The organism is Dactylosporangium sp. NPDC051541 (assembly GCF_044454505.1).
Taxonomy (GTDB): domain Bacteria; phylum Actinomycetota; class Actinomycetes; order Mycobacteriales; family Micromonosporaceae; genus Dactylosporangium.
Genome location: NZ_JBITDU010000009.1, coordinates 408803 through 464545 on the forward strand (window position 1 = coordinate 408803; position 55743 = coordinate 464545).

53 protein-coding genes and 4 tRNA genes are annotated in these 55743 nt (G+C 72.3%); 32 read left to right on the top strand and 25 right to left on the bottom strand.

Features of this window, described 5'->3' with window-relative positions; translation table 11 throughout:
* Positions 1–46: 46 nt before the first annotated feature.
* Positions 47–454, top strand: a complete 408-nt coding sequence (locus tag ACIA8L_RS36170) for a GntR family transcriptional regulator (RefSeq protein WP_395911639.1) — start codon at positions 47–49, stop codon at positions 452–454.
* A gap of 24 nt (positions 455–478) precedes the next feature.
* Here ACIA8L_RS36170 and ACIA8L_RS36175 read toward each other — a convergent pair whose 3' ends face one another.
* The 4 genes from ACIA8L_RS36175 to ACIA8L_RS36190 all read right to left on the bottom strand — a co-directional run bounded on the left by ACIA8L_RS36175 (position 479) and on the right by ACIA8L_RS36190 (position 3248).
* The gene (locus tag ACIA8L_RS36175) at positions 479–1171 is read right to left on the bottom strand and encodes a PP2C family protein-serine/threonine phosphatase (protein WP_395911640.1); all 693 of its coding nucleotides are present in this window, start codon (positions 1169–1171) and stop codon (positions 479–481) included.
* A gap of 106 nt (positions 1172–1277) precedes the next feature.
* Positions 1278–1976: a hypothetical protein gene (locus tag ACIA8L_RS36180; RefSeq protein ID WP_395911642.1), complete on the bottom strand. Its 699-nt coding sequence runs from the start codon at positions 1974–1976 to the stop codon at positions 1278–1280.
* On the bottom strand, positions 1973–2419 hold the full coding sequence (locus ACIA8L_RS36185; RefSeq protein WP_395911643.1) for a hypothetical protein: 447 nt from the start codon (positions 2417–2419) through the stop codon (positions 1973–1975). The genes ACIA8L_RS36180 and ACIA8L_RS36185 overlap by 4 nt, the downstream gene beginning before the upstream one ends.
* Positions 2409–3248, bottom strand: a complete 840-nt coding sequence (locus ACIA8L_RS36190) for a MurR/RpiR family transcriptional regulator (RefSeq protein WP_395911645.1) — start codon at positions 3246–3248, stop codon at positions 2409–2411. The genes ACIA8L_RS36185 and ACIA8L_RS36190 overlap by 11 nt, the downstream gene beginning before the upstream one ends.
* Positions 3249–3312: 64 nt before the next feature.
* On the opposite strand from ACIA8L_RS36190, the gene thrC reads away from it, so the two are divergent.
* On the top strand, positions 3313–4302 hold the full coding sequence (gene thrC, locus ACIA8L_RS36195) for a threonine synthase (protein ID WP_395911647.1): 990 nt from the start codon (positions 3313–3315) through the stop codon (positions 4300–4302).
* Here thrC and ACIA8L_RS36200 read toward each other — a convergent pair.
* Positions 4254–5162: a LysR family transcriptional regulator gene (locus ACIA8L_RS36200; RefSeq protein WP_395911649.1), complete on the bottom strand. Its 909-nt coding sequence runs from the start codon at positions 5160–5162 to the stop codon at positions 4254–4256. The two genes, thrC and ACIA8L_RS36200, sit on opposite strands and share 49 nt — an antisense overlap.
* Positions 5163–5253: 91 nt before the next feature.
* Between ACIA8L_RS36200 and ACIA8L_RS36205 the strand changes: the two genes are divergently transcribed.
* The 4 genes from ACIA8L_RS36205 (at position 5254) to fxsT (ending at position 13096) form a co-directional block, all read left to right on the top strand.
* Positions 5254–6054 (top strand): SDR family NAD(P)-dependent oxidoreductase, encoded by an 801-nt coding sequence (locus ACIA8L_RS36205; protein ID WP_395911651.1) that lies wholly within the window; start codon positions 5254–5256, stop codon positions 6052–6054.
* A gap of 264 nt (positions 6055–6318) precedes the next feature.
* Positions 6319–7806: a hypothetical protein gene (locus ACIA8L_RS36210; RefSeq protein ID WP_395911653.1), complete on the top strand. Its 1488-nt coding sequence runs from the start codon at positions 6319–6321 to the stop codon at positions 7804–7806.
* On the top strand, positions 7803–8843 hold the full coding sequence (locus ACIA8L_RS36215; RefSeq protein ID WP_395911655.1) for an AAA family ATPase: 1041 nt from the start codon (positions 7803–7805) through the stop codon (positions 8841–8843). Before ACIA8L_RS36210 ends, ACIA8L_RS36215 begins: the two co-directional genes overlap by 4 nt.
* Positions 8843–13096, top strand: a complete 4254-nt coding sequence (gene fxsT / locus ACIA8L_RS36220; protein ID WP_395911657.1) for an FxSxx-COOH system tetratricopeptide repeat protein — start codon at positions 8843–8845, stop codon at positions 13094–13096. The genes ACIA8L_RS36215 and fxsT overlap by 1 nt, the downstream gene beginning before the upstream one ends.
* Positions 13097–13105: 9 nt before the next feature.
* Here the strand turns inward: fxsT and ACIA8L_RS36225 are convergent, their stop codons facing one another.
* The 4 genes from ACIA8L_RS36225 to ACIA8L_RS36240 all read right to left on the bottom strand — a co-directional run bounded on the left by ACIA8L_RS36225 (position 13106) and on the right by ACIA8L_RS36240 (position 18353).
* Positions 13106–14950: an HEXXH motif domain-containing protein gene (locus ACIA8L_RS36225; RefSeq protein WP_395911658.1), complete on the bottom strand. Its 1845-nt coding sequence runs from the start codon at positions 14948–14950 to the stop codon at positions 13106–13108.
* Entirely contained in the window at positions 14940–15149 is a 210-nt protein-coding gene (locus ACIA8L_RS36230; RefSeq protein WP_395911659.1) for a hypothetical protein, read from the bottom strand. The genes ACIA8L_RS36225 and ACIA8L_RS36230 overlap by 11 nt, the downstream gene beginning before the upstream one ends.
* A gap of 143 nt (positions 15150–15292) precedes the next feature.
* Positions 15293–16393 (bottom strand): hypothetical protein, encoded by a 1101-nt coding sequence (locus ACIA8L_RS36235; protein ID WP_395911662.1) that lies wholly within the window; start codon positions 16391–16393, stop codon positions 15293–15295.
* A 148-nt stretch (positions 16394–16541) separates the two neighbouring features.
* On the bottom strand, positions 16542–18353 hold the full coding sequence (locus ACIA8L_RS36240; RefSeq protein WP_395911664.1) for a hypothetical protein: 1812 nt from the start codon (positions 18351–18353) through the stop codon (positions 16542–16544).
* Positions 18354–18454: 101 nt separating this feature from the next.
* On the opposite strand from ACIA8L_RS36240, the gene ACIA8L_RS36245 reads away from it, so the two are divergent.
* Positions 18455–19006 carry a GNAT family N-acetyltransferase gene (locus ACIA8L_RS36245; RefSeq protein WP_395911666.1) on the top strand — a complete coding sequence of 184 codons (552 nt, stop codon included), beginning with the start codon at positions 18455–18457 and terminating at the stop codon, positions 19004–19006.
* 181 nt (positions 19007–19187) lie between these two features.
* On the opposite strand, the gene ACIA8L_RS36250 is transcribed toward ACIA8L_RS36245, so the two are convergent.
* Positions 19188–21221 carry an NAD(+) synthase gene (locus ACIA8L_RS36250; RefSeq protein ID WP_395911668.1) on the bottom strand — a complete coding sequence of 678 codons (2034 nt, stop codon included), beginning with the start codon at positions 21219–21221 and terminating at the stop codon, positions 19188–19190.
* Positions 21222–21285: 64 nt separating this feature from the next.
* On the bottom strand, positions 21286–22146 hold the full coding sequence (locus ACIA8L_RS36255; protein ID WP_395911669.1) for a hypothetical protein: 861 nt from the start codon (positions 22144–22146) through the stop codon (positions 21286–21288).
* Positions 22147–22388: 242 nt separating this feature from the next.
* Here ACIA8L_RS36255 and ACIA8L_RS36260 point away from each other — a divergent pair, with 242 nt between their 5' ends.
* Positions 22389–24812, top strand: a complete 2424-nt coding sequence (locus ACIA8L_RS36260) for an NPCBM/NEW2 domain-containing protein (protein ID WP_395911671.1) — start codon at positions 22389–22391, stop codon at positions 24810–24812.
* Positions 24809–26002, top strand: coding sequence for an SGNH/GDSL hydrolase family protein (locus ACIA8L_RS36265; protein ID WP_395911672.1), 1194 nt, complete (start codon positions 24809–24811; stop codon positions 26000–26002). The genes ACIA8L_RS36260 and ACIA8L_RS36265 overlap by 4 nt, the downstream gene beginning before the upstream one ends.
* Here the strand turns inward: ACIA8L_RS36265 and ACIA8L_RS36270 are convergent.
* A complete protein-coding gene (locus ACIA8L_RS36270) occupies positions 25937–26608 on the bottom strand; it encodes a permease prefix domain 1-containing protein (protein ID WP_395911674.1) in 672 nt (223 codons plus the stop codon). The genes ACIA8L_RS36265 and ACIA8L_RS36270 overlap by 66 nt on opposite strands.
* A complete protein-coding gene (locus tag ACIA8L_RS36275) occupies positions 26605–26937 on the bottom strand; it encodes a PadR family transcriptional regulator (RefSeq protein ID WP_395911675.1) in 333 nt (110 codons plus the stop codon). The genes ACIA8L_RS36270 and ACIA8L_RS36275 overlap by 4 nt, the downstream gene beginning before the upstream one ends.
* A gap of 80 nt (positions 26938–27017) precedes the next feature.
* Here ACIA8L_RS36275 and ACIA8L_RS36280 point away from each other — a divergent pair, with 80 nt between their 5' ends.
* From ACIA8L_RS36280 to ACIA8L_RS36290, 3 genes are all read left to right on the top strand, one after another.
* Positions 27018–27470 carry a hypothetical protein gene (locus ACIA8L_RS36280; RefSeq protein WP_395911677.1) on the top strand — a complete coding sequence of 151 codons (453 nt, stop codon included), beginning with the start codon at positions 27018–27020 and terminating at the stop codon, positions 27468–27470.
* Positions 27471–27825: 355 nt separating this feature from the next.
* Positions 27826–28566, top strand: a complete 741-nt coding sequence (locus tag ACIA8L_RS36285; protein ID WP_395911679.1) for a YaaA family protein — start codon at positions 27826–27828, stop codon at positions 28564–28566.
* Between the two features lie 46 nt (positions 28567–28612).
* Positions 28613–30334, top strand: a complete 1722-nt coding sequence (locus tag ACIA8L_RS36290) for a hypothetical protein (protein ID WP_395911681.1) — start codon at positions 28613–28615, stop codon at positions 30332–30334.
* A gap of 6 nt (positions 30335–30340) precedes the next feature.
* Here the strand turns inward: ACIA8L_RS36290 and ACIA8L_RS36295 are convergent.
* Positions 30341–30413 (bottom strand) — tRNA-Gly (locus tag ACIA8L_RS36295).
* A gap of 306 nt (positions 30414–30719) precedes the next feature.
* On the opposite strand from ACIA8L_RS36295, the gene ACIA8L_RS36300 reads away from it, so the two are divergent.
* From ACIA8L_RS36300 to ACIA8L_RS36310, 3 genes are all read left to right on the top strand, one after another.
* Positions 30720–30792 (top strand) — tRNA-Gly (locus ACIA8L_RS36300).
* 15 nt (positions 30793–30807) lie between these two features.
* Positions 30808–30878: transfer RNA gene (locus tag ACIA8L_RS36305), tRNA-Cys, on the top strand.
* Between the two features lie 32 nt (positions 30879–30910).
* A tRNA-Val gene (locus tag ACIA8L_RS36310) sits at positions 30911–30982 on the top strand.
* Positions 30983–31093: 111 nt separating this feature from the next.
* Here the strand turns inward: ACIA8L_RS36310 and ACIA8L_RS36315 are convergent.
* From ACIA8L_RS36315 to ACIA8L_RS36335, 5 genes are all read right to left on the bottom strand, one after another.
* Positions 31094–31294 (bottom strand): hypothetical protein, encoded by a 201-nt coding sequence (locus ACIA8L_RS36315; RefSeq protein ID WP_395911683.1) that lies wholly within the window; start codon positions 31292–31294, stop codon positions 31094–31096.
* Positions 31287–31646: a hypothetical protein gene (locus ACIA8L_RS36320; RefSeq protein WP_395911684.1), complete on the bottom strand. Its 360-nt coding sequence runs from the start codon at positions 31644–31646 to the stop codon at positions 31287–31289. The genes ACIA8L_RS36315 and ACIA8L_RS36320 overlap by 8 nt, the downstream gene beginning before the upstream one ends.
* Before the next feature lie 121 nt (positions 31647–31767).
* Positions 31768–33000 carry an MFS transporter gene (locus ACIA8L_RS36325; RefSeq protein WP_395911686.1) on the bottom strand — a complete coding sequence of 411 codons (1233 nt, stop codon included), beginning with the start codon at positions 32998–33000 and terminating at the stop codon, positions 31768–31770.
* A 148-nt stretch (positions 33001–33148) separates the two neighbouring features.
* Positions 33149–34261 (bottom strand): family 16 glycosylhydrolase, encoded by a 1113-nt coding sequence (locus ACIA8L_RS36330; protein ID WP_395911687.1) that lies wholly within the window; start codon positions 34259–34261, stop codon positions 33149–33151.
* Positions 34262–34490: 229 nt separating this feature from the next.
* Complete coding sequence (locus tag ACIA8L_RS36335; protein ID WP_395911689.1) at positions 34491–35375, bottom strand: sigma-70 family RNA polymerase sigma factor; 885 nt, start codon at positions 35373–35375, stop codon at positions 34491–34493.
* Between the two features lie 192 nt (positions 35376–35567).
* Here ACIA8L_RS36335 and ACIA8L_RS36340 point away from each other — a divergent pair, with 192 nt between their 5' ends.
* Together ACIA8L_RS36340 and ACIA8L_RS36345 are read left to right on the top strand one after the other, a co-directional pair.
* Positions 35568–37283, top strand: a complete 1716-nt coding sequence (locus tag ACIA8L_RS36340) for a RecQ family ATP-dependent DNA helicase (RefSeq protein WP_395911691.1) — start codon at positions 35568–35570, stop codon at positions 37281–37283.
* 8 nt (positions 37284–37291) lie between these two features.
* Positions 37292–37708 (top strand): nitroreductase/quinone reductase family protein, encoded by a 417-nt coding sequence (locus ACIA8L_RS36345; protein ID WP_395911692.1) that lies wholly within the window; start codon positions 37292–37294, stop codon positions 37706–37708.
* Here the strand turns inward: ACIA8L_RS36345 and ACIA8L_RS36350 are convergent.
* Entirely contained in the window at positions 37695–38114 is a 420-nt protein-coding gene (locus ACIA8L_RS36350; protein WP_395911693.1) for a DUF6980 family protein, read from the bottom strand. The genes ACIA8L_RS36345 and ACIA8L_RS36350 overlap by 14 nt on opposite strands.
* Before the next feature lie 181 nt (positions 38115–38295).
* Between ACIA8L_RS36350 and ACIA8L_RS36355 the strand changes: the two genes are divergently transcribed.
* On the top strand, positions 38296–38736 hold the full coding sequence (locus ACIA8L_RS36355; protein WP_395911695.1) for a hypothetical protein: 441 nt from the start codon (positions 38296–38298) through the stop codon (positions 38734–38736).
* Between the two features lie 24 nt (positions 38737–38760).
* On the opposite strand, the gene ACIA8L_RS36360 is transcribed toward ACIA8L_RS36355, so the two are convergent.
* The gene (locus ACIA8L_RS36360) at positions 38761–39621 is read right to left on the bottom strand and encodes an ArsR family transcriptional regulator (protein ID WP_395911697.1); all 861 of its coding nucleotides are present in this window, start codon (positions 39619–39621) and stop codon (positions 38761–38763) included.
* 65 nt (positions 39622–39686) lie between these two features.
* Here ACIA8L_RS36360 and ACIA8L_RS36365 point away from each other — a divergent pair, with 65 nt between their 5' ends.
* A complete protein-coding gene (locus tag ACIA8L_RS36365; protein ID WP_395911699.1) occupies positions 39687–40484 on the top strand; it encodes an isocitrate lyase/phosphoenolpyruvate mutase family protein in 798 nt (265 codons plus the stop codon).
* On the opposite strand, the gene ACIA8L_RS36370 is transcribed toward ACIA8L_RS36365, so the two are convergent.
* A complete protein-coding gene (locus tag ACIA8L_RS36370) occupies positions 40448–41278 on the bottom strand; it encodes an oxidoreductase (RefSeq protein WP_395911700.1) in 831 nt (276 codons plus the stop codon). The genes ACIA8L_RS36365 and ACIA8L_RS36370 overlap by 37 nt on opposite strands.
* 72 nt (positions 41279–41350) lie before the next feature.
* Here ACIA8L_RS36370 and ACIA8L_RS36375 point away from each other — a divergent pair, with 72 nt between their 5' ends.
* Positions 41351–42262: a LysR family transcriptional regulator gene (locus ACIA8L_RS36375; protein WP_395911701.1), complete on the top strand. Its 912-nt coding sequence runs from the start codon at positions 41351–41353 to the stop codon at positions 42260–42262.
* Between the two features lie 61 nt (positions 42263–42323).
* Positions 42324–42752, top strand: coding sequence for a hypothetical protein (locus tag ACIA8L_RS36380; RefSeq protein WP_395911703.1), 429 nt, complete (start codon positions 42324–42326; stop codon positions 42750–42752).
* 10 nt (positions 42753–42762) lie between these two features.
* Here ACIA8L_RS36380 and ACIA8L_RS36385 read toward each other — a convergent pair whose 3' ends face one another.
* Entirely contained in the window at positions 42763–43905 is a 1143-nt protein-coding gene (locus ACIA8L_RS36385; protein ID WP_395911705.1) for a low temperature requirement protein A, read from the bottom strand.
* Positions 43906–43986: 81 nt separating this feature from the next.
* Here ACIA8L_RS36385 and ACIA8L_RS36390 point away from each other — a divergent pair, with 81 nt between their 5' ends.
* The 5 genes from ACIA8L_RS36390 to ACIA8L_RS36410 are packed head-to-tail and all read left to right on the top strand — an operon-like array spanning position 43987 to position 48590.
* Entirely contained in the window at positions 43987–44586 is a 600-nt protein-coding gene (locus ACIA8L_RS36390) for an ArsR/SmtB family transcription factor (RefSeq protein ID WP_395911706.1), read from the top strand.
* 1 nt (position 44587) lies between these two features.
* Positions 44588–45334: an SRPBCC domain-containing protein gene (locus ACIA8L_RS36395; protein ID WP_395911708.1), complete on the top strand. Its 747-nt coding sequence runs from the start codon at positions 44588–44590 to the stop codon at positions 45332–45334.
* The gene (locus tag ACIA8L_RS36400; protein ID WP_395911710.1) at positions 45331–46869 is read left to right on the top strand and encodes an MFS transporter; all 1539 of its coding nucleotides are present in this window, start codon (positions 45331–45333) and stop codon (positions 46867–46869) included. Before ACIA8L_RS36395 ends, ACIA8L_RS36400 begins: the two co-directional genes overlap by 4 nt.
* Positions 46870–46926: 57 nt before the next feature.
* Positions 46927–47931 carry a LacI family DNA-binding transcriptional regulator gene (locus ACIA8L_RS36405; RefSeq protein ID WP_395911712.1) on the top strand — a complete coding sequence of 335 codons (1005 nt, stop codon included), beginning with the start codon at positions 46927–46929 and terminating at the stop codon, positions 47929–47931.
* A 5-nt stretch (positions 47932–47936) separates the two neighbouring features.
* Positions 47937–48590, top strand: coding sequence for a pentapeptide repeat-containing protein (locus tag ACIA8L_RS36410; protein ID WP_395911714.1), 654 nt, complete (start codon positions 47937–47939; stop codon positions 48588–48590).
* On the opposite strand, the gene ACIA8L_RS36415 is transcribed toward ACIA8L_RS36410, so the two are convergent.
* Complete coding sequence (locus ACIA8L_RS36415) at positions 48583–49017, bottom strand: YdeI/OmpD-associated family protein (RefSeq protein WP_395911716.1); 435 nt, start codon at positions 49015–49017, stop codon at positions 48583–48585. The two genes, ACIA8L_RS36410 and ACIA8L_RS36415, sit on opposite strands and share 8 nt — an antisense overlap.
* Positions 49018–49022: 5 nt before the next feature.
* The gene (locus ACIA8L_RS36420; protein ID WP_395911718.1) at positions 49023–50138 is read right to left on the bottom strand and encodes a geranylgeranyl reductase family protein; all 1116 of its coding nucleotides are present in this window, start codon (positions 50136–50138) and stop codon (positions 49023–49025) included.
* Positions 50139–50266: 128 nt separating this feature from the next.
* On the opposite strand from ACIA8L_RS36420, the gene ACIA8L_RS36425 reads away from it, so the two are divergent.
* The 6 genes from ACIA8L_RS36425 (at position 50267) to ACIA8L_RS36450 (ending at position 54775) form a co-directional block, all read left to right on the top strand.
* Positions 50267–50752: a beta-class carbonic anhydrase gene (locus ACIA8L_RS36425; RefSeq protein WP_395911719.1), complete on the top strand. Its 486-nt coding sequence runs from the start codon at positions 50267–50269 to the stop codon at positions 50750–50752.
* Between the two features lie 105 nt (positions 50753–50857).
* Positions 50858–51406, top strand: a complete 549-nt coding sequence (locus tag ACIA8L_RS36430; RefSeq protein WP_395911721.1) for a hypothetical protein — start codon at positions 50858–50860, stop codon at positions 51404–51406.
* A 60-nt stretch (positions 51407–51466) separates the two neighbouring features.
* Entirely contained in the window at positions 51467–52294 is an 828-nt protein-coding gene (locus ACIA8L_RS36435; RefSeq protein ID WP_395911722.1) for an ABC transporter ATP-binding protein, read from the top strand.
* Positions 52291–53091: an ABC transporter permease gene (locus tag ACIA8L_RS36440; RefSeq protein ID WP_395911724.1), complete on the top strand. Its 801-nt coding sequence runs from the start codon at positions 52291–52293 to the stop codon at positions 53089–53091. Before ACIA8L_RS36435 ends, ACIA8L_RS36440 begins: the two co-directional genes overlap by 4 nt.
* Positions 53034–54155 carry a sensor histidine kinase gene (locus tag ACIA8L_RS36445; RefSeq protein ID WP_395911726.1) on the top strand — a complete coding sequence of 374 codons (1122 nt, stop codon included), beginning with the start codon at positions 53034–53036 and terminating at the stop codon, positions 54153–54155. Before ACIA8L_RS36440 ends, ACIA8L_RS36445 begins: the two co-directional genes overlap by 58 nt.
* A complete protein-coding gene (locus ACIA8L_RS36450) occupies positions 54155–54775 on the top strand; it encodes a response regulator (RefSeq protein WP_395911727.1) in 621 nt (206 codons plus the stop codon). Before ACIA8L_RS36445 ends, ACIA8L_RS36450 begins: the two co-directional genes overlap by 1 nt.
* Positions 54776–55743 lie beyond the last annotated feature (968 nt).

Below are 55743 nucleotides of genomic sequence, written 5' to 3' on the forward strand. Positions count from 1 at the left end.
GATTGGGGGTATCGGGCGCTGTGGCCACTTGGCTACATTGGGGGGCGTGGCGCGTTATGACCAGATCGCCGAGGTACTTCGGGAGCGGGTGGCGTGCGGGGAGCTGGCGGTCGGGGACGAGGTGCCCAGCGCCGATCGGCTGGCGCGGGAGTTCGACGTCGGGCGGGACACGGCGCTCAAGGCGGTCCGGCTCCTGCGCAACGAAGGGGTGTTCGCGCTCGGGCGGGACTGCGTCGTGCGGGTCGAGCGGCGGACCGGGACCATCGCCGAGGAGGTTCCCGGGGCCGTCGTCGAGGTGCCGGCCGTGAGCGTGGTCAAGGCGCGGATGCCCACCCCGCGGGAGCGGGAGGAGCTGGGCCTGGCCGACGGGGTGCCCGTGCTCGTCGTCTGCCTCGGCGACGTCGAGGAGGTCCACCCGGCCGCGGGCACCGGGATCCGCTGGAAACGGACCTGACCCGCCCGCGGCGCGGAGCTGCGGCTAAGCCTCCGCCGGGTGGTTGTCGACCACGACGACGGTGACGTTGTCGCGGCCGCCGGCCAGGACCGCGCGGCGGACGAGCTCGTCGGCGGCCGCCTGCGGGTCGGCGCAGTCGGTCAGGACCTGGGTGATCTCCTCGTCGGTGAGCTCCAGCGAGAGCCCGTCCGAGCAGACCAGGAACCGCTCGCCCGGCTCGGCGGTGCGGACCCACAGGTCGGGGCGGGGGCCGGGGTCGGTGCCGAGAGCGCGGGTGATGACGCCCCGGCGCATGGTGACGGCCTCGGGCGCCACGTGGTCGACCGTGAGCTGGTCGAGCGTGCCGGCCTCGAAGCGGTACACCCGCGAGTCTCCGACGTTGAAGACGATCCAGCATTCGTCGCCGTCGACCTTGCCCAGGCACAGGCCGGCCGCGGTGGTGCCCATGCCGCCCTGGGTCGGGTCGGCGGCGGCCGCGGCCAGGATGTCGGCGTTGGCCTGGACGATCTCGTCGCGGATGTCCAGGGGGCCGGGGCCGGCCACGCCGTCCAGGCGCTGCAACGCGGTCACCGCGAGGCGGCTGGCCACGTCGCCGGCCGCGTGGCCGCCCATGCCGTCGGCCACGGCGAAGATGCAGTCGCCGACCAGGGCACTGTCCTCGTTGCGGCGGCGGACCTTCCCGACGTCGGTCGCCATGCCGGCCCGGATTGTCGCCATCAGCCCTCCACCACCCTCACAACCTGAACGCCACTCAAGATCCCACCAACTGTCAAGATCGCGCCATCGGCGGAACGACCGGACACAACGGACCGCCCAGAGCCAATCACACACCCACCGGCTGCGCGAGCAGGGATAGGAGTCGGGCCACGACGGCCGCCCGGGCCAGCGGGCGCCCGGGGTCCGGTCGTTCCAACGAGTCGGACATGAACCAGGCACCGGTGTCGCTGCGGGCGACCGCGACCCCGGACTCGTCGGCCGCGCCGGCCTGGGTGCGGATCAGCACCGTGGCCGCGCCGGCGCCGGAGGTGCACAGGTCCAGGAAGCGCAGGACCGGGGCCGACAGGGGCTCGGCGGCGTCGATGAGCTCGACCGCGAAGACACCGTAGGCCCCCGGGTAGACGGCCAGCCGGCCGGTCACCCCGGAGAAGAGGTGCACGACCACCGGGCGTTCGTCGAGCCAGCCGGCCGCCTCGGTGCTCGTGTGCCGGGTCGCCAGGGCGGCGATGGCACACTGGATGAACTCGCCCGGCACGACCCGGCTCTCCTGCCGGTGGCCCTCTTCCAGGCGGCACAGGTCGCGGGCGAGCAGGGAGGCGACACCGGACGCGACGACGATGCCGGTGGAGACGCCGGGCTGGAAGTTGAGCCGGCGGCGGACGTCGTCGACGTCGACGCCCCGCTCGGCCGCGTTACGCAGGACGAACTCGAGCTCGGCGAACGTCAGCGGCACCGGCCCGCCGGCACTGTCGCCGGTGGGCTCGTCCGCGCGATGGTCGGCCATTCCCGTTGCCTGCTCCCTCAAACCACTGACGGTACCGGGGGCCGCGAACCCGGTGCCACCCGGTTGCGGCCTTCCCGCTTCGCCTCGTACAGGGCCACGTCCGCGGCCTCGAACCGGCCGTCGTGCACGGCGGCGATCGGGAGCAGGCCCGCGGACCGGGCGCCGCCGGCGGTCTGCTCGCCGTCGGCGGTCCGCTCGCCGTTGGCGGTGGAGAGCTTCCGGGCCCGCGGGTCGGGGTTCCGGAGCCGCAGTCGTACCGCCGTCGCCCCCGTCATCGCGCTGAGCACCTCAGCGGCGGCCCGGTCCTGATGCGTGAATCCGGGCCGCTCCCCGGCGAATGTGGTGGCAAGATCGAAGTCGACCGGCAGCGGCCCGGCCGCGAACTCCCGCCGCCGCTCGGGTCGCAGCGGCCCGACGACCGGTGGTATGCCGGTCAGCGTCTTGCGTTCCGCCTCATGGTTCACACGCCCCAGATCGGCCGATTCCCTCCAAACCTGACAATTCGCGCGTGAGGTTTTCCAGCTCGGCCAGCCGCCCGTCCGGATGCAGCCGGGCGGCGACGGTGACGAGGATCAGCTCGGTGACCGCCACCTCGAGCGTGATCGGGTCGATCGGCCCGGACGCCTCCCGGGGCAGCCGCACCAGCACGTCGGCCCGCCCGGCGAGAGGCGACTCCCAGGCGTCCGTCACCAGCGCGATGCGGGCCCCACGGGCGGCGGCCGCCTGCACGAACAAGGCATTTTCCCGGTTGTACCGCCTGAAGTCGTACACCACCAGGAGATCGCCGGCACCGAGGTCGAGCAGCACCCGCGCCCGCGCGGCGGCCGGACCGGGCACGTGGTGCACCCCGGGCCGCAGGCTGGCCAGCTGCCGGACGAGGTACTCGGCGGCGAGCTCGCTGAGGCGCCCGCCCAGCGCCCAGACCGACCGGGCCTTCGCCAGCTGGCCGGCGACGGTTTCCAGGAGCGGCTCGGGGACGGCGGCCAGGCAGCCGTCGAGGCCCTGCTTCAGGGTCCGGGCCGCGGCCGCCAGGTCGGCCGGCTCGGCGACGAAGGTCCGCAGCCGCGAGCGGTCGTCGGCCTGGATCGCCTGCCGCAGCTCGGCGTAGGTGGCGAACCCGATCCGCGCGACGAGCCGGGAGACGGTCGGCGGGCTCACCCCGGCCCGCTGCGCGAGGGCGCGTAGGGAGCCGAGCGCGGCGTACGGGTAGTCGTCGAGGATGACGCGCGCGATCGCCCGCTCCCCGGGGGTCAGCTCGGCGTAAACACCACTCAGGCGCGCTTCCAGATCCACGAAACAGATGTTACAGGAAACTCATTGGTTCTGGTTTTCTGAAACGTCTGTTAGCGTCGCCGGCATGACCTCCTGGCGTGGGCTCCTTGACAGCGGGTACCGATCGCGACTGCCGGTTTCGTCCTCCACCCCCACCGTGTCGCTGCACGAGGGCAACACGCCCCTGCTGCCCTCGCCGCACCTGTCGGCGCGGACGGGCTGCTCGGTGTACCTGAAGATCGAGGGGGCGAACCCGACCGGCTCGTTCAAGGACCGCGGGATGACGGTCGCGGTCAGCCGGGCCGTCGAGACCGGGGCGACGACCGTGCTGTGCGCGTCCACCGGCAACACCAGCGCGTCGGCGGCGGCCTACGCGGCCCGGGCCGGACTGCGCTCGGCCGCCCTGGTCCCCGCGGCCGGGGTGGCGCGGGGGAAGCTGGCGCAGGCGGCGCGCTACGGTGCCCGGATCGTCGCGGTGCCCGGCTCCTTCGACGACTGCCTGCGGGCCGCCCGGCAGCTGGCCACCACGCCGGGGGTGGCCCTCGTCAACTCGGCCGGCAACGAGCTGCGGCTCGCCGGGCAGCGGACCGTCGCCTATGAGATCGTCGACGCCCTCGGGGCCGCGCCGGACGTGCACTGCCTGCCGGTCGGCAACGGCGGGAACATCACAGCGACCTGGGAGGGGTACGTGGCCTACGGCCGCGGCCGCCCGCGGATCTGGGGGTTCCGGGCGGCCGACACCCGGACCGAGGCCACGGCGATCCGGATCGGGTCACCGGCGTCGTGGGAGTCAGCGGTCGCGGCCCGGGACGCGTCCGGCGGGCGCATCGAGTCCGTCGCCGACGCCGAGATCTTCGCCGCGTACCGGGACCTCGGCCGCCACGACGGCGTGTTCGTGGAGCCGGCTTCGGCGGCCGGGGTCGCGGGCCTGCTCGCCCGGCACGCGGCGGGCGACGTCGAGCCAGGGCAGCGGATCGTGGTGACGCTGACCGGCAACGGCTTGAAGGACCCGGACGCGGCGGCCGACTACTCGACGGTCGGCCTGGACGAGTTCGCGTCGTCGTTGACGGCCTGACGGAGCGCCTCGGCCAGCCGGGCGGTCGCGGCCGGGACGCGGCCCGGACGGCGGACGAGGAGCAGGCGGCGAAGTTCGCGCGGCCCACCCCGTACCCCCAAGGATTTCACGCCGTCCGGGACGCGCACGGAGGCCGGGACGGTGGTCGCGCCCAGCCCGGCGGCGACCAGGCTGAGCTTCGCCAGCCAGTCCCGGGCCGTGTGCGCGATCACCGGCCGGCCGCCGAGCCCCGGCCAGACGCCCATGAGTTGCTCGTCCGCACCGGACTGGCCGGCGATCCAGGTCAGTGCGCGCAGGTCCTCGACATCGACATGGGTGCCGGCGGCCAGTGGATGGTTCGCCGGTATCGCCACCCGCAGCGGCCGCTCGGCCAGGACCTCCACGCTGAGCGGCGGGTCCTCACGGTCCGGGGGCCGGAACGGCGGTGCGGTCGCGATGAGGGCCAGGTCCAGGGTGCCCGCCCGCAGACACCGGGCCAGGACCTTGGAGCCGGCCTCCCGGGACTGCACGACGATCGCCGGATCGGAGGCCCGCAGGAGCCGCAGCGCGTCCGGCACGATCACCGCCCCCGCGCTCGCGAACCAGCCCAGCCGGACCGTCCCCTGGGCGGTCCGGTGCCGCAACTCCCATGCCGCGGCGTCGGCCTCGGCGAGGATGGCCGCGGCCCGGCGCAGCACGATCCGCCCGGCCGCCGTGAGCCGGACCCCGTCGTGCCGCCGCTCGAGGAGCTTCGCGCCGACGGCCCGCTCGAGCCCCGCGATCTGCCGCGACACTCCCGACTGCGTGTAGCCCAGCGCCGCCGCCGCGGCGGTGAGCGTCCCCCGGGCCGCGATCTCCCGGAACACCCTGAGCCCGGTCATGGACGCGTCCGCGAAGGCCATGACTGTTACGCATACCAGACGTGCGGTTCTCTCGTTGGCCGCATGCCCCGCCCGCTCCTACGGTTCGGGTATGACCACCGCACTCGTCACCGGCGCCACGCAGGGCCTGGGCCTGGCTCTGGTAGCCGGCCTGGCCGATCGCCTGGGCCCGGCCGACACCGTGTACCTGACCGGCCGTGACCCCGCCCGGGTAGCGGCCGCGACCGCCGCCCTGACCCCGACGCCGGCCCGGGTCGTAGGCGCCGTCCTCGATGTGGCCGACCCGTCCGCCGCCGCCACGCTCGTCGCGGAGGTGGGCGACCTCGACATCGTGTTCGGCAACGCCGTGATGCGCGTCGGACCCGCCGACGACCCCCGAGCCGTCGTCGACGAGTACACGCGGGTGAACAACTTCGGCACGACCCGCCTGCTGCGCGCCTTCGCTCCCCGCATCCGCCCCGGCGGCCGCCTCCTGATCGTCGCCAGCTCCCTGGGCACCCTGCACCACCTGGCCCCGTCCCTGCACAGCCGCTTCGACAACCTCCCCGACCTGGACGCCGTCGACGCCGCCACCGCCCGCTGGCGCGACGAGGTCGCCGACGGCCGCGCCCGGGCGATGGCCTGGCCCGCCTTCATCAACATCCCCTCGAAGATCGCCCAGGTAGCCGCCGTCCGCACCCTGGCCGCCACCCAGAACGACCACCTCGTGGCCGCCGTCTGCCCCGGCATGATGAACACCCCGACCTCAGCGCTGTGGTGGGACGTGCGCGATGCCCCAACCCCGGCCGAGGCCGCGGAGCCACTCCTGACCCTCGCCCTCGACGACATCAACCCCGCCCACCACGGCGAACTGATCCGCTCCGGCGAGATCCTCCCCTGGCGCCCGGCCTAACCCCTCGTCGTATTCCGCGAAGCGCACTTCCGGCCGGAAATTCACCCGCACGGGCATGATCGGTGGAAAGCACGCGGGATTCTTGAGCAACGTGCACCAAACGGGCGATATGAGCGGTTACGGACCAGCCGCTTGATGAATAAAATGCCTCCATGTCACCGAAAGTGCGGGTCGCTGTTACGATCGGAAATATTGATGATCGCAAACCTCGATCCGTCACCGCCGATCCGTGCCGACGGCTGACACACATTCCTGGGGCGGCCCGTGCTTGAAGCGAGCCAGGAGCCGGTCGCGGAGCTGGTGGCCCACCGGCGGCGCATCCGCCGGGAACTGATCCAGGCCTTGACCGCGGCGCCGGTCCTGCAGAGTGCGGACGGCTGGTCACTGTTTCTGCACGAACTGAGCCTGATCCTGGGATCGGGGATGCACACGTTCGGCCAAGGCCCCTTGCAGACCCGCGCAATCAAGGTCGTCAACTTCTGCGGCCAACGCACCGAAGGCATGCGATCGATCGCCGAAAGCATCGAACTCCTCGATCCCGAGAGCGCCGAAACAGCTGAGATTCACCGGTGGGTGAACGAGTGGCATGTGGTCGACCTCCTCGCCGGTATCGACTTCCTCTGGCTCCGGGAGGAGCTCGAGGCCCTGCCCGCCACGACCGGCGACTGCTACCGGCACGCCGCCGCGGTCCGGCTGACCGAGCAGCCGACCTACTGCACCAACGCCTGGCAGCTGTTCGCGAGCCTCGCCGGCGAGAACGCCAGCGACGGGGCGCCGCCCTGCCTGCGCTTCCTGGAGCGGATCGCCCCGCACTTGCCGGCCGTGGCCGACCTGCGGCTGCGAGAACTGTTCGCCACCCTCGCCGCGCGCTGGGAGCTGGCCGACTACCAGGCCGAGCGACCGGCGCCGCCGGCAGCGCCGCCGGCGCCCGCCGACATGGCGTATCTGATCATCCAGTTCGAGAAGTACGGCGGCGACGGCGACTCGTATCTCGTCACCCACTGGCGGCAATGGGCGGCGGTGTGGCAACCGATCCGCGGCCAGGACCGGCGGGTGCCGGAGGCCGGGCTCGAGTCGGCCGTGGAGGAGATCGTCACCGAGGTGGAGCGGCGATGGGCCGACCGCATGGGCCCGGTGACGATCGAGTTCGTATTACCCGATCCCCTGCTGGACCTGCCCGTCGAGGAATTCCGCCGCGAGCTGCGATCAATCGAGGCGACTCCGCTCGCCGTCAAATATCCGATCTACGTCCGGAGCCTGAATCGACTCCGATCAACGGAGTGGCATCGCGTGTGGCGGACCCGGTGGCAACTTCGGACAACGAACCAGGAAGCCGACGGCGTACTGCATTGCGCCGCGGACGGCAGCGGCGCCATCCAGGTCGAAGCGAGCATCAGCGGAGGAACTGTCGTGCTTGTCCTGAGCGAACCGCCGACACCCGGAAGCATCGGCGAACGGCAATTGCTGGCGGGGCTGCGGGCCGGTCTCCCGGCGGTCCTGTGGCACCGCCGGATGTACCCGAGTCCGCAGCGATGTGAAACCGTCGCTTCGATGATCCGCGATGCTTTGCTCGGTTCAGGACTAGCGGAACTTCCGATTCATGTCGCAGAGTTGAGAAGGCAGGCATGGGGCGAAGGGGCCCAGCGACGACATCATCACGTCGGCAGTGGCATCGTAATCTTGTGGGACGATCCTGATCGTCTGCCAGAGCGCGCGACGGCCGGCTCGAGCACCGGAGAGGCCCGCGGATGAGCGGCAACGGACACCGCGGTGCGGCCGAACCCGACTGGTGGATCTACAGCGGGGCCGGGCCGGGCGCCGGGGCCGGGGCCGGTGCCGAATGGCCCGCTCCGCCACCGTGGCGTGACTTTCCGGGCGCCCCCGACCTGCCGCCCCCACCCGACGAGCCGGAAGAGGCCGAGCGCCGACTGGGCCGGGCGGCGACGGTGCGTCCGAAACGCGATCAACTCGACACCATCAATGCGGCGCTGCTGCTGCGCCGCCCTCTGCTGGTAACCGGCAACCCAGGTGTCGGCAAATCGAGCCTTGCCTATCAATTGGCCCGCGACCTCGGTCTCGGCCGGGTCCTGCACTGGTCGATCACGTCAAGGTCGACGCTGCGATCAGGGCTCTACGACTACGACGCGATCGGCCGGGCCCAGGCAGCGGCGGACACACCGGCCGATGCCGGCGGTGCCACCGCGCTCATCGGGGACTTCATCCACCTCGGACCTCTGGGCACCGCGCTGCTGCCCTACGCGCGCCCACGCGTCCTGCTCATCGACGAGCTCGACAAGAGCGACATCGATCTGCCCAACGACCTGCTGAATGCGTTCGAGAACGCCGATTACACCGTGCCGGAACTGATCCGCCTGCGCGGCCGGCACGAAACGGTCGAGGTGCACACCGCCGACCCGGGCCGCCGGGCCACGATCCGCGGCGGCGTGGTGCAGTGCCACGCCTTCCCGGTCGTCGTCATCACCTCCAACGGAGAGCGCGACTTCCCGGCACCGTTCCTGCGCCGATGCCTTCGGCTCGACCTGCCGGACCTCGACGAGTCGGGCCTGGCCGATCTGATCAACGCGCATCTGTCCACGGCGGACGAACGGGTCCGCCAGCTCATCGGCGCCTTCGTCCAGCGCCGTGGGGAACACGGGACGATCGCCGCCGACCAGTTGCTCAACGCCGCGTTCCTCACCGCCGCGGGCGTCGACGGGCAGACCACCGAGGACGACTGGAACCGGCTCCTCGACACGGTATGGCGCAGCCTGGCTCCAGGCCGGCCGTAATGGACGACTCGACACCGGGCACGCGGGCGACACCGGGGCTTCCCCGCCAGTGGCCGCGAATCTCCGCCCTGGCCGGGTTCGAGATCGCCGATGCGCTGTGGCTGGCCAGCCGCCCCGGGTTCGGGCGGCCGTCCACAGAGGACAACCGGCCGGCCGAAGCGCCGGCGAAGCAGACGGCCGGCGTGGGCGATGTCGTTGAGCCGCCCGTCGCCCGCCCCGAACTGCCCACGGCCCGGCGGCCGGTCGAGGACGAGTCGTTCTACCTTCCGGTCGCGCCGGGCGACGCCACCGACCCGGCGGCCGCAGTCTGGGAGGGCCGGCTCGCCGCCGGGTCCACGGCGGGATCGGACCAGGTGCCGTCCCGGGCCGACACCCTGCGCTCCCTGCGCCTGGACGTCGAGTCGCCGGTCAGCCGCGAACTCGACGAGGACGCGACCGCCGAGCTGGGCGTCATCACCCGGCGATGGACACCGGTGCTGCGCCCGACCGCCGAACGCCGCTGGGACGTCGTGGTCGTCATCGACGACAGCCCGCTGATCGACGCGTGGCGCGACCCGATCGCCGACTTCGTGGCCGGTCTGCGCCGGCAGGCGGCGTTCCGCACCATCCAGGTGCGCTGGCTGGTCGAGGGTGAGCAGGGCAGCGTCACGCTGCGGTCGAGTCCGGGCGGCCCGCCGGAGTCCGCCGCCGGCATCGTCGACCTCACCGGCCGGCGCATGGTCTTCGTGCTGACACACGCCTGGTCCGGGCTGTGGCACCGCGGCGCCGTGCACCGGGTGCTGGCGAGATGGGCGGCGAGCATGGTCGTCGCCGCCGTGCACCTGATGCCGCAGGAGCTCTGGCGGCAGACGCTCACCACGACCGAGGTCACGTGGCGGCCGTACGGGCCGGCCCGGAGTACCGGCGGCATGGGCTGGACGGAGAGCGGACTCGGCAAGCGATCGGCGGCCGACTTCCCGGAGCCCGGGACGGTGGCCGTGCCGGTGCTCGAGCTGCGGGAAGGGTGGCTGCGGCGATGGGCCCGGCTGGCCGCCGGTACCGCCCCGGGTCCGGTCACCATGCCCGCGGTGATCGCGTCGCCGCACTACCAGCCGCCACCGGCCGGCGGCGCCCCGCCGGCCGCCGAGCTGGTCGCGGAGTTTCGGGCGACCCGGACGCCGACCGCGTGCGCGCTGGCCGCCCGGCTCGCGGCCGCGCCCCTCACCGACGACGTGATCTGGGCCATCCAGCGGTCCACCCCGCGGGCCGAGCCCAGCCACCTGGTCGAGGTGTTCTCGAGCGAGTTGGTCCAGCCGGTCGGCCCGCCGGGCCGGGAGCGCTACCCGGGCGCCATCGCCTACGAGTTCACCGACGGCGTCCGGGAGCGCCTGCTGGCGCTGGGGCAGCGGGACCGCACGATCGCCGTGCAGGATCTGGTCGAGGGCATCCTGGCCCGGACGGTGCCCGGCGTGCACGGGCTCGGTGGCCGCATCCGCGACCCGTACAGCGTCGACCCACTTGAGGTGGACCCGGTCAGCGTCCCGTACGCGCGGGTCGAACTGGCCGTCTACCGGGCGCTGAGCGGCCGTCACCTGGCCGCTGCCCGCCGCCTCGAACGCGCCATCGGCCGGCCACCGCCGACGTCCGGCCACAACGTCAGCTCGGGCCCCATCAACCCGGACCTGCCTACGGAGCAGATTATGTCTGAATCGCCAGATTCCTATCCCTCGGACGCTGACGAGCGGGCCGCCGGCGCGGGCTCCCGGGCCGACGTGGCCCCCGAGAGTCGCGCGGACGCCGTGAGGAACAACCTGCCGCCCCGCAATCCCAACTTCACCGGCCGGCGCGAACTGCTCGACGCGTTGCACCGGCGGCTGCGGGCCGGCACGACCGCGGTGTTGCCGGAGGCCATCCACGGCTCGGGCGGGGTCGGCAAGTCGCAGCTCGTGATCGAATACGTCTACCAGCACCTCAAGGACTACGACCTGATCTGGTGGATCCCGGCCGAGCGGCCCGCGCAGATCGTGTCGGCGCTGGCGGACCTGGCCGAGCGGCTGGATGTGTCGGCCACCGCGACGGCCAGCACGGCCGTGCCGCTCGTCCTCGACGCGCTGCGGATCGGCCGCCCGCACTCCAACTGGCTGCTGATCTTCGACAACGCCGAGTCACCGGAGGACGTCCGGCGGTTCTTCCCCTTGCAGGGGCCCGGCAGTATCGTCGTGACCTCCCGAAATCCACAGTGGACCGACATCGCCACGGGCCTGCGGGTCGACGTGTTCGACCGGCACGAAAGCATCGAGATGCTCCGCAAGCGCAGCCCGGCGCTGCGGGCGGATGATGCCGACCGGCTGGCCGCCGCCCTGCACGACCTCCCGCTCGCGGTCGAACTGGCGGCGGCCTACCGCGCGGCGACCGACATGCCGGCCGACGAGTACCTCGAGAAGCTCACCGCGGGCCTGCCCGCGTTCCGCGACGAGGAGGGAGAGCAGGACTTCCCCGACTTCGTGGCGGCGGCCTGGAACATCGCCCTCGACGCGGTGGAGAAGCGCGACCGGGAGGCACTGCGGCTGCTGCAGGTCGTCGCCTTCCTCGCCCCGGAGCCCATCAGCAAGGCGCTGCTGCAGCGCGCCGGACGCTCGAGTGTGCATCCCGATCTCGACCGGGTCCTGCGCAACGACAACCGGCTGACCCAGGCGATCCGGTCGATCAGCCGGTTCTCGCTGGCGCGGATGGACTACCGGACGAGCTCGTTCCAGATGCACCGGCTCGCCCAGCGGGTGCTGATCGCCCAGTTGAGCAGCGGCGAGCGGGAGACCATGCGAGAGGCCGCGCACCTGCTGCTGGCCGGCGCCGACCCGGGCTTCGCGGACGACGCCCAGCAGTGGCCGCTCTACGCGGAGCTGTATCCGCACATCATCGCGTCGGAGGCGGAGCGCTCCGTCGACGAGCGGGTGCACTCGCTGATCCTGAACGAGACGCGGTACCTGTTCCGGTGGGGCGAGCACGCCGGCGCCCAGGACTTCGCCCTCCGCGCGCACGAGGCGTGGACCGCGGCGCTGGGTGAGGACCACCCCGACACGTTGAACATGGCGTTCTGGGTGGGGTACATGTCCTTCCTCGTCGGCGACTATCCGGCCGCCGCCCGGATCAACGCGCGAACCGTCGAACTGAACCGGCGGACCTTCGGGGAGGACAGCCAGGAGACGCTCACCGCGATCGGCGCGGTGGCCGCCGACTACCGCATCGCCGGCGACTTCTCCAGCGCCCTCGAGCAGTCCAGGACGGTGTACGACCGGGCCCAGCGCAACTTCGGCGACGAGGACCCCGACACGCTCAACGCGGCTCACAACCTGGCCGTCAGCATGCGGCTCTCCGGTCTGTACGGCCGGGCCCTGCAGCTGGACGAACAGACCTACCAACGCCGCAGCCTCGTGTTCGGCACCGACCACCTCGACACGCTGAACACCTTCGGCGGCGTCAACCTCGACCGCCGGGAGCTCGGCGACTGGGTCACGGCCCGCAATCAGCAGGAGAACGTCGTCGAGACCATCCGGCGCCTCGTCGGCAACGAGGACCACCCGGACCTGCTCCGCCAGCTGCACTTCCTGGCCGTCTTCCGCCGCAAGGCCGGTGACCACGCTCGCGCGTTGCGAAGTTCCACGGGCGTGCTTCAGCGTTACACCTACCGCTACGGCGACCTGCACCCGGATACCGTGCTGGTGATGCTGGCGTCGTCGATCGACCTGCGGGTCACCGGCGACCTCTCGGCCGCGATCGAGTCCGGCACGCTGGCCGTGGACCGCCTGCGGCAGCTCTACGGGCCGACGCACCCGCACACCGCCGGCGCCGAGGTCGACCAGGCCATCATCCTGCGCCTGGCCGGACAGGCGGAGGAGGCCCGCACCTGGAGTGAACGGGCGCACCAGGTGCTGGTCGACCGGCTCGGCGAGCAGCACGCCCTCGTGCTGGCCAGCGGCATCAACCTGGCCAGTGCCCACTCCGCGCTGGGTGAGCATCGCGCGGCGCACAACCTGGACCTCGACATGCTGGGCCGATGCCGTGAGCTGCTCGGCGGCAAGCACCCCACCACCCTCTGCTGCGCCAACAACCTCAGCCTCGACCTGCGTGGTCTGGGGCGGCTGGCCGATGCCGTCGTGCTGCTCGACGACACGGTGGCGCAGTTCGAGGCCGTCCTCGGCCCGAACCATCCGGCGACGCTGGCCGCGCTGGAAGGTGTCCGGGCGAACTGCGACATCGACCCGCTGCCGCTCTGAGCGGGCCGCTCAGACCGTGCGCCACCCGGCCGGCGCGGGCGGCTGCGCCGGCAGGCCCGCACCGATCCACGCCGCCAGCTCGATGACGTCCACGTCGCCGTCCAGCCGGGCGGCGACCGCGCGCACCAGTTCGGGACGGCGCAGCAGCGCCCGGGCGGCCGGGTCGGTGCCCCGGTCCGGTCTGGTCAGGCCCAGCCCGGCCAGTGCGTGGACGTCATCCGGTGCCGCTTCGACCCGGGCCGCATAGGCGCGGACGGCCGCCTCGCGGTCGCCCGCCAGGTAGGCGACATCGGCTTCGGCCGTGCCCGCGACGGTCTGGGCCACCGTCCCCGGTTCGCGCTGGAACCGCTCGAAGATCTCCGGCCGGGCGAGGCGGTATCGGGCCAGCACCGCCCGGCCGTCGAGGAACCCCACTTCCGGGGTCGCCCGAACGGTGGAGGCCGACTCGGCCGGTATCGGCGCGGGCTCGCCCAGGCGCCGCGCGGCGAGCAGCGCCGACACGGCGGCCGCACCGACCACGATGTTGTGCGCCCGCCACAGGGCCGCGTGGTCGAGCGCCATCTCCTCCGCGAGGCTCGCCTCGGCGGATGGCACCGGCTCCCGGCAATACTCCTCGACCCGTGCCAGCAGGATGGCGACGAACCGGGCGCCGTGCTCGGTCAGCCGGTCCGACCCGGCCAGCGTGCGCAGCACCAACTCCGTCTGCTGCCGCCACAGGGCGAACTCGAAGTTGGCCAAGGCCGCTTCGGCCGGCCGGCACCGGGCCCGGTGCACCGCGAGGAAGCCGGCCACGCCGGCGAACGCGAACGCGCCCTGGAGCAGGCCGCCGGCCGGTCTCGGGTCGTCGCGCCAGCCGGCGTAGTAGCGGATCGACGGCTGCTCCGTGGTCAGGGTCAGCAGGTGCGTGAGCGCGCCGAGCTTCTGGTGTTGAAACTCGTGCACGAGGGTGGCGGCGAGCTGGGTGGCGTCGTCGGGAAAGGACAGCAGCAGGCCGCCGAACGCCTCGGCGCCCGAGGCGGAGAGCTGCCGGAACGGCTCCTTGGCGGGCACCGGCGACAGGACCCGCACACCGGCGGCGATCGTCTCGGCGGTCACCCGGTGGTCGCGGACCAGGATGGTCCAGGCCTCGGTGAGCAGGCTTCGCCAGCGCGCCGTCTCCGCCCGGTCCAGCGGCCGCGGGGCGGCGGGACCCCGCAGGTCACGATAGGGGTCGCGGTCGGCGAGATCCACCCGCAGGTCGAGCCCGTCCACGCCGATCTCGGCCCGCACCGGCCGATGCCAGCCGGGCTCATCGGACGCCGGCCGCAGCGCACCGCCCGGCCAGGAGATCCGCGCCTCCCCACCGGAAGTGCTGACCCGGACCGAGCCGAACGGCTCGTCGAGCGGGATCGCGGCCGCTCCCACGGTGGGCAGGATCGCGGTGCCGTAACGCACGGGGATGTCGACTTCGGCGGTGAGGCCGGTCCGGATCGCGGCCGCCGCGGCCAGTGCGTGCAGATAGCCGAGGTCGGCCCACAGCGGGACGTCCGACGGCGCGTCGCGAGTCACCCGGCGCAGCGTGTGTGCGGCCCACACCCCGACCTCCGGCCGGGCCAGCAACTCCTCGATGACGTCGTTGTCCGCCGCGGCCGCCCTGGCCAAAAGCGCCCAGGCGGCGTCGAGACCGGCCAGCGGGCCGACAGCTCCGGAGAACGACACCAGCAGGCTGCGCACCAGTGCCAGCCGCCAGCTCCGCTCGGACCTCCACAGGGTGGCGATCAGGTCGTCGTCCCCGACCCCACCGGCGAGCGACTCGAAGGCGCGGAGCGAAAGACGATGAGACGACGGGCCGCGGGTGCCGACGTCAGTCGTCACGGCCCGCCGGGGCCTCCGCGTCCGGGCGCATCTGCCCGGAGAACGATCCGCTGTAGCCACTGATGCTGCCCTGGGCATCAGCGATCCGCGCGACGACCCGCGCGGTCGCCACGTCCAACCCCATCAGGTCCGCCTGTAACAGCGTCGCGATGGTGACCGGTGTCAAATCGAGCAGTTCGGACTCGATTTCGGTCGGCACTCCATCCATCCCTGGGATGCCCCTTAGCGATTCAGGCGCGCAGCGTGCCACATGTCCGCGGCACCGCAGTAGACGCCCCATCCTCGCATGGCGGGGCGGCAGCGGCCTGATCGGCTAGCCGTGTCAAAATATTACCGGTTACGTCAGATTTCTCGCGCGGCGGCTTGCAAACGCGCGAAAGCTTCATCACCCGATGAGAAGAACCGCACCGCCTCGAGCAGTTCGGCCAGCCCCCCGTCGAATCGCAGTGCGGTCCGAACGACGCTGACCGCCTCGAGGCGAGTCGTCTGGTGCCTGGGGATCGCCGCGTAGATCCGGCCGCGGAGCAGTCTGAGGATCTCCTCCCGGGCGGCCGGGTTCTCGAACTCGGGAATGGCCTGGAGGGCGTCGACGATCGGCTTGAGTGCCGCCGGGCCGAGCCGCCGATCGACGGCCGGCGGCGCGGCGGCCCGGGCGGCCCGCAGGAGGTGGCCCTCGTCGCCCAGGCCGGACCGGTACCACAGATAGGTCGGCGTCTGCGCCGTCCGGCCGCGCGCCCGCAGATCGCTGAACACCTCCCGGAGCTGGGCCGCCAGCCCGCCGGCACCGGTCAGGGCGGCCAGTCCGCCCGGTTCGAGGATCCGCAGCACCTCCCGGCTGAACAGGCCGGTGCGCTGTCCGGGCACGTCGACGGCCGGCTGGCCGAACCCGGCGGCGAACACGACGTCCTGGGTGCGGCCGCGGACCGCGTCGCCGGCCTCGAACGTCTCGTGGCCGCCCACCCGCGGCGCCCCACCGATCGGGCCCTCGACCTGGCAGGCGTCCACGATCCAGAACTGCCGGTCGAGGTGGGTCACCCGGTCGGTGGCGAACCGGGCGAGCAGCGAGTCGAGGTCGAGGTCGAGGGGGTCGTCGGGGCTGGCGTCGGCGTAGTACAGGCGCCGCCGGCGCTCGACGTCGACGAACCCGTGGCCGCCCCATACGACGAACAGGGCCCGGCCTCGCTGCCGCGCCGTCTCCCGGATGAGCACATCCCGAACCGTCGCGCGGTCGGCCGGTCGCACGTCGACACCCGCGGGCACCGGGGGGAGCCCGGCCCCGGCCGGCGACGCGAGCAGCACGATCCGGTCGGCCGGCACGCCCACGGCGCGGAACCACTCCACGAACCGGACCGCGTCGGCCACCGGCCCGGCGAGGTCCCAGGCCGGCAGACCGCCGTAGCGGTCGATCCCGACCACGACAGCGAACGCGTCGCGCGGATCCACCGGTCCGGCGTCCACGGCATCGGACCGGTCGGCGGCAAGGTCCCTGGTGATGGTCGCGCCTGTCTGGCTCGGGTGAGCGGGGGCCTCCACGGTAGCCAGCCGGGCCGCGACGGTTCAACATCCACCACGATCGTGCGACGCCCGGGCGCTATGCCGGGCGGTAGGAGCACTGGCGGCCGGTGTGGACGGTTTCGCGCAGGTGGCGGCCCAGGGACGGGTCGGACTCCTCCACTCGGGCGATCGCGCGGCGGATGGCCTTGCCGACCGCTACCCGGGCGCGTTCCGCGTTGTCGACGAAGCGGCGGGAGCGGCCGCCGATGCCGACGCTGCCGGCGAGTTCGGCCAGGAGGGCCTCGCTCTCCTCGCGGGCGGCCTCGGCGCGGCGGGTGCCGGCCGCGGACTCCATCTCGGTGCGCAGTTCGGCTACCCGGTGGCGGTACCGCCGCATCGCCTCCTGGTCCAGGACCGCCTGCGGGGTGGTGCGGGCGCCGGCGGCCGCGGCCAGGCCGGTGACGCCCATCGCCAGCTCCACGGCCGGGATCTCGGTGGCGGCGTTGGCCAGCAGGACCGCCAGGTGCAGCATGCCCACGCTGTTCTCGACGACGACGGTGCGCTCGCCCCAGGTGAGGCGCCAGTGCTGCCGTTCGCGGACGCACACGGCCCGCTCCGGCTGCTCCGGGCCGAGGCGTTCCAGGGCTTTGCGGGACTCCTCGGCCGCCGGCCAGTGGCCGAGGGCCCGGTTGTGGGCGACGGCCCGGGTCAGGTGTTCCACGGCGAGGTCGCGGCGGCCGGAGACGGCGGCGGCGACGCCCAGTGCGTGGTGTACCGATCCGAAGCACGCGATCCCGAGACTGACCATCGCCGGGCGTTCCGCGTGCGGCCGGAGCAGCTCGTAGGCCTCCTCGGCCAGGTCGGCGTCGCCGAGCAGGCGGGCCGCCTCGACGATGCCGTGCATGGTGACGAGCCAGCTGCCCGAGCGCGGCAGTTCCTTCAGCGCCGGGCCCCGCAGCCGCGCCAGTGCCCCGGCGGCGGTGCGGGTCTCGCCGGCCAGCGCGGCGGTGACCGCGTGGACCGCGAAGTAGGCGTTGTCGACCACGGACAGCGTCGGCCAGTGGACGAGCTTGTCGAGCATCGGGCGCAGCTCCGGCAGCCGGCCCTGATACCAGCGGATCGCGACCAGGTGCGCGCCGTACCAGCCGGCGGCGTCGGCGTCGCCGGCCTCGTTGCCGCGTTCGAAGCAGGCCTGGGCGGCCGCCTCGGCCTCGGTGAAGCGGCCGGCCCGGATGTCGCGCATCACGTCGATCGCGTCGGCGACGTATCCGGCGGCCAGGTGCGGGCGGTCGGCCAGGGCACCCCGCAGCTCCGACAGCCGGCGTTCGGCGTGCCGGTCGCCGTCGAGGAAGCGGTCCGCGGTGCACCAGAGCAGCGCCATGACCAGGTCGCCGCGCCGGCCGGTGCCGGTGCTCACGCCGAGGAGCTCGGTGGCGATCTCCTGCCGCAGCTGCCGTTGCTCGGGGCCGAGCAGGCAGTGATGGGCCAGGCTCAGCGCCTCGGCGTGCGCGATCGGATCGCCGTCGGCGCGGGCCTCCTCCAGGGCGGCCAGGATTGCGTCGCTGCGGCCCTCCCGGTAGTCACGCTCGGCCGCGAGTCGGGCGCGAAGCCGTACCGCCAAAGTCCCTTCCGGGTCGACCAGCCCCAGCAGTCGGGTCAGCCGCTGCTCCAGAACAGCCGCGGCGGCGCCGACGCGATGCTCGTGGACCCAGACCCCGGCGAAGCCCAGCGTCGCCTCGGCCATGGCCGGCACGTCCCAGGCCGCCTCGGCGTGCGCGTAGGCGACGTCGAACAGCCGCCGTGCCGTGTTGAGGTCCCCCTCGGTGTGCAATGCGTGCAGCGCCGCGGTGACCGGGTTGCCTTCGATGTCAGCCTCGACGCATCCGTGCGCGCCGGAACCCGACGTCATTGCGTACTCCAACCTCTGCCCGCGCCAATCATCGTCGAAGGACGCGGGATCGGCTCGGCCGCGACAAGTTCTCGACACATCGCAACCGATACGCTGTTTCGATGAACTCCGCAGAGCTGGACATCCCGGACGTGCGCCTGCGACCGGTCGCCGCGGCCGACTTCTGGCTGGTGGAGCTCCAGGCCGACGACCCGGAGGCCGGTGGGGCGTTCAACTGGGCGGGATACCGCGACATCGCCGCCACCCGCCGCCGCTTCGAGGAGAACCGGCTGATCGGCCCGGACAGCGGCTGCCTGATCGTGCAGGCCGGCGGCGCCGTCGCGGGCAGCGTCCTGTGGAACCGCCAGTCCTACGGCGTGCGGACCTGGAGCTGCTGGAACATCGGGATCGCGCTGCTGGCCCCGTATCGCGGGCGCGGCATCGGCGCGGTCGCGCAGCGGCTGCTCACCGAGTACCTCTTCGACACCACCCCGGTGGAGCGGGTCGAGGCCTACACGGACGTGGAGAACGTCGCCGAGCAGCGGGCCCTGGAGAAGGCCGGGTTCACCCGCGAGGGCCTGATCCGCTCGGCCCAGTTCCGCGAGGGCCGCTGGCGGAGCCTCTACCTCTACTCGCTGATCCGCGACGAGCTCAAGGCGTCGCCCCGGACGTAGGCGGCCCGGGTGGGGCCGGCGCGGGTCAGCGGAGGCGGGCTGACAGCGCGGCCGCCGTCTCGTCGATCCGCTCCCACCGGAATCGCCCGGGACGGGTACGGGTTCAGCAGGTCGAAGACGCGTGCGCCGCGGACCTCGGGCGGCCGGTCGGGGCGCGCCTGCTGGTCACACGAACAGCAGCTCACGTCCAGTCCCACCGCTCCAGGTCGCGGAGCCAGGCGTTCGCGTTGCCGTCGGAGGGGGCCCGCCAGTCGCCGCGCGGTGACAGCGAGCCGCCCGCCGACACCTTCGGGCTGTTGGGCAGGGCGGAGCGTTTGAACTGCGCGAAGCCGAAGAAGCGTCGGCAGAAGACTTCGAGCCAGTGCCGGATGGCGGGCAGGTCGTAGGCGACGCGCTTGTCGTCGGGGAAGTGCACCGGCCACGCCCCCGCGGCCGGGTCGTGCCACGCGTGCCAGGCCAGGAACGCGATCCGCGACGGGCGCATCCCGTAGCGCAGCACGTGGAACAGCGTGAAGTCCTGCAGCGCGTATGGCCCGACCTTCGACTCCGACGACTGCAGCTCCTCCCCCGGCACCAGTTCCGGGCTGATCTCCTGCTCGACGATGACGCTGAGGATCTTGCCGACCTCGTCGTCGAACTGGCCGCTGTTCGCGACCCAGCGGATCAGGTGCTGGATCAGCGTCTTGGGCACGCCGCCGTTGACGTTGTAGTGGCTCATGTGGTCGCCGACACCGTACGTCGACCAGCCGAGCGCGAGCTCCGAGAGGTCGCCGGTGCCGAGCACGATCCCGCCGCGGTAGTTGGCGATCCGGAACAGATAGTCGTAGCGCAGACCGGCCTGGACATTCTCGAAGGTCACATCGTAGACGGGCTCCCCCGCGGCGAACGGGTGGCCGATTTCGGCCAGCATCAGCCGGGCGGTGGCGGTGATGTCGAGTTCGTGGACGCTGACCCCGAGGGCCCGCATCAAGGCGAAAGCATTGTCCTTGGTACCGCCTGAGGTCGCGAACCCCGGCATCGTGTAGGCGAGGATGTCCGTGCGTGGCCGCCCCGCCCGGTCCATGGCGCGCGCGGCGACGATGAGGGCATGGGTCGAGTCGAGCCCGCCGGAGACCCCGATCACGATCTTGGGTTCGCCGATGGCGGACAGGCGCTGCCGGAGCCCGGCGACCTGAATGTTGTAGGCCTCGTAGCAGTCCTGGTTCAGGCGTTCGACGTCAGCCGGTACAAATGGAAACCGCTCCACGACACGGCGCAGACCGAGGTCCGTGTCCGGCGGGTCCAGCGTGATCTCGACGCGGCGGAAGTCGCCGGTCCGCGCGGCGTGGGTGCGGCGGTTGTCGTCGAAGGTGCCCATCCGCTGCCGCTCCTGCCGCAGCAGGTCCAGGTCGAGGTCCGCGACCGAGCGCCGGTCACCGTCCGGGAACCGCTCGGTCGCGGCGAGCAGGACCCCGTTCTCGTAGATCATCGTCTGGCCGTCCCAGGACAGGTCGGTCGAGGACTCGCCGAGGCCGGCCGCGGCGTAGAGGTACGCGGCCAGGCAGCGCGACGACGCCGAGCGGCACAGCAGCTTGCGGTCCTCGGCCCGGCCGACGGTGATCGGGCTGCCGGAGAGGTTGGCGAGCACGGTCGCGCCGGCGAGGGCGGCCTCGGCGCTGGGCGGGACCGGCACCCACATGTCCTCGCAGATCTCCACGTGCAGCACGAACCCGGGCAGGTCGGCCGCCGCGAACAGCAGGTCGTTGCCGAACGGCACGTCCGCCCGGCCGACCCGGATCGTCCCGCCGCGCTCCAGGTCGCCCGGGGTCAGCTGGCGGGCCTCGTAGAACTCGCGGTAGTTGGGCAGGTAGGACTTCGGCGCCACCCCGAGGACCCGGCCCCGGTGGATGACGACGGCGCAGTTGAAGACCCGGCCGCGGTGGCGCAGCGGCGCCCCGACCACGAGGACCGGCAGCAGCTCGGCCGACCCGGCGACGACCCGCGCCAGCCCGTCCTCGACCCCGTCGAGGACCGCGTCCTGCAGCAGCAGGTCCTCGATGCTGTAGCCGCTGAGGCCCAGCTCCGGGAAGACCGCGAGGACGGCACCGTCCCCGGCGCACTGCGCGGCCTGGGCCAGGATCGCGGCCGCGTTGGCGAGCGGGTCGGCGATGGCGGTCCGCCCGGTGCAGGCGGCCACCCGGGCAAAGCCGTGTGCGTAGATCGACCGGAAGTTCACCACTCCATCATGGTCCACGCCGCCGCGTCCGGTGCGCACGGCGTGGACCAGGACGGCGAGGTCCTTACTTGCGGATGACCGGCCCGCGCTCGATGGCGAGGGTGAGGTGGCCGGCGAACGCGCGGAAATCGGCGCTCGGGGGGACGATGTTGCCGTCCGGGTCGATCGCCTGGCGCAGGATCGACAGGCAGGACGTGCCGGCCGGGATCTCCTGCGACCAGCGCTGCCCGGACTGGATCGCCACCAGGCCGCCGTTGGTGCCGGGGAACGGTGCGAAGCCCCCGTTGCCGGTGGAGAACCAGATCCGCAGCGCGTAGACCTGACCGGTGTCGTTGCAGAAGTTCAGCCACGCCGCACGGGGGTCGGCCGCACCGGCCTGCACCGGCGGGATGGTCAGCGAGGTGAGGCCCTCGCGCTCGATGGGGATCGGACCGAACGAAGCACCCATGTCGTCGTCATCCTCCTCGCCGGCGACGTTCGCGCCGATGGTCTGCCAGGGTTGTTCGCCGTCGGCCCGGCTGTCGCCGACGACGGAGAGGTGGCCGTGCGTGAAGTGCTTGTCACCGTTCTTCGGGTTGTAGGGCCGCCAGTCCCAGGCCCCGTATCCACTCACGCCGTAGCTGGAGTAGATCTGGCCGTTGGAGATCCCGTACTTCACCCGCGGGTCCCGGGAGCGCCGGATGTCGTCGAGCACCCGGTGGGCGTCGAGCCCCAGGTCGGGCCGGTTGGGGAAGTCGGCCGCGGTGACGATCTGGTCGCCCCAGCCGGGGAAGTTGTGCGGGGTGTGGTCGGAGGTCGGGTCGTGCGCCGCGTCCCCGATCAGGCCCCACTCGTCCGCCCCGGTCCCCGGTGGCCGGGTCGCCGGCGCGCCGGCCTGTAACTGTCGGTGGAGGACCAGCAACGAGCGTGCGGCTCTCCATGCCATCGCTACCTCCTGTTGTAGGTATCGATGCCGACGCTAGCGGGCCGCGCGGAGATCGACGACCGCGGCCACTCGTCCGGATGGCCACACCCGCGTGAACGCCCGGCTGGGTCGGCGGCCGGTTACCGAGCGTCATGATCCGGCGAGCATTTGCATCGACGCTCATCGTTGACTTAACCGGATAAGCTCCCTAGCCTTTCGGGCGTTCACCAGTCCCCGGACGACCCGTCGGCAAGGAGCGTGGGATGCGAATGCGCAGACGACTCGGACTCGGCCTGGCCGTCGCCACGCTCGCCGCGCTGATCCTCGCGCCGGTGGGCGGCCCGGCCGCCGCGCACGCCCCGGCGAATACCGGCCTGGCCGCGGTACCCCCGATGGGCTTCAACAATTGGAACGCGTTCGGCTGTGAGGTGGACGCCGCCCTCATCGAGCAGACGGCCGACATCATCGTCTCGTCCGGTCTGCGGGCGGCCGGCTACAACTACGTCAACATCGACGACTGCTGGTCGCAGAAGGAGCGCGACGCGGACGGCCGGCTCGTCCCCGACCCGGTGAAATTTCCGGCCGGAATCCGGGGCGTCGCCGACTACGTGCACGGCAAGGGGCTGAAGCTCGGCATCTACGGCGACGCGGGGACGAAGACCTGCGCCGGGTACCCCGGAAGCCTCGGCCATGAGACGACCGACGCGCGGACGTGGGCCGGCTGGGGTGTCGACTATCTGAAGTACGACAACTGCAACAACCAGTCCGACGGGTCCCAGGCCGACTACATCCGTCGATACACCGCCATGCGCGACGCGCTCGCGGCGGCCGGGCGGCCGATCGTCTACTCGATCTGCGAGTGGGGCGCGTCACAGCCGTGGACCTGGGCCGGCGGTGTCGGGCAGCTGTGGCGGACCACCGGCGACATCAGCGACAGCTGGCCGAGCCTGCGCTCGATCATCGCGCAGAACGCGCCCCTGTACCCGTACGCCGGCCCCGGGCACTGGAACGACCCCGACATGCTGGAGATCGGCAACGGGGAGATGACCGCGACCGAGTACCGGACCCACATGAGCATGTGGGCGGTGATGGCGGCGCCGCTGATCATCGGTACCGACCTGCGCACCGCCTCCGCGGAGACGCTCTCGATCCTCGGCAACCGCGAACTGATCGCCGTCGACCAGGACCGGCTCGGCGTCCAGGGCAAGGTCGTCGCCGACAGCGGCGGCCTGATGGTGCTGGACAAGCCCCTGGCCAACGGCGACCACGCGATCGCGCTGTACAACTCCACCGACACCCTGGCCACGGTCGGTGTGCCGGCGGCGGCGACCGGGCTGCACCGGGCCCCCGCCTACCGGCTCCAGGATCTGTGGACCGGCACCGTGCTGCAGGCGAGGACGACGATCGCGGCGGCGGTACCCGCACACGGCACTGTCCTCTATCGAGTCCGCCCGCTGACCGGCCCGGCCGCGGTGGCACCCGCGGTGACGGTCGGCGCGGCCACGGCCACCCTCATCCCGGGCGGGGACGGCGCCACCCTGTCCGCGACCGTCACCAACCGGGGCGCCGGCGACCTCCGCGACGTGACCGTCACCGTGCAGGCTCCGCCCGGCTGGACGCTGACACCGGCGACGGCGTCGTCGGCCCGGCAACTGCGCACCGACAAGTCGCTCGACGTGGCCTGGAAGGTCCAGGTTCCGGTGGGTACCGCCGCCGGCCGCTACCCCATCGCGGTGTCCGCGACCTACGGCTGGGGCCCGCACCGCACCGGCCGCAGCACCAGCGAGCTGGTCGCCACCGTCGTCACCGCGCCCGCCGACGGCAACCGCTACCTGAGCACCATCGCGCCGATCGACAGCAGCGCGCCGTTCCAGGTCGACCAGAGCGTGAGCGGCTCCCTCATCACCCTCGCCGGCCGCGTCTACACCCGCGGCCTCGGCACCACCGCACCCACGCAGATCCGCTACTACGTCGGCGGCCACTGCTCGCGGCTCGCCACCGACGCCGGGGCCTCCGGGACGGGTCCGGCCACGTTCACGATCTACGCCGACGACACGGCCGCCGCGACCAGCGGCCTCCTCCAGCCCGGCGCCGCACCGGTGACCCTGACCGCCGACCTGACCGGCGCGACCTGGCTGCGGCTGGTCACCACGGCCACGACCCCGGCCCCGGCCGACTGGGCCGCCCCGGTCCTCACCTGCGGCGGCGCCACACCCGACGACCCCGTGCAGCCGCAGGAGCGGACGCTGTACACCTTCGAATCCGGCACCGACGGGTGGACCACGGCCAACCCACCGTCCGGCGAGAGCGTCGCGCAGAGCTCCGATTTCCACACCGACGGCGAGCACGGCCTCGCGATCACGACGTCCGCGGGCGGCAACTGGTTCGGCACCAAGCTCGCCACACCCTTGGACCTGTCCGGCCGCACCGCGTTCAAATTCGACATTCGAGCCGGGGGTACCGGCACCGTCGGCGAAATCGCCCTGCAGATCGGCGGCACCGGGTCGTGGTGTCAGGGCGGCTTCTGGACGTGGACGAACCCGGGCACCAGCCGCACGGTGACCCGCCACCTCAACGAGATCAGCTGCCCGCTCGGCGTGGACCTCGATCTGACCCAGGTCACCGGCGTCTGGATCTTCCTCAACACCGGCGGCACCCACTTCGTCGACAACGTGAGGGCCGAATGATGCGCCGCCTCGTGTTCTTCGTCATGCTCGCGGTCTCGCTCCTCGCCCCCGCCCCGGCTTTCGCGGGCACTGCGCCCCGGTCCTGGACCGGCAGCTGGTCGACCAGCCCGCAGCGCGAGACCGGTGTCGCGTTCGCCGACCAGACCCTGCGCATGCTGGTCCACCCGACGCTGGGCGGCACCCCGATCCGCCTGCGCCTGTCCAATGGTTTCGGCGCCGCCCCCGTGACGTTCGGGGCGGTCAACGCGGCCCGCGCGGTCGCGGCCGGCCAGGCCGCCGTGGCCCCCGGCACGAGCCGCCGGGTCACGTTCAACGGCCGCCCGGAGGTGACGATCCCGGCCGGCGCCGCCGTGTTCAGCGACCCGATCGCCCTGAGCGTCGCCCCGGGCCAGGACCTGGCCGTGGACGTGTACGTCACCGCGGGCGGTGACGCGGCCGCGATCACCGGCCACGACGCCGCCCAGGGCACCCAGTTCGTCGCCGCCGGCAACCGGGCCGGCGCGCCCGCCGACGCCTTCACCACCACGGTGAACAGCTGGTTCTGGCTGTCCGGCGTCGACGTCCGCCCGGCCCCGCCCACCCGCGGCAGCGTCGTGGCCCTCGGCGACTCGATCACCGACGGCGCCTACACGACGTGGAACGGCAACGACCGCTGGACCGACGTCCTCGCGGCCCGCCTGCACGGCCGCTACGGCGTGCTGAACCAGGGCATCGGCGGCAACCAGGTCCTGACCGACCGCACCGACTGCTGCGGCAACGGCACCAGCGTCTCGGCCCTGCGCCGCCTGACCGACGACGCCCTGCACCAGACCGGCGCCCGCTACCTGCTGCTGGCCGACGGCATCAACGACATCGGCTACAACGCCACCGCCGACGCCCTGATCGCCGGCCTGGCCACCATCGCCCGCCGCGCCCACGCGCACGGGCTCCGCGTGATCGCCGCGACGATCACCCCGTACGGCTGCGACGGGGGCTGCTTCGGCCCGGCCCAGGAGGCGACCCGCCAGCAGGTGAACACGTTCATCCGAACCTCCGGCGCGTTCGACGGCGTGGCCGACTTCGACGAGGTCCTCCGCGACCCGTCCGACCCGGCCCGGGTCCTCCCCGCCTACCAGGCCGACCCGCTACACCCGAACATCGCCGGCCAGCGAGCCATGGCCGACGCCATCGACCTCACCCTGTTCCGCTGACCGCCGCGCGAGGCGCCGCACACCCCCGACCCCGAGAACGTTGGCCGCGGCCACCCCCGTGAGCAGCGCCGCCGCATGCCGGTGCAGCCCCTGCTCACCGAACGCCAGCCCGACCGCGAGCGGCACGTCGACCAGCACCACGACCCCGGCCAGCGCGAGCACGGACGCCTGGAGCAGCGCGTGCGTCGGCCGGCCCCCGGCCCACCGCCCGGCCGTCACCCCGACCCCGCCCGCCACCAGCAGGAGCACACCGATGACGGCCGTCTGCCGCATGATCGTGTAGCTGGTGCCCCACTCGGCCAGCACAAGCGCCGTCACAATGTGGGCCCCGGCGAGCATGAGCACCACCCACCCGCCGACCACCACCGCCCGCACGAGACGCGACCCCTGGTAGACCCGTCCCAGCAGCGAGGCGATGGGCCCGGACGCGCCGAACCGGGCGACGGCTTCCCGCTCGGCGTCCGCCACCGGCATCCCTTCGGCGACTCGGTCGGCGACGGCCAGCCGCAGGTGCTGCTCGGCCTCCTCGAGCATCCGCCGCCCGGCCGCCCCCTGCCCGGCCAGCCGGTCGAACAGCTCATCCAGGTATCGCTCGACGTCGCTCACGCAAGTCCCTCCGCACCTTGGGGGCCGAGGATGGCCCGCACACCGCGCTCGAAAACCGTCCACTCCCGCTGCTTGACCACGACCGCCGCCGCACCGGCCGCGGTGAGCCGGTAAACCCGCCGCCGCCGAGGCTGCTCAGCGCTCCATTCGCTGTGCACGAGCCCATCCCGCTCCAGCCGGTGCAGCGCCGGATAGACAGTCCCTTCGGGCAGATCGAAGGCCCCGCCGGACTGCTGCCGAAGGCTCGCGATGAGCGCGTAGGCGTGCACCGGCTCGACCCGCCGCAGCGTGGCCAGCAGCAGAAGATCAAGATGACCCCGCAGGTCCATACCTAGGAATCTAGGTATAACGAACAGGCCCGTCAAGCCGGCCGCGTCCGGCTCTGGCGTCGATCTGCGACGCTGCACGTGTGCCCAGGGTGTCGTGGAAGATCGCCGGCCCGCTACCGCCGATGCCGCACCGCTCCTTGGTCGACGGCACCACCGTGACCGACCTGACCAGGCTTCCGCTGCCGTACTCCGGCCTCGAACCGAACGGCATCCACGTCCCCCTGGACGCCGCCAGCCGCCCCCGCTTCCTGCGCCACGCCCGCCGCACCCGCGACGTCCCGTGGTCGATCCCCATCTGCTGCGGCACGCTGGCCCTATGGCTGATCTGGCAGCGCCACCTGGCCGTCCACGACACCTACGGCCTGCCCACCGCCCTGCTCCTCGGCCCGCCGCTGTGGCTCGTCATCCTCCACCGCCTCGGCCCGCCGCAGTACCCGTACGTGCGCGGCAGCCACCTGGTGTTCAGTAACGTCCACGCGGCAACCGCCGACGAGTGGCAACGCCTGGCGGGTATTACTTGTTGCCTCCGATAGCGCCGCACAGTCCGATCACGACGTATTCGCCACCAGGTTGACTGCCTTGGCGAGCGATTGCCGTCCTCGGCGGTCGACTGTGCTACCCCCGCGCAAGCCGGTGAGCATGACCTCGGTGAAGACCGACGGCCGCGGCGGGCTCGCGCCTTCGACGCCTCCATGTGGCTGCTCGACTGGAGCATGAACGTGCCGCGCTCGTGCTTGAGGCGGCGGGCTCTTGGCACCATGTCGACCAAAGCCTGCGCCGGATGTGTCGGCTTCCCGACTTGGATTCGGTTGTCCGGCGTGAGCGGCCGTGTCTTGGCCCGAAGGGCTTGCCGCCGTGCGTGGAAGGCAGGGAGGTACTGTCCGCGGAGTGTTCATCCTGCTGCCGCCCTCCGAAGGCAAAGCCGACGCCCCCCGCCGGGGAGCGGCGGTGGACCTCGCCAAGCTGTCCGTGCCCGAGCTGGCCGAGGCGCGCCGGGCGGTCATGGACGATCTGGTGAAGCTGGCGGCCGACCCGCCGGCGGCGATCGCGGTGCTGGGGCTCGGGGCGGGGCAGACGGCCGAGGTGGAGCGCAACGCGCGGCTGGAGACGGCGCCCGCGCAGGCGGCCGGCAAGGTGTACACGGGCGTGCTCTACGACGCCCTCGACCTGGCCGGTCTCGACGCGAAAGCCAGGGCCCGGGCCGGCCGGGAGTTGCTGATCTTCTCCGGGCTGTGGGGCGTCGTGGGGTTGAAGGACCGGATTCCGCCGTACCGGTGCTCGATCGGGGTGAATCTGGCGGGGGTCGGGACGCTCGCCGCGCATTGGAAGCGAGCGCTCAAAGGGCCCCTCGACGCGCTGGTCGGGGATGCGCTGGTGCTCGATCTGCGGTCGTCGGCGTACGCGGGCATGTGGGCGCCCCGCAACGCGGTCGGCATTCGGGTGCTGCACGGCGGGAAAGTCGTCAGTCACTTCAACAAAGCCACCAAAGGGCGAATCGTGCGAGCACTGCTCACATCGGGGGCGCGGCCGCGGACGGCGGGGAAGCTGACGGAAACGCTGCGGGGATTCGGGTATCGCGTCGAAGAGCCCCGATCGGGTCAAGTGGACATCCACGTGGAGCAGCTTTAGCGAAACGGCTGCGGCGCGGTCCACACATCCGGGAACGTCAGGTTATGTGGACCCCACCCTGACTCGACGTGCCCTGCTCGGTACCGCCGGCGCCGCCCTCACCGCCGGTGCTCTGCCCGCCTCCAGCCCGCCCACCGAAGACTGGTCCGGTGGCGCTGGAAAGACCCAGCCGGTCTCGATGGCGATGCACATCCACGGGCCGTTCAGCGAGGGGTCGGCGAGCTTTTCCGCGCACTTCGAACAGGCCCGCAAGCACGGCGTCGACGTGATCTGGTGGACGGATCACGACTTCCGGATCGCCGCGTTCGAGCACCGGCAGGCGGTGCATTTCGACGGGCCCGTCGAACCCGAGTTCGGACTCGACTGGAAATGGGTCCAGGAGACCGACGGCAAACCCGTGAAGCCGGTCGCCGAGTTCGTGGCCGCACCGCATTCGCCGCAGGACGGCACCGGCAAGGCGCTGCGGCTCAACGGCAAGGGCACGAGCAAGGACATCCTCTGGTACCGCGGGCAGTCGTGGAACAACACCATGAACGCCTGCGTCGCCGATACCGAGCTCACGCTGGACCTGCTGCCGGAGACGCTGCCGAAGGACGGGGCCCTGCTGTTCGAACTGCAGCTGTCGAATCATCCCGGGAAAGGGGTGCTGACACTGCGGTACCAAATCGGGCTCTTCGATGTCACGACGCATGCCGCGTCCGGGCCGGTCGGCACCGTCCAGCTGCCGATCAAGCCGGCGCAATGGCAGGAGTTCACGTTCGTCCTCGTCGATGACATCGCGAAGCTGTGGCCGGATATCGCCGCCGGCGACAATGCGCTGACCGGGCTGCGGATCGGGGTGCGCAACGCCGGTTTCGTCGTCGACCGGCTCACCTTCCGGCGCAAGCGGCGCGCGGGCCAGGCCGGTGAACAGCTGCGGGCCGAGGTCATCGCGGCCGCGGCGGCCAAGCACGGCACGGGCGTGACGCATTTCCGGGCCCTCGAGGTGTCATTGGTGCGGCACTTGAACTGGTTCGGCGGCGATCTGCAGTTCCCGCCGTTTCCGAGCCCGCCGGTCCGGGACAACCGCCCCGATCTGACGGCGTCGATGGTGCGGTACCTGCAATCGCACGGCGGGCTCGTCTGCTGGAACCACCCCCTCGACATCGGCCGGCGCGACGAGCTCGTGCGGTTGATGCTGGACCGCGATTTCCTCGGGGTGGACCTCGTCGAGATCGGCCGCAAACCGTACGACGACCTGTTGTGGGTGTTCGACGTCGCGGCCCGCAACGCGCTGTTCTTCACGGCCGTCGGCAGCAGCGACGACCACGACGCGAAGGATTGGGCGAAGGAGCCGGAGCACGACATCACCTACGTCTGGTCGGCGTCGAAATCGCAGCCCGATCTGCTGGCCGCACTGGCCAAGGGCGCGGCCTGGTTCACGGATCTGGCCCGCTACCGCGGAACGTTGGACCTGCGCGTCGGCGGCGTTTCCCAGATGGGTGCCGTGCTGTTGTCGAAGACCGCGGTGAAAGTCGACGCGATCGCGACCGGCCTGCCCAGCGGCGCGAAGGCGGAAGTGGTGCTCGGGGTGGCCGACGAAGCCGGAACAGTACCCTCGAAAAAAATCGCGAAATCGTCGAGCGTCACGGTGCCGCCGGGCCATTATGTCCGGGTCCAGGTGAAACTCGCCGGGGGCGATGTGGTGGGCGTTTCCAACCCGTTGTGGGTGCTGGCGAAACCGCCGAAACGCCCAATTCCCGCCGCGCGCCTGCGGAATCTGGAGTAAGAAAAGAGCGGACGACCGGATTCGAACCGGCGACCCTCACCTTGGCAAGGTGATGCGCTACCAGCTGCGCTACGTCCGCACTGCGAAGCACTCTAGCGCATCCCCCGCCGACTCCGCTCCCGGCCCCCATCGCTCGTTAGCGTGACGCCTCGCCCGCCCGTCGTCCCCGGCCTCCGCACTCCGAGACCACTCAAGGTCAAAAAAACCGGCAAAGCCGCGTCGGGGGTACTCCACGTCGCGCGCACCCACCGCCCCCGTCCCCCGCCAGAGCAGGCAGAACCGCAGGTGAACCCCCCTCGACGCGCCGAAGCGGGATACCGGTTTGGCATGGGGGATGGCGGTCGGCTAAAGTTTGCATCCGTCACCAGGGAACAGCGGTGACGGTGCGGACGTAGCGCAGCTGGTAGCGCATCACCTTGCCAAGGTGAGGGTCGCCGGTTCGAATCCGGTCGTCCGCTCGGGAAAGTCACCACGGTGGGGTGGCCGAGAGGCGAGGCAACGGCCTGCAAAGCCGTGTACACGGGTTCAAATCCCGTTCCCACCTCGAAGGCCACGCTAACCAGGTGGCACTTTGAAGGGCGATTGGCGCAGTGGGAGCGCGCTTCCTTGACACGGAAGAGGTCACTGGTTCAAACCCAGTATCGCCCACGCAGCTAGGAAGGGCCCGTACCAGGCAACTGGTACGGGCCCTGCGGTTTTGGGGTCTATCAGGGGGTCCAGGGGACGCGGCGGCCCCGGGCGGCCGCTACGCCGTCACCGTCATCGGGTTTTCCGCCAAAGGATGACGCGGTGAACGATCACGCTCACGATGAAGCCGACCAACCCGGCGGCCAGGGCCTTCTGCCAGTCCGGGTAGCCAGACAGCCAGTGGCGTTGCGTCAGGATCAGCGCCAGCACGACGACGACCCCAGCAACCGCACCGACGATACGGGAACGTGGCGGGCTGTCAGTGCTACTCATGGAGTTCGAATACCTTGTTCCTCTCCGGCTGTCCAGACATGACCCGGGGTCCAAGGCGCCGGCGGTAGACCGCATCGGTGACCCGCGTTCCCACGTGCCCGACGAGATCGGCGATCGGCTCCAAGGTCAGCCCGAGCGCCGAGGCGATCGACACGAAGCGGTCCCGCAGTTCCCGCGGCGTCCACCGCTTCGGATCGAGCCCCGCCGCCCGCGCCGCCCGCCGCAGCGCCCGCCGGACGTTGGCGGCGTCGAGCGCCGTCCCGAGCAACGATGTGAAGACATGGACGGCGGCACTGCCGGGTTCGCGTCCGCCCGCCGGCTCACCGCCGCTCGCGGTGGCGCACAGGTTCACCACCGCGAGACGCGGGTCGCCTCCGGTCAGCTCACCGGAGCGTTGTGGCTGCGCGGGAGCGCGGTGACCCGGCCGGCGGCGAGCGGGACCGCGATCGCGGCCGGAGCGCCGGCGCGGGCGCTCAGGCTTGGGGTAGTGCTTCGCCGGCCGGGTGTTGGGTGCGCGGTGGGGCGGGGGTGGCGCGGGGTGGGTGGCGGGCGGTGAGCACTAGGAGGCCGCCGGCCGCGCTGATCAGGGCGCACAGCAGGAGGGCCGCGCGGTAGCCCAGGGTTTGGGCGGTGGCGCCCGCTACCAGGCCGGAGACCAGGGAGGCGGTGATGAAGGCGTTGCTGAACAGGGCGGTGGCCCGGCCCGGGGAATCCGGGAGGAGGTCCTGCATGTAGGTGATGCCCAAGGCGTTGACCGCGGCTATCGCCAGGCCGCGGGCGACCTGGGCGGCCAGGAGCAGCGGCAGGCTGGAGACGGCGGGGACGAGGGTGAAGTAGGCGACGAAGAGGAGCATGCCCAGCAGGATCACGCGCTGCCGGGACACCCGGGCCGGGAGCAGGATCAGGGCCAGCGCGGCCCGGATCTCCGCCACGGCGCACGTGCTGGCCAGCAGGCCCACGTCCTGGTCGGCGCGGGCCAGGGTGCGGGTGATGTACAGCGGTAGCGCCACCGAGCCGGCGCACATCGCGGTGTTGAAGAGCATGAAGCCGGCCGCCACGAGCAGGACCGGGCGGGGTGGGCGGGTCGGGGTTCGCGGGTGGTCGGCGGGTCGGGGTGTGGCCGGTGTGGGGCCCAGGAGCAGCAGCGGGGCGACGACCAGGGCGAAGGCCAGGGCGGTCAGCAGGAGCAGGGCGCTGTAGCCGCGCCAGGCCAGGGCCGCGGCGCCGAGGATCGGGCCGACGGCCCAGGCCAGGGAGAACGCGGAGCGCAGGGCCAGGGTGCCGCGGCTCGACGCGGTGCCGGACGCCTGGTCCAGGTGGGTCCGGGCCAGGGCGAACACCTGCGAGAACGCGGCCAGGCCGGCGCCCAGCAGGGCCGCGCCGATGACGAGCAGCCGGGCGTAGCTGGTGGTCGTGCTCAGCGCCAGGTAGCCGGCGGCCGGGGCCAGGACGGCGACCACCGCGGGCCACCGGCCGGGGCCGCGGTCGTATCGGCGGCCCAGCCACGATGTGACGACCAGTCCGCTGACGGCGATGACGGACATGAAGACACCGACCCGCAGTGGTGACAGGTGCGCCCGGTCCGCGCCGAACAGCACCAGATACGGGCCGATCATGGAGTCGGCCAGGCCCAGCAGCAGGACAGCGGCCAGCAGGTGCGGCAGCTTCGCCCCGACCGTGCGCCCCGCGCCGAAGACCATGTGCATCCACATCCCTGGATCGCGACGGCCGGACGCTATCAGCCCGCCGACGTCAGGGTCATCCCGTCGGTCCGCTCCGCGACCGGCGCCGCTGCCCAGGACGCGCGCGCCGCTGGAAGTTTCAGCCGCCGCCCCGCACAAGGGGCGCGGGGCGTCAGGCGGCGGTCTGCTGGTAGACGCGGATGTAGTCGACCTCCAGCTGGCGGGTCAGGGTCGGGTCGGTGAGGCCCACGTTCCAGCGGCGCTGCCAGTTGTTGTCGACCATCATGTGCAGGATCAGCTGCATCGGGCCCTTTTCGATGACCGACGCGTCGGTGAAGCGGGCGCACTCCACGCCGTCGATGTACCAGGCGATGTGGTCCGGCTCCCAGTCGACGCCCATGCGGACGAAGTCCTTCGAGTAGTCCTTCGCCGCGCACTTGCCGTTATTGTGTTTGCCGCTGTTGCCGGCGAACGATTCTTCGCGGTTGTTGTAGTGGTATGTCATGTACATCGTCGACGGATCGTCGCCCAGTTCTTCCAGGATGTCCAACTCTGTCTTGTAGTTGTACGACGTGTCCGTCGGCAGCATCCAGAAGGCGGTGAAGAAGCCCTGCGTCGCGGGGAACTTGAAGCGGGATTCGACGTATCCGTAGGTGAACGCGTAGAGGTATTTGCTGCCCGCGTTCGCGTTGGGGCGGGCCGTCGACAGCAGGCCCGCCTTGTAGGTGCAGGCGCCGTTCTGGCACGCGCTGGTCTTGTACGCGGGGCTCAGCGGGGCGGCGATCAGCTTCGCGGTGCCGCCGGAGACGACGACCTGGCTGGGCTGGTAGTGCTCGCGGCCGTCGTTGAACGTCGACGTGCAGTCGCCGGTGTTCCAGTCGAAGCACGGGCTGAGCTTCGACGTGTTGAGCGACGTGCCGGTGAACTCCTCGCTGAACGAAGTCTTCCACTGCTTGCCCGCGGCGGCGGCGATCGGCGGGGCGCCGGGGCCGGCGTTGGTGTTGCTGCCGCCCTTGGTGGCGGTGGCGCCGGGTTTGCCCGCGGCGGACGCGGAACCCGACGGCCCGGCGCCGAGGCCGGCCAGCGCCTCGGCGTCAGCGACAGTCCCCTCCGAGGACGAGGCACCGTCCGAAGCGGCCGAGTCGATCGAGACCGGTTTGTCGGATTTGTCGGATCCCATGAACGTCACCGCACCGGCGGCGCCGGCCACGACCAGGACCGCGGCGGCCGCGGCGACGATGACCGCGAGGCGGCGGCCGCCCCGGCGTGGGGCCGGAGTCCGCATATGGTGGTTTTCGCCGTATTCCGGAGTGTCGAATTCCGCCGACTCGAAACGCATTGCCCGCCCAATCGGTGTCGCGTCGCACGCCTGGATAACGTGCCGGACCAATTGCCGCGGCAACCCTAACACCGCCCGGCGGACACAATCGGACGGTGATCTTTAACTCACGATTAGATACGCAGCGTACGGGCCGCCCAAAAATATGGGCGGCCCGCGGGTGCGACCAAAAGAATCAAGCGTTGCGGCCGGACTGGTTGAACGGCATGCCGTGGTGGTTGGTCTGCGCCAGGCGGCTGTTGAGGTTGCCGGCATTGGCGATCTTGTCGTGGTAGGCCTCGCGCCGGCGGGCCACACAGCCCGTGGGTTTGTCGCTGGCCGAGACCAGGTCCGGGTCGAGGTGGGTGTTGAGGCCGTCGCGCAGCAGCATGAGTGCCTCCGCCCGCAACTGGGAGACCCGCGACTCGGTCACGCCGAGCTCGTGGGCGATCTCCATCATCGGTCGCTCCTGAAAGAAGTACCCCTTCACGACCTTCCCCAGGCGCTCCGGCAGCGCCTCCACGGCGTTGTGCAGGTAGCCGATGCGCTCCCGGTGCAGGATCAGGTCCTCGGGCCCGGCCGCCCGCTCCGGGACCATGTCCTCGGCACTGCCGGCGGCGAAGCCCTGCAGCGACAGCACGGCCGCCCGCTGGACGTCGTCGTCGATGGACTGCAGTTCGTCGACGCTGACCCCGAGCGCCTCCGCGAGCTCGGCGTTCGTCGGTGTGCGGCCGAGGGCCGCGGTGAGCTCCTGTTGCATCCCGTCGACCTGCCTGGCCCGGGCCCGCACCGACCGGCTCGCCCAGTCCAGCCCGCGCAGCTCGTCCAGGATCGCGCCCCGGATGCGGGTGGTGGCGAAGCTGCCGAACGGGATCCCGCGGCTCGGGTCGAACGCCTTCGCGGCGCCGGCCAGCGCCGCCATCCCGGCCGAGACCAGGTCCTCGCGGCTGACATGGGCCGGCAGACGGCCGAGCGTCTGGCGCACCAGATGCCCGACGAGCGGCAGATGCTCGCGGATCAGGTCCTCGAGCTCCCGGCCTTCCAAATGGACCTTGAGCGTGGCACCCTCAAGGGTCGTCATCGGTTCCCCCTCGTGTCCCTGGTGAACCCCGTGCAGGCGGTCCACCTGCTGACACGAAGAACTTTCGACTACGAAGGGTGCTTACGCCGTCACTTCCGGGTGCATCTCGGTTGCTGAACGGTGAGAGTCCTCAAGGCACGGCGTGTCGCGTAGCGCGCCGAAGCGTTCGAACACCGGTACAGTCCCGACTCGATGAATCTTGTGCCCGCGACGACCCGCCTGCGCCGTGCCGCCCGCCACGAGTTCGGCTGGGAAACGCTCCGCCCCGGACAGCTCCCGCCCATGCGCGCCCTGCTCAAGCAGCGTGACGCACTGGTGGTGTTACCCACCGGCGGCGGAAAATCCGCGATCTACCAGGTGCCGGCGACCCTGATCGCCGGGCCGGCCATTGTCATCTCACCACTCCTGGCCCTCCAGCAGGACCAGATCGCCGGGCTCAACCGCCGCCGGGCCGGGCAGGCGGTGCGGATCAGCTCCGCCGAGACACCTGCCCAGCAGCGCAAGGCCCTCGAGGCGTTGCGGGCCGGGACGGCGCGGTTCCTGTTCATCACGCCCGAGCAGCTGGGCAACCCGGACCGGCTCGCCGAGGTCCGCGCGCTGCGACCTGGCCTGGTCGCCGTGGACGAGGCGCACTGCGTGTCGGCGTGGGGCTACGACTTCCGACCCGACTATCTGCAGCTGGGCCATCTGATCCGGGAACTGGGCCGGCCGCCGGTCGTCGCGCTGACGGCCACGGCGTCACCGCCCGTCCGGGCCGACATCAGCGCCGCGCTCGGGCTGCGCGACCCGTTCGTCCTCGTCGCCGGGCTCGACCGGGCCAACCTGGAGCTCGGGGCCGTGCACTGCACCAGCGAGGACCAGCGCTGGCAGCGCCTCTACGCACAGATACAACAAGAGCAACATCCCGGCATCGTGTACTCCCCCACGCGCGCGATCGCCGAGCAGTACGCGGAGCGCCTCGCCGAGAAGGGCATCCCGGCCGTCGCCTTCCACGCGGGACTGGCCGCGGGCGAACGCAACCGGCGATACGAGGACTTCATGGCCGACCGCATCCCGGTGATGGTCGCCACGAGCGCGTTCGGCATGGGCGTCGACAAGCCCAACATCCGCTGGGTCCACCACGTCGCCCTGCCCGACTCCCCCGACAGCTACCTGCAGGAGATCGGCCGCGCCGGGCGCGACGGCGGCCCGGCCCGCACGATCCTGTTCTTCCGGCCCGAGGACGTGGCCCTGCAGCGGTTCTTCGCCACCGGCGCGCCTGACGCCAAGGAGCTCACCCAGCTCGCCGCGGCGCTGCGCGAGGGGCCCGCGACCCGCACCGGCCTGGCCACCCGCAGCGGGCTGCCGGCCCGCCGGATCACCGCCCTGCTGAGCCTCCTGGAGCAGGTCGGCGCGGTCGAGGTCGGCGCCGGAAACAAGCTGACCGCCCCGCGCTACGCCCCCACGCCGGCCGAGGCCGCGCGGCTCGCCCTGGCCCAGTACGAGCGGCACCAGACGCTGCGCCGGTCGCGGATCGACATGATGCGGCAGTACGCGGAAAGCGCGAACTGCCGCGGCCGGTCCCTGCTGGCCTACTTCGGTGAGCAGGCCGAGACCGCCTGCGGCCACTGCGACAACTGCGCCAACGGCACCGTCGTGGTCGATCCGGTGGTGCCGCGCCTCAGGTGGTACCAGCGAATCTTGCGCAGGAAGAGCACGCCGCTCGTGGCCGCACCGGAGGTAAAGAACCAGACGGAGCACCACGAGCGGCCGTTCCCGGTGTCGAGCGAGGTGCGGCACACGGCGTGGGGCACCGGGACGGTGATGGCCTACGAGCAGGACCGCGTCGTCGTACTGTTCGAGCAGGTCGGGTACAAGACGCTGAGCGTGCCGATCGTGCAGAAGTCGAAACTCCTCGAACCGGTGTAGGGGGCGTCATGGCGGAGATTCCCGCGGACCTCAACGCGGCCAACGCGAAGCTCATCGAGCAGTTCCGGGCGGCCGGGCGCAGGCTCGAGGGCCGGCCACTGCTGCTGCTGACCACGAAGGGGCGGCGCAGCGGCCGGCACTACACGAACCCGATGATGTACGTCCGCCTCGACGACCGGCTCCTCGTCATCGCCTCCGCGGCCGGGGCCGAGCGCGACCCCGACTGGTTTCGCAACCTCGCCGCCGACCCGGCCGTGACGGTCGAGGTCGACGGGGAGGAGTACCCGGCCACCGCCACCCCGGCGACCGGGCCCGACCGCGACGGGCTGTTCACGCGCATCGCCGCGCAGTATCCGTTCTTCGCCGAGCACCAGGCCGGCACCGAGCGGCGGATCCCGGTCGTCGAGCTCGTCAGGCGGGGCTGATCACGCGCTCGGGCTCGACGAACTCCCGCGCCGTGCCGGCCGGCTCGTCCTTGCGCCACCAGGCGTCGCTCTGATACTCCTCCGGCAGTTCGTCCTCCCACGGGTCGAGGCCGAGCCGGTCCATCTCGTCGAACCAGGCGTCCCGCCGCGACTCCGGCAGGCGGGCACCGCACCACGGGCAGAACCCGATCACGACCATGGACGTGCCACCGTCGCGGATCGGCAGGCCGTACTCGTCGAAGCGCGGCATGTAGACGACCACCACGTCCGGGTCGTCCCACGGGTCGAGGTCGTCGTCCGGGTCTTGTTCCAGTTGCGCGCGCAGTCCGTCGCAGCAGTGTCGTAGCACCGCAGGAGTATGCACCGGCCCCGCCCCCGCGACGAAAACTGGCTGATCAGCTGTCATGTGGGGGATAGTTCCGGCCGCCGGGGCCGGGCTACGCTCCCCGCCAGCAAGCCGAAACAACGCGTCAGGCCGCTGGCACGTTTCCGGGATTCCGAGCCATCGGCCCCCGCCTAACGTGGATCTCGCAAGGCCCGGCACCACATAGACCAGCACATACCACCCCGTGAAAGGGATCCGCGACATGAGCGACTACGAGACCGGCGACACCGGCGCGACGGGCCACGACGTCGACTACGGCCAGTACGAGGCCGGCCAGGAGAGCGCCCAGCTCGACCAGCTCCACCAGGCCAGCGGCTCCGAGGCCGACGCGCAGTCGCAGTTCGGCGTGTACGAGCAGGACCACCACGCCCAGGAGTCGACGGACTTCTCGACCGGCAGCCACACCGAGTACGACCAGCCGGCGGCCGTGCACTACTCGGAGGACAACTTCACCAACTACAGCCACAACCAGTCCGAGGACGACCACGTCTTCGCGGCCGAGGGCTCGGAGTCGTCGCACCAGGCCGAGTTCAACGAGCTCGACGCGCTGGAGCAGAAGTTCGACGCCGCGTTCGCCCGGGGCACCGAGGTGCACGTCGAGGGCGACGGCGGCCAGGCCGAGCTTGGCAGCGCTTCGAACTGACACCTGGTTGACACCGGCCGGCGCCTAGTCTTCTGGGCGTCGGCCGTTGGCGTTGAGGAGGGCTTCGGCGGCCGCCGTCCGGAAGTTCAGGACGCTGCGTCCCGCGCGGTGCGCGCGGACCAGCCCGGCCGCACGGAGGACCGAGAGATGCTGCGAGACGCCACCCGGGGTGAGGCCCGTCCGACCGGCCAGGTCCGTCGTCGAGGCCGGGGCCGCCAGCTCGGTCAGGAGCTTGGCCCGGGCCCGCCCGACCAGCGCGCCGAGTGCGTCGATGTCGGCGCCCGAGGTGGGCTCCCAGAGCGCCCCGATCCCCCGCGCGGGGTAGGCCAGCTGCGCCTCGACGTCGAAGACCGTGAGCACCGTCGGCCAGACGAACACCGACGGGATAAGCACCAGGTCGCCGCCGTTCGCGACGTCGGGGGCCGTGCACCAGCGGTGCAGCACCGACAACGTGCCGTCGGCGAAGGACACGTTGGCGTGCAGGTCGTTGAGCAGCCCGCCCACCCCGTCGGCGGCCAGGGTCCGGGCCCGGGCGTGGACCTCGGCCTCCAGGAGCGCTCGGATACGCGGCCAGTGCGGGGCGACGGCGATCGCGAAATACTCCCGCAGCCCGTCGGCCACGGGCGCCGGCAGCAGCGCCAGCTCCTCGTCGAGCTCCGGAAACGGCCCGGGCGGCTTCGGCGTCAGGTAGTCGGGGATCGCGGCCGGAAACGGCGGCACGTCGATGGGCGGCTTCAGGTGCCGCAGCCGGGCCGCCCACGGGAGATGGATCGCGTGCGCGGCGGGGTTCCGAAGCACGCGCAGGCTCGCGATCGTCTCCCACAGCGGCGACACCGCGAACCGGATGCGCGCGACCGCGGACGCCGACAGGCCGATCGAGACCACGGATACGAATTTAGCCCTCGCTGAAACGTTGGGGCGACCCCTCGAAAGGCGGAAGGATGTCCCGCATGACTGACCGCGCCGCCCGTTTCCATGCCCTGCACACCGCCACCGGACCGCTCGTGCTCGCCAACGCCTGGGACCCCGCCTCCGCCCGCGTCATCGCGGCTGCCGGCGCGCCCGCCGTCGCGACCACCTCCGCCGGTGTGGCGTGGACCCTCGGCGCCCCCGACGGCGACGTCCTCGACCGCGACCGGGCCCTCGAGCACCTGGCCCGGATCGTCCGCGCCGTCCCGGCCGACCTGCCCGTCACCGCCGACATCGAGTCCGGCTTCGGCGCCACCCCGGCCGACGTCGCCGAGACGATCCGCGGTGTCGTCGCGGCCGGCGCCGTCGGCGTCAACATCGAGGACAGCGCCAAGGTCGGCGACGGCGTCGGCCTGCGTGACGTCGCCGGCCAGCAGGAGCGGATCGCCGCCGCCCGGGCCGCCGCCCCGGACCTCTACATCAACGTGCGGATCGACACCTACTTCCGCGGCAAGCCGGAGGAGACCGTGGCCCGGGCGGAGGCCTACCTGGCCGCGGGGGCGTCCGGGATCTTCGTGCCCGGCGTCGCCGACGCCGACACGATCGGGAGCCTGGCCAAGGCGATCCCGGCGCCGCTGAACGTCCTCGCCCAGCCGGGCACGCCGCCGGTGGCCGAGCTCGCCGCCCTCGGCGTGGCCCGGGTCAGCCTCGGGTCGTGGATCGCCGAGGCCGCCTACGCCGTCGCGCGGAAGGCCGCGGCCGAGGTCTACGGGTCGGGGACCTACACGGCCCTGGCCGACTCCTACGACTTCGGGGAGCTCAACTCGCTGATGTCGTAGTCGGTGGAGCGGCTCAGCCGCTCCCACTTCGCCAGATCCTCCCGCAGCCAGGTGTGGTGGGCGCGGATCGCGTCCACCGCATCGGAGCCCAGGGCCAGGCGCAGCGGCGCGTCCGGGGCGTCGAGCAGGGTCAGGATCGCCCGGGCGGCCTTCGCCGGGTCGCCGGGCTGGGCGCCGTCCATCGACTCGACCGCGGCCCGGGTCGCGGCCGTCGTCTCCGCGTAGGCGGGCAGTCGCGGCGAGCGGTGCAGGCCCGCACCGCCGAAGCCGGTCCGGAAGGCGCCCGGCTCGACGATGTGCACGCGCACGCCCAGGGCGGCGACCTCGGCGTACAGCGCCTCGGAGACGGCCTCGAGCGCGAACTTCGCCGCGCAGTACGCTCCGAAGGCCGGCATCGTCAGCTGCCCGCCCATCGACGAGATCTGCACGATCGCGCCGCGGCCCCGGGTCCGCATGTGCGGCAGGACGGCCTGGGTCAGGGCGACCGCGCCGAAGAACATGACGTCCATGAGCGCCCGCAGGTGCTCCGGCTCGATCTCCTCGACCGCGCCGACCGACCCGTGGCCGGCGTTGTTGACGAGCACGTCGATCGACCCGAACTCCTCGACCGTCCTCGCCACCGCGGCGGCGATCGAGCCGGCGTCGGTCACGTCGAGCCGGGCCCGGTCCGGGAACTCGGTCAGCGCCTCGGGGTCGCGCGCGGTCGCCATGACCCGGTCCCCCGCGGCGAGGGCGGCCCGGGCCAGCGCCGCCCCGAACCCGGACGAGCACCCGGTGATCAGCCAGTTTCGCATGCGTCCGAGTCTGGTCCGGGGCCCTGCGCCGCGACCAACACACGCTCCCGGATGCGGTTACAGTCAGAGCCTGTGAGCCCGTCCGTGCCAAGACCAGAACTGCGGCAGCTCCGGTACTTCGTGACCGTCGCCGAGCATTTGAGCTTCACGACCGCGGCGCGGGACCTGCACCTCGCGCAGCAGTCGCTCTCCCAGCAGATCGCCGCCCTCGAGCGGACCGTCGGCGCCCGGCTCCTCGACCGCGACACCCGCGGCACCCGGCTCACCGAACCGGGCCGGCTGTTCCTCGCCGAGGCCCGCGCCGTCCTCGAAGCCGCCGACCGCGCCGTCGCCGTGGCGAGGCGGGCCGCCGCCGGCGAACTCGGCCGGCTGCGGCTGGGCTTCCTCGCCTCCGTCGCCAACTACATGCTGCCGCTGGTCGTCCGGGCCGGCCGCGAACACCTCCCCGACGTCGAGGTCACCACCGCCGACGTGGCCGTCGGCCCGCTCGTCACCGGCCTGCGCGACGGCCGGTTCGACCTGGCCTTCACCCGCCCGCCGCTCGTCGCGGACCTGCGGGTGCGGGTGCTGGCCCGGGAGCCGGTGTGCGCGGTCCTCCCGGCCGGGCACCGCCTCGCCGACCGGCCCGAGCTGGCCCTGGCCGAGCTGGCCGCGGACCCGTGGGTGCTCACCCCGCGCTCGTCGTGGCCGCCGTGGCACGAGCAGTACGACCGGGACTTCGCCGCCGCCGGTTTCGCCCCGGACGTGGTGCAGCGCGCGGCGACGGTACCCAACCTGCTCGGCCTCGTCGCCGCCGGTGTCGGCGTGACCAGGCTGGCCGCGTCGGCCCGGACCCTGCGCGACACCGGCGTCGTGTTCGTCCCCATCACCGGCGCCGAAGCCGAGACGGTGGCCGCCTGGCACACCCTGTCCCCCGCCGCCGAACGCCTGATCGGCCTGCTCGCCGACCTGGCCGGAACGACCGACTTCACCACGGCCGGGTAGCCGCGACGTCCGGTGCGTTCGGGGGTTGGTCGCCCCGGCCGCCCCGGGCGACAATCCGGGGGTGACACTGCCCGTGCCGTACAGCGGAAGCCCGGTCTACAACGGCCCCGACGTCCAGATCGGCGACGTCCGCGCCGACGGGGTGGCGATCTACACCCCGGTGGGCGTGTGGCCCGTCCGCGGCAGCCGCTGGATGGTGGTCGCACAGCCGATCCCGATCTCGACCACCGCCGGCTGGGGCATCGGCCTGGCCGTGACCTGCGCGATCCTGGCCGTGCTGTTCTCGGTCTTCACCTGCGGCCTGAGCCTGTTCCTGCTGTTCGGCCTGTTCTTCCTGACCGCCCGCACCCACACGATGTCCGGCCCGTTCGTCGTCTCGATCCAGTCGGGCCCGTACCACTACCTGGCGCAGGAGGTCGTGTACTCCCCGCTCCACGTGGCCGAGGCCATCCAGCGCGTCAACTTCGCCCAGGCCCTCGCCGCACGGTGACGATCGCGGGTCAGCGGCCGAAGTCGTGGATCTGCGTGGTCCGGGTGACGCGGACCGTGCGGAGGTCGCGGGTGATCGAGGCGGCCATCATGATCAGGAGGACGGCGGCCAGCTGGGCTACCGCCAGCCAGTGGCCCAGCGGGATCGCGGCCAGGACGGCGGCCGCGGCGACGAGGCGGTAGGCGCCGCCGGGCAGGCGCATCAGGCGTAGGAACCAGGCGTGGCCCAGCAGGAAGACGGCCACGCCCGCGCTCAGGCAGACGGCGCTCGACCAGTGCATCGGCTCCAGGGCGTGGGCTACGGACAGTTCGACGCCCACGGCCGTGCCGACGATGCCGGCCAGCAGGATCACGTGGGCGTAGCCGTAGGCGAACACGGCCAGTCTCGCCTTGCGGGCCGGGTCCTGCTCGGCGTGCAGGGCGTGCTCGGCGCGGGACTCGTCGCCGGAGAAGTACGTCCAGTACAGGTAGTACGCGATCGCCAGGCCCAGGATCGCCACCGCCAGGGTGCCCGCGTCGAGTTCGGCCTCGCGGAAGGCCAGGCCGATCGCGACGACCGACTCGCCGATGGCGACGATCACGACGAGGCCGTGGCGCTCCGCGAAGTGGCCGGCCTCGATCGTCCAGGCGCCCATGCGCTGCAGGTAGGGGGCGATGATGATCACGAGGAGGGCGGCGCTCCACAGGAAGATCCGGGCGTTGCCGTCCATGAAGCCGCCGACCAGGACGGCCACCGCGGTGACGCCGTTGAGCGGGGCCAGGTTGGTGATGGCCTTGACGATCGAGACATTGTCGTCGGCGTGCAGGAACAGCACGCTGTGCACGACCGTGACGATGAGGTAGCCCACGCCGAACGCCCAGCCGTTGCCGTCGAACGCCTCCGGGATGGCCAGGGAGATGATCAGGAAGCCGATCATGCCGGTCAGCAGCAGGGTGCGGCGCAGCGTGCTGCTCGGGGCGACGGCGTTGGTGAGCCAGTTGTACCCGGCGTACATCCACCAGATCAGCCCCAGCATCAGGGCGACCTGGCCGGTGTGGGCCCAGTCGACGTGATGCACGAGCACCGACGCCAGCTGGGTCACGGTGAACACGAAGACCAGATCGAAGAAGAGTTCGATCGTCGACACCCTGGGGCCGCGCACCTCGCCAGTCACAAGCGAGCACACTAGCGGTACCCCCCACCGAAAAGTTTTTTTGTCTTGACAAGAGAAGTTGTCCAGCTCTACGGTTGTCGCATGTTCGAAGTGGGAGTCATCGAGGAGCCGGCGGCGGCCGAGGTCGCGCTCGACCCGGTGCGGGCGCGGCTGCTCGGTCTGCTGGCCGAGCCGCACTCGGCGACCAGCCTCGCGGCGCTGCTGGACCTGCCGCGACAGAAGGTCAACTACCACCTCAAGACGCTCGAGGCGCACGGCCTCGTCGAGCTGGTCGAGGAGCGGCGCAAGGGCAACATGACCGAGCGGGTCCTGCGCGCCACCGCCGCGTCGTTCGTCATCTCGCCCGTCGCCCTGGCCGCCGTCCAGCCCGACCCGGCCCGCTCCCCCGACCGGCTCTCCGCCCGCTGGCTGCTCGCCCTCGCCGCCCGGCTGGTCAAGGAGACCGGGCAGCTCATCACCGGCGCGGCCAGGGCCGGCCAGCCGGTCGCCACCTTCGCCCTCGACGGCACCGTCCGGTTCGCCTCCGCGGGCGACCGGGCCGCCTTCGCCCAGGAGCTCACGGCGGCCGTCGCCGCGCTCGTCAGCCGCTACCACGACGACAACGCCCCCGGCGGCCGCGAGCACCGGGTCATCGTCGCCATCCATCCGAGCATCACCAAGAACCAGACCGAGGAGTCCTGACATGTCCGAGACCCACGAGTTCGAGCTGACCCACGACATCGACCTCGCCGCGACGCCCGAGCAGGTGTGGGCGGCCATCGCCACCGGGCCCGGCATCGACTCCTGGTTCATGGGGCGCAACGAGGTCGAGCCCCGCGTCGGCGGCGAGGCCCGCATGGCGATGCCCGGCTTCGACTCCACCGCGACCATCACCGCCTACGAGCCGGGCCGGCACTTCGCCTACCGCGGCCCGGCCGCCGAGGACGGCACGTTCATGGCGTTCGAGTACCTCATCGAGGCCCGCGACGGTGGCTCGACCGCGCTGCGGCTGGTGCACAGCGGCATCCTCGGTGCGGACTGGGAGTCGGAGTACGACGCGCTGCGCAAGGGCAACCCGCTGTATCTGCGCACGCTCGGGGAGTACCTGCGGCATTTCCAGGGTCGTCACGCGGTGCCGGTGGCCGCGTTCGGGCCGCAGCAGCCCGATCAGGACGTGGTGTGGGCCGGCATCACCCGCGCCCTGCACCTCAGCAAGGACGTGCAGGAGGGTGACGAGGTCCGGCTGACGCTGGACGGCCGGGAGATCCGCGGCGTCGTCGACGTCGCGCTGGAGCCGAGCTTCCTCGGGGTCCGCACCGACGACGCGCTGCTGCGCTTCGTCGGCCGCAACGGGTTCATCCTGACCGGCCACCACATCTTCGCCGACGTCGAGCAGGCCCAGGCCGAGCAGGCGTGGGGCGGCTGGCTCGCGGCGGTGTTCCAGTCATGAACCGGCGCAACCCGTGGGTCGGCCTGGCCGTGCTCGCCCTGCCGACCCTGCTGCTCTCGCTCGACGTGTCCGTGCTGTATCTGGCCCTGCCGAAGGTCAGCGCCGATTTGCACGCCGACGCCACCGAGCAGCTGTGGATCCTCGACATCTACTCGTTCATGCTGGCCGGGTTCCTCGTCACGATGGGCGCGCTCGGCGACCGGATCGGCCGGCGCCGGCTGCTGCTCACGGGCGCGGTCGCGTTCGGGGTGGCGTCCGTCGCCGCCGCCTACGCCACCACCCCGGCGACGCTCATCGCGGCCCGGGCCGCCCTCGGGGTCGCCGGCGCCACGCTGATGCCCTCGACGATGGCGCTGATCCGCAACATGTTCCCCGACCCGAAGCGGATGGGCGTCGCGATCGGCGCCTGGTTCGCCTGCTTCATGGGCGGCATGACCCTCGGCCCGATCGTCGGCGGGCTGCTCCTGGAGCACTTCTGGTGGGGCTCCGCGTTCCTGCTCGGCGTGCCGTTCATGGTCCTGCTGCTGATCGCCGGGCCGGCCCTGCTCCCCGAGTACCGCCCGGAGCGGCCCGAGCACCCGATCGACCTGCTCAGCGTCGCCCTGTCCCTGGCCGCGATCCTGCCGGTGATCTGGGGCCTGAAGGCCCTCGCCCGCGACGGCGTGTCCCCGGCGGCACTGGGCGCGGTCGCGGCCGGCGCCGTCTTCGGCGCGCTGTTCGTGCGCCGCCAGCGGTCCCTGCCCGACCCGCTGCTCGACCTGCGCCTCTTCGCCAGCCGGGTGTTCAGCACGGCGCTCGGGATCATGCTGCTGGGCGGGGTCGTGATGGCCGGGCTCTCGCTGGTCGCCAGCCTTTACCTGCAGAACGTGGCCGGGCTTTCACCCCTGGCCGCGGGGGTACTGCTCATTCCCCAGAACATCGCCATGATCCTCGGCTCGCTCGCCGCCCCGGTGCTGGCCCGACGCCTCCCGGCGGCCACGGTGACGGCCATGGGTCTCACCGCCTCCGGCCTCGGCCTGGCGGTCGTGGCCCTGGTCGGCCCGCACAGCACCGGGCTCCTGGTCGTAGGCCTGGTCCTGGCGTCCGTCGGCATCTCGTTCCCGATGGCGCTGACGATGAACCTCATGATGGCCGCGGCGCCCCCGGAGAAGGCCGGGTCGGCGGCGTCCATCTCCGAGACGAGCGGCGAGTTCGGGATCGCTGTGGGGATCGCGACCCTCGGCAGTTTGGCTTCTCTGGTGTACCGCACGACGCTCGACCTGCCGCCCGACGCTCCCGGCGCGGCCCGCGACAGCCTCACCGACGCCCTCGCCACCGGCCTGCCCGAGGTGGCCGCCGCGGCCCGCGCCGCCTTCACCACCGGCCTGAACGCGGTCGGCGTCGTCGGCGCCGTGATCTTCCTCGGCCTGGCGATCACCGCCGCGTCGACCCTGCGGAACCCGGCGAATCCCCCGACCGGCGATCAATCCGAAAAGTCCGATCACGAAGTGCCGGACGGTTCGAAGAGCGCCCCGGAGCTGGCTCCCGCCGAATGATCGCAACTTGCACAACGGTGCGCCGCCGATGTTGATCGGCGGCGTTATCGTGCGCCTGTGAAGCGTCGGGGGATGCGGGATGTGGCGGCTGCGGCTGGGGTGTCGGTGAGCACGGTCGCCAACGTGCTCAACAATCCCGGTGTTGTCGCGGAGGGTACGCGGCGGCGGGTCGAGGGGGCCATGGCCGAGATCGGGTTCGTGCGCAGCGCGGCCGCGCGGCAGTTGCGGGGGCTGCCCAGCCGGCTCGTCGGGTCCGTGACCCTGGACCAGAGCAACCCGTTCTACGCCGAGCTCAACCGCGGCATCGAGGACCATCTCGACGAGGCCGGCTGCATGCTCCTCGCGTGCAGCACCGACCAGCGGGGCGACAAGGAGCTGCGGGTCCTGCAGCTGCTGGAGGAGCACTCGCCGCGCGGGGTCATCATCACGCCGACGGGGGCGAACCCGGGGCGGCTCGCGGCGGTCAGCGGGCGGGGCACGCCGGTGGTGCTGCTCGACGCGCGGCAGGACGGGGCCGACCTGTGCGCGGCCGCCGTCGACCACGTCCTCGGCGGGCGGCTCGCCGGGGAGCACCTGCTCGGGCTCGGGCACCGGCACATCGCGTTCCTCACCGCCGGCGACGACATCGAGCCGGTGCGGGAGCGGCGGGCCGGGCTCGCCGCGGCCCTCGAGGACGCCGGTGCGCCACCTCCGGTCGGGGTGCGGGCGGCGGAGGCGGGCTTCTCAGCCGGTACCGATGCCGCCGTCTCGAAGCTTGTGCACTTCGACCCGAAACCGACGGCCGTCGTGTGCGTCAACGACATCGCGGCCCTGGCCGTGATCCGGGCACTGCAGGCGCGGGGGCTGCGGGTCCCCGGCGACATGTCCGTGGTCGGCTACGACGACCTGCCGTTCGCGGCGCACGTCCGCCCGGCGCTGACGACGATCGCGCGGCCGATCCGCGCGCTGGGCCGGGTCGCCGCCGAGCTCCTCCTCGCCGAGGGCCCGGCCGGGCACCGGCACCGGGAGCTGATGTTCGCGCCGCGGCTGGTCGTGCGGGCCACCACGGGGCGGATAGGGTGAGCCGCATGCCCGTCGCCCAGTCGCTGCCGGACCTGCCCTACGCCGCCTACCTGCGGGCCCACCCGGACGGCGAGGCCCTGGAGCACGACGGGAACTACACCGAGGTGCACTTCGACGCGACGGTGCTCGAGGGTGGCGAGGCGACCAGCGCCAAGTTCATCGAGTCGGCGTTCACCGGGGTCAGCCTGGCCGACGTCGGCCTGGAGCGGGCCCGGTTCAGCGACGTGTGGCTGAGCCGCAACCGGTGGGTCGGTGTCCGCCTCGCCGACGCCGAATGGCTCGACGTGGCCGTCCTCGACAGCGTGCTCGCGGGGGTACAGGCCTACAGCTCGCGGCTGCGCCGGGTCACGTTCCGCGGCTGCAAGATCGACACGCTGAACCTGCGCGGCGCGACCCTCGCCGATGTCGTGTTCGAGGACTGCGAGCTCAACGAGCTCGACTGCGCCGGGGCCAGCCTGACGAACGTCACGTTCACCGGGAGCGCCCTGCGCAATGCCCGGTTCTCCCAGGTCAAGTGCAAGAAGGTGGACTTCCGCGGCGCCCGCGAGCTCGACGTCGCCGACGGGGCCGACTCGCTGCGCGGCGCGACCGTCGACGAGCGGCAGCTCATGGAGCTCGGGCCCGCGCTCGCCGCCGCCCTCGGGATTCAGGTCAAGTAAGCGTCTCGAGCACCTTCGCGACGCGGCGCTCCCGGGTCGCGGCCGTCTTCGCGCCCTCCACCGACAGCACGTGGGCCCGCCGGCCGCTGTACGACAGCGCGTCGAACGCCGCCCGCGCGGCCGGCTCGGCGTCCAGGGCCGCGGCCAGGTCGGCCGGCACCTCCACCGTCCGCGGCGCCGTGTCCAGCTCCACGTCGACGTCGACCTCGTCGCCGGCCGCGATCCCGGCGCCGGCCCGCACCTCCGCCGAGACCGGCAGCATCGACCGGCCACCCATCGAACCGACCGAGCTGCGATAGGTGTACCCGTTGATCGTCACCGCGACCTTGGGCTTCTTCCCGGCCCCGAGCGCGCCCAGCACCTCGTCCGGCACCGGCAGGCCCGTCGCCGTCTTGCCGTTGCGTTCGAGCACCGCGCGGAATCTCATGGTCATCAGCCAAGCAGGCGCAGCGCCTGCCGTACAGGGAAACGTTCGACGGTGTCCTCGAACGACGTCTCCCCGAGGCAGAACCGTTCGAACATCCGCCACCCCGGCGGCGTGCGCAGGATCGTGTGGAACAGCGCCGGGCGGCGGCTGAACGCGGCCAGCAGCCGGGCACCGGCCCGCATCGTCGGGACCAGCGTCGCGTGGACGTCACGCTCATACCGCAGCAGGTCCCCGTCCGCGGCCGCCGCCCCCGCGAGCGCGCCGGAGCGGGTGGCGAAGCTGATCCCCTCCCGGGTCCACGGTTCGAGCAGCCCCGCGGCATCCCCGGCGACGAGGATGTTGCCTTTGCGCAATGGGCTCTGGGGGGTACGGCAACGCGTCAGATGCCCCGAGTCGTGCACGGGCTCGATATCGCGCAGCCGCAGTCGTTCGAGGAACGAGCGGAGGTAGGCCTTGGTCCGCTCGCCGTCGCCCCGGGCCGCGATGACGCCGACGGTCAGCAGATCACCCTTCGGGAACACCCACGCGTAGGAGCCGGGCAGCGGGCCCCAGTCGATGAGCAGCCGCCCCTTCCACCGCGCCTGGAGGTCCGCGTCGATCGGCAGCTCCACCTCCAGGCCGAGGTCGACCTGCCCGTACTCGACGCCGACCAGCCGCGCCGTGATCCCCGACGACCCGTCCGCGCCGATCGCCGCCGACGCCGTGACCTCCTCGCCGCCGGCGAGCCGGATGCGCACCTCGCCGCCGCCCTGCTCGACGGCCTTGACCGCGGTCGCCTGCCGTACCGTCGCGCCCGCCTGTTCGGCCGCACTTCGCAGGGCGTCGTCGAACTCGGGGCGGCGCACCATCGTCAGCAGCGGCCGGTCCTTCGTCGACCGGCTGAACGGGGAGCGCCCGTCGTTGGTGAACTCGGCCCGCTCGATCCGGTCGTCGGCCGGGATGTCGATGCGGCCCTCGACGGCCGCGACGGAGTGCCCGATCAGCCCGCCGCCGCACGTCTTGTACCGCGGGTGCGTCGCCTTCTCCAGGACCAGGGTCCGCGCACCCCGGCGCGCGGACTCGTACGCCGCCGAGAGCCCGGCCGGCCCGCCACCGATGATCGCCACGTCCCACGCCGTCACGGCGACCTACCTTACTGGCTGCCGGACCGGTTACCGGCGATTGACCTCACCCGTCCGGGCCGGGTGACTTTGGCCTCGTGTGACCAAGACATCAGCCGTTCGGGTGACGAATCTGCTTCACTCGGTTCATGTCCGCGATCGACCACCTGATCCACGCCAATGCCCGGTATGCCGAGACGTTCCCGGGTCCCCGGCCCCTGCGGCCCAAGCTGCGCCTGACGGTGATCGCCTGCATGGACTCGCGGCTCGACCTGTTCGGCGCCCTCGGCCTCGAGATCGGCGACGCCCACCTGATCCGCAACGCCGGCGGCCTGCCGACCGAGGAGGTGCTGCGCTCCCTGGCGATCAGCCAGCGCAAGCTCGGCACCCGCGAGGTCGTGCTGATCCACCACACGGAGTGCGGCATGGAGGGCTTCGACGACCCCGACTTCCGGGCCGAGCTCGCGCAGACCGGCGTCAACCCGACGTGGGACGTGCCCGGCTTCACCGACCTGCACGACACGATGCGCCAGTCGATCCGCACCGTTCGCGAGTGCCCGTGGATCCCGCATCGCGAGGACGTGCGCGGCTTCATCTTCGACGTCGCCACCGCCAAGATCGACGAGGTTGTCTGACCACGGACGGTGTTTGACCCCTTACCGCCATTTTCGTAGGACGGGGGTCGGGCCAAGGGATCTGGCGTATCCGGATCGGGTGGGTCATGCGGGACGATCGGACCCATGCGCTACGGGGGCAGACTCAGCCGGGTCGAATTCACGGCCCTCATCGACGAGCAAGCCGGCCGGGTCCGCGCCAGCGCCGGCCGGCTGCCGCTGTATCGGCCGGTGGGCTGGTCCGGCCCCTGCCGCCTGGGCACGTGGGGCTGGGAGAACGACCGGCTCCTGCACGCCGGCCTGCACTTCGGCACCCCGGACGCCTGGATCGAGATCGTCACCACCGCCGGCCCGCCGATGCCGGAGCTGATCAACCTGCGCCTGTCCTCCTCCGACGAGATCTTCGACGACCGGGCCCTCGACGCCCCCGAGCGGATGACGATCGTCGTGGACGGCGCCCCCCGCGACTGCTCGCTGTGGCCGGACCAGCCCCTCGACGAATCCCTGAGCCGCGGCTGGCTGGCCATCCTCGACGAGGTCCCCGGGCTGCTGCTGCGCGCCGCCGGCGTCGACCCGGCCGGGCTCGCCCTGGCCCGCACCGGTGACCTCGAACCCCATCTGACGGGCACCCGCGATCATCTGCTCGCCGGGTACGACGCGTTCGGTACCGGCTGAAGCGCCTCTGTCCATCGACCGGTTGACCCTCGGGCCTCGTTCGCCCGAGAGCATCGACGCATGCGACCGATCGAAGTACACGGCCTGCGCAAGCGGTACGGGGCCCGCACCGCCGTCGACGGCATCGACCTGACCGTCGAGCCCGGTGAGGTGTTCGCCCTGCTCGGGCCCAACGGGGCCGGCAAGACCACCACGGTGGAGATCCTCGAAGGGCACCGCCGCCGCGACGGCGGGGACGTGTCCGTGCTCGGCGCCGACCCGGGGACGGCCGGGCGGCGCTGGCGGGCCCGCATCGGCGTGGTCCTGCAGACCGCGACCGACGCCGCCGAGCTCACCGTCCGCGAGTCCGTCCGGCACTACGCCGGGTACTACCCGCGCCGCCGCGACCCCGACGAGGTCATCGCCGCCGTCGGGCTCGAGGGCCAGGCCGGGCAGCGCGTCGGCACCCTCTCCGGTGGGCAGCGGCGCCGGCTCGACGTGGCCCTGGGCATCGTCGGCCGGCCCGAGCTGGTGTTCCTCGACGAGCCGACGACCGGCTTCGACCCGGAGGCCCGCCGGCAGTTCTGGGACCTGATCCGGTCCCTGGCCGCCGACGGCACCACGGTCCTGCTGACCACGCACTACCTCGACGAGGCCGAGGCCCTCGCGGCCCGCCTGGCCGTGCTCGCCGGCGGGCGGATCGTCGCCGTGGGCACGCCGCAGACCGTCGGCGGCCGCGACCGCGCGCCGGCCGTCGTGAGCTGGCGGGACTCGGACGGGCTGCATGCGGTACACACCGATGAGCCCGACGCCGTCGTGGCCGGCCTCGCCGGGGGCTTCGCCGACCTGCGGGTCACCCGCCCGACCCTGGAGGACACCTACCTGTCATTGATCGGGGAGTCTCGATGACCATGCCGTCCACACTGCGGGTCGGCGCGTCCCGCGGGCTGATCGAGATCCTGCAGATCGTCCGCACCCGCGAGGCCCTGATCTTCACCTTCGCCTTCCCGGCCGTCCTGTCCGTGCTGCTCGGGTACATCTTCGACACCCCGGTCAGCCCGGGGGCGGCCACCACGCACTCCCAGGTGTTCGCGGTGGGCATGATCGCGTACGGGGTGCTGTCGACCGCGTTCATCAGCGTCGGGGTCGGCATCGCGGTCGACCGGGCCGACGGCACCCTGCTGCGGCTGCGGGGCACGCCCGCGACCGCCGGCGCGTACTTCCTCGGCAAGATCCTGCTCGTCCTCTTCGCCGCGCTGTCCGAGACGGCCCTGCTCCTGGCCGTCGCCGTCGGGCTGTTTCACCTGGAGTTGCCGAGCGACCCCGGACGGTGGCTGACGTTCGCCTGGCTCCTGATCCTGTCGGTGATCGCCTGTACCCTCCTGGGCATCGCCGCGAGCTCCCTGGCCAGGTCCGCCCGCAGCGCCCCCGCGGTGCTCAACCTGCCCGTGCTGATCCTGCAGTTCACGTCCGGCATCTTCGTCCACATCGCCGCGCTGCCGAGCGCGATGGTCAACCTCTCGGCGCTGTTCCCCGTCAAGTGGATGGGCCAGGGATTCCGCTCCGTGTTCCTGCCCGACGCACTCGCCGCACAGGAGGTGGCCGGAGCATGGGAACCCGGGAGGACCGCCCTGGTGCTGGGCGCGTGGTGCGTGATCGGCCTGGCGCTGAGCCTGGCGACGTTCCGCTGGACGGATCGCCGCTGAGCCGCCGCCCCTGGGACGTCTTCTACGTCCTCGCCGTCGCCGCCGTGGTCGCGTTCCTGCTGCTCGACCCCGGCGGCCCCGGCACCTGGCATCCGTGGATCTCCTCGGTACTGCTGGTGCTGGGCCTCGGCTGGCATTTCGTGTCCGTCCTGTTCGCCGACCCGCGCCTGTTCGTCCTCGTCCTGGGCGTCCTGCAGCTGGCCGCCGTCTGGATCGACCACACCGCCGCCTTCGCCCTGTTCGCCTGGGGCCCGATGATCTTCCAGGCCCTGCCGCTGCGACCCGCCCTGACCGCCGTGGCCACCCTGGACCTGCTGCCGGTGCCGATAGCGCTGATCCGCGACGGCACCACCGCGAAGGTCCACGGCCTGCTCCCCCTGACCGCGCTCGGCCTGGCGTTCGCGGCGCTGATCGGCACCTACGTCTCCCGCCTGCACGACAGCCGCCTCGAGATCGCCCGCCTCTCCCGCGAGGCCGGCGTCGCCACCGAGCGGGCCCGCCTCGCCGCCGAGATCCACGACACCCTGGCCCAGGGCTTCACCAGCATCATCACCCTCGCCCAGGCCGACTCCCTGCCGGCCGCGCACCGCCTCGACCTGGTGGCCCGCACCGCGCGGGACAACCTCGCCGAGGCCAGAGCCCTGGTCGCCGCCCTGGCCCCGGCCGACCTGCAGGCCACCGGCCTGGCCGCGGCGCTGCGCCGGCAGGTGGACCGGTTCGCCGCCGACACCGGGGTCCGCACGTCCCTGCACCTGCCCGACGGCGCCGACGAAGTCCCGACCGCACTGCAGGTCGTCGTGCTGCGGGCGGCCCAGGAGGCCCTCGCCAACGCCCGCCGCCACGCCGCCCCGACCGCCGTCGGCGTGCGCCTGCGCACCACCCCCGCGGAGGTCGTCCTGACCGTCACCGACGACGGCACCGGCTTCGGCGCGGCCCGGTTCGGCTTCGGCCTGGCCGGCATGCGCTCCCGGGCCGAGCAGATCGGCGGCTCCTGCGACGTGACCAGCGCGGCGGGCGCCGGCACCACCGTGACCCTGTCCCTGCCACTGACCGGAGCGACGTGATGATCAGGGTGCTGCTGGTCGACGACCACCCCGTCGTCCGCGACGGTCTGCGCGGCATGCTGCAGGCCGAGCCGGACCTGGCGGTCGTCGGCGAGGCGGGCGCGGGCGACGAGGCGGTGGTGGCCGCGGCCGCGGCCCGCCCCGACGTGATCCTGATGGACCTGCGGATGCCCGGCCTGGACGGCGCCGGCGCCACCGCCCGCATCCTGGCCACACAGCCGGCGGTCCGCATCGTGGTCCTGACGACATACGAGACGGACGCCGACATCCTGCGCGCCGTCGAGGCCGGCGCCTGCGGCTACCTGCTGAAAGACGCGACCCGCGCCGACCTGGCGGCCGCCGTCCGCGCCGCGTCCCGGGGCGAGACCGTCCTCGCCCCGACCGTCGCCGACCGCCTGGCCCGCGAAACCCGCCGCCGCGCCGCTCCCCCGATCCTGTCCGCGCGGGAGGTCGAGGTCCTGTCGCTGGTCGCGCAGGGCCGCACCAACGCCGACATCGGCCGCGCCCTGCACATCTCGGAGGCCACCGTGAAAACCCACCTCCTGCGCACCTTCACCAAACTCGACGTGGCCGACCGCACCGCCGCCGTGACGACCGCCATGTCTTTGGGCCTCCTGTGAGGTGTCTGCCGCACTGTGTCGTTGTTGCACTTCGCTGAGTAGTTTCGTGAATGTGAAATTGTTTCGGCATGGTAGGGTCTTAGAAGCAAGGAACGCCGCCGAGGCCCGCAACCCGATTGACGTCACAGCCTGCGCATCGACGTCACAAGCACTCCCGTCTACGTCACGGCGCTCCCGTCGACGTCGCGGCTCCCGGACTTTGCAGCTCGCGGTCACGGCTCGTCGTCACGGCTCGGCTCCGGCGATCCGCCGGCCCCGTTGCCCGGATCCGGAGAGCTACCGGGCCCGTTCATGGGCAGGCGGGGTTCATGAGCAGGCGGGTGGTCGGCAGGGTCGTCGCGCCGAGAGCACGACCGCGTCCGGCCCCAGCCGCCCACTGCGCCTGACCGGCTTGGCGCTCGCATCCGGTGGTGCGTCATCCGGGTTGGCAAGGAGATGCTGTCCTGCGCCTCCTTGGTCACCGTGCGCTTGGCGCTGCTGGAGACCGAGGCGATGCTCGACCGGGAACGTCGGGCGAGCCTGTATGCGCGGTCGGGCGGTGGCGGGAGTCGTCGGCCCGGCCCCTGCTCGACTTGAACGGTGGTGGCGACCCGGACCTGGACGGCGGGGCGGGCCGCGGGTGTCGATCCGGGGGTGTCGATCCGGGGGTGCGGGCCGCGGGCGTTGACCCGGGGGGTGCGGGCTGCTGGCGTCGACCCGAGGGGGGTGCGGCCGCGGGCGTCTACCTGGGCGACCTCGTGGGCGTGTTCCTGGTCGGCGGGCGAGCCGGGTGTCGCTGGGCACGCGTCCGCTGCACCACGCGCTCGGCGTCCTGCATCGCACTCCACGTCTGCATCGCATGCTCCGCGCCTGCACCGCGGGTCCGGCGTCGCGCCGGTCGTGATCGAACGGCCCGAACTCGTCGCAGGTCGAGCCGGGTGCCGCCGGGCACGACCCTGCTGCGCCGCGCCCTCCGCGTCTGCGGCCCG

Coding starts and splice junctions, on each gene's coding strand:
- ACIA8L_RS36175 (WP_395911640.1), bottom strand. CDS start 1,171: ATGGCGACAATCCGGGCCGGCATGGCGACCGACGTCGGGAAGGTCCGC.
- thrC (WP_395911647.1), top strand. CDS start 3,313: ATGACCTCCTGGCGTGGGCTCCTTGACAGCGGGTACCGATCGCGACTG.
- ACIA8L_RS36200 (WP_395911649.1), bottom strand. CDS start 5,162: ATGACCGGGCTCAGGGTGTTCCGGGAGATCGCGGCCCGGGGGACGCTC.
- ACIA8L_RS36205 (WP_395911651.1), top strand. CDS start 5,254: ATGACCACCGCACTCGTCACCGGCGCCACGCAGGGCCTGGGCCTGGCT.
- ACIA8L_RS36215 (WP_395911655.1), top strand. CDS start 7,803: ATGAGCGGCAACGGACACCGCGGTGCGGCCGAACCCGACTGGTGGATC.
- fxsT (WP_395911657.1), top strand. CDS start 8,843: ATGGACGACTCGACACCGGGCACGCGGGCGACACCGGGGCTTCCCCGC.
- ACIA8L_RS36240 (WP_395911664.1), bottom strand. CDS start 18,353: ATGACGTCGGGTTCCGGCGCGCACGGATGCGTCGAGGCTGACATCGAA.
- ACIA8L_RS36245 (WP_395911666.1), top strand. CDS start 18,455: ATGAACTCCGCAGAGCTGGACATCCCGGACGTGCGCCTGCGACCGGTC.
- ACIA8L_RS36255 (WP_395911669.1), bottom strand. CDS start 22,146: ATGGCATGGAGAGCCGCACGCTCGTTGCTGGTCCTCCACCGACAGTTA.
- ACIA8L_RS36260 (WP_395911671.1), top strand. CDS start 22,389: ATGCGAATGCGCAGACGACTCGGACTCGGCCTGGCCGTCGCCACGCTC.
- ACIA8L_RS36265 (WP_395911672.1), top strand. CDS start 24,809: ATGATGCGCCGCCTCGTGTTCTTCGTCATGCTCGCGGTCTCGCTCCTC.
- ACIA8L_RS36275 (WP_395911675.1), bottom strand. CDS start 26,937: ATGGACCTGCGGGGTCATCTTGATCTTCTGCTGCTGGCCACGCTGCGG.
- ACIA8L_RS36315 (WP_395911683.1), bottom strand. CDS start 31,294: ATGAGTAGCACTGACAGCCCGCCACGTTCCCGTATCGTCGGTGCGGTT.
- ACIA8L_RS36325 (WP_395911686.1), bottom strand. CDS start 33,000: ATGCACATGGTCTTCGGCGCGGGGCGCACGGTCGGGGCGAAGCTGCCG.
- ACIA8L_RS36330 (WP_395911687.1), bottom strand. CDS start 34,261: ATGCGGACTCCGGCCCCACGCCGGGGCGGCCGCCGCCTCGCGGTCATC.
- ACIA8L_RS36335 (WP_395911689.1), bottom strand. CDS start 35,375: ATGACGACCCTTGAGGGTGCCACGCTCAAGGTCCATTTGGAAGGCCGG.
- ACIA8L_RS36340 (WP_395911691.1), top strand. CDS start 35,568: ATGAATCTTGTGCCCGCGACGACCCGCCTGCGCCGTGCCGCCCGCCAC.
- ACIA8L_RS36345 (WP_395911692.1), top strand. CDS start 37,292: ATGGCGGAGATTCCCGCGGACCTCAACGCGGCCAACGCGAAGCTCATC.
- ACIA8L_RS36350 (WP_395911693.1), bottom strand. CDS start 38,114: ATGACAGCTGATCAGCCAGTTTTCGTCGCGGGGGCGGGGCCGGTGCAT.
- ACIA8L_RS36355 (WP_395911695.1), top strand. CDS start 38,296: ATGAGCGACTACGAGACCGGCGACACCGGCGCGACGGGCCACGACGTC.
- ACIA8L_RS36365 (WP_395911699.1), top strand. CDS start 39,687: ATGACTGACCGCGCCGCCCGTTTCCATGCCCTGCACACCGCCACCGGA.
- ACIA8L_RS36370 (WP_395911700.1), bottom strand. CDS start 41,278: ATGCGAAACTGGCTGATCACCGGGTGCTCGTCCGGGTTCGGGGCGGCG.
- ACIA8L_RS36390 (WP_395911706.1), top strand. CDS start 43,987: ATGTTCGAAGTGGGAGTCATCGAGGAGCCGGCGGCGGCCGAGGTCGCG.
- ACIA8L_RS36395 (WP_395911708.1), top strand. CDS start 44,588: ATGTCCGAGACCCACGAGTTCGAGCTGACCCACGACATCGACCTCGCC.
- ACIA8L_RS36400 (WP_395911710.1), top strand. CDS start 45,331: ATGAACCGGCGCAACCCGTGGGTCGGCCTGGCCGTGCTCGCCCTGCCG.
- ACIA8L_RS36410 (WP_395911714.1), top strand. CDS start 47,937: ATGCCCGTCGCCCAGTCGCTGCCGGACCTGCCCTACGCCGCCTACCTG.
- ACIA8L_RS36415 (WP_395911716.1), bottom strand. CDS start 49,017: ATGAGATTCCGCGCGGTGCTCGAACGCAACGGCAAGACGGCGACGGGC.
- ACIA8L_RS36425 (WP_395911719.1), top strand. CDS start 50,267: ATGTCCGCGATCGACCACCTGATCCACGCCAATGCCCGGTATGCCGAG.
- ACIA8L_RS36430 (WP_395911721.1), top strand. CDS start 50,858: ATGCGCTACGGGGGCAGACTCAGCCGGGTCGAATTCACGGCCCTCATC.
- ACIA8L_RS36435 (WP_395911722.1), top strand. CDS start 51,467: ATGCGACCGATCGAAGTACACGGCCTGCGCAAGCGGTACGGGGCCCGC.
- ACIA8L_RS36440 (WP_395911724.1), top strand. CDS start 52,291: ATGACCATGCCGTCCACACTGCGGGTCGGCGCGTCCCGCGGGCTGATC.
- ACIA8L_RS36450 (WP_395911727.1), top strand. CDS start 54,155: ATGATCAGGGTGCTGCTGGTCGACGACCACCCCGTCGTCCGCGACGGT.